This window comes from Xanthobacter versatilis (assembly GCF_043193975.1).
Lineage (GTDB): Bacteria > Pseudomonadota > Alphaproteobacteria > Rhizobiales > Xanthobacteraceae > Xanthobacter > Xanthobacter autotrophicus_E.
Map to the genome: position 1 here is coordinate 1 of NZ_JBAFVB010000002.1, position 57,212 is coordinate 57,212.

Here is a 57,212-nt window from a genome sequence, read left to right on the forward strand (position 1 = left end):
CCGAGCCCGACAGATTGACCTATACGATCAGTGCCGTATCGATCGGCGTCTTCTTGCCCGAATCCTGCGCCGCTGCACGATCCGCCGCGACCAGAGCCAAGCCGAAGGCAGAAAATCGAAGCAAGGAAGATCTCTCTGGAACCGAGATGCTATCATCCATTTGCGCGGAATAGTCCGCGCATTCAACGTGATAATGCGGCGACGCGCCCTTTCCAGTAAGCCTAAATAAATCCAGGCGCCGGGAGCGACCCATGAGGATGCAATGCGCCCGAAACCGTGTCAGAGCGAACCGATCACGCTCTTGAGCTTCGCCTGGACGTGTTCGGCCGCCTGCTTGAGCCGCGGATTGTCGATCGCTTGCATTGAGGCGACGGGATCGATCGCCGCCACTTCGGTGTTGCCGTCCCCCTTGTCCTGCACGATGACGTTGCACGGCAGCATCGTGCCTACCTTGTCCTCAATCTCAAGCGCCTCGTGGGCAAGCGCCGGGTTGCAGGCGCCGAGAATGCGGTAGGGACGGAAATCGACATTGATCTTCTTCTTGAGAGTGTCCCTGACGTCGATCTCGGTGATGATGCCGAAACCCTCGCGCTTGAGCGCCTCAGTCGTCAGCCGCACGGCGTCATCGAAGCCGAGCGCAAGCGTTTTGGCGAAATAATAGCTCATGGTTCACTCCCAAGGCGTTCTTGCAAGACGCGAATATAGGAAAGTTCAACGCAGGCCGGAGAGATATTCGGCCACGGCCCTCTTATCGGCTTCGCTCAGCGCCGCCGCGATACGGCCCATCATTGTCGACGACGGACGCGCGCCACTCGCGAAGCGATCCAATTGATCGACGATATATGCCGCATGCTGTCCATTCAGATAGGGAGCGTCGGCCATCATGCCCATCATCGGCATCCGCTCCATCATGCCGCCTCCCATCATGCCCGTCACGGGCATGCCGCGTTGGCCGGACGCACGGTGACACATGGCGCAAGCGGGCATTCCCGCGAAGAAGATGCGCTCTCCAATCGCCGCCAAGCGTTGGTCCTTGACCGCGTCCGCCTTGCGCGACTGCTTGCCATAAAAGCTCGACGCATTCGCCATGTCGGCGTCGCCGAGGTCTGCCGCGATTGGCGCCATGATGTCCGACCTGCGAGTCCCATTCCTGAAGGCCCAGAGTTGGCGATAAAGGTAAGCCGGACTTTGACCCGCCAGTTTCGGAAATTGCGATTCGCTGCTATTGCAATCCGCGCCGTGGCACTCGGCGCATTTGGCATCGGCCACATGGCTTCCTAGCGCCGGGTCGCCTGCGCGCGCGCCATCCGATTGTCCCCGTGAGGCTCCCGTCATGGCGAGTAAACCTGCTCCAGCGATGAGAATGATCGCACCCGCTAATGAGATCGCCATCTTGCTCATTGTCATGGCTCCGCGACGTCACCCGGTCCGGATCAGGCGCTGAGGTCGCGCTTTTCCTGGAGGTATTCGTCGCGCTGGATTTCTCCCTTCGCGCAGTACTCACCGAGAATGTCGAGGCCTCGCGAAAGGCTTCGATCGTTACCGATCCGCACGGCGCCTCCAAAGAAGGAGAGGACAAGCGCAACGATCCCAACTGTCAGAAGCACCAGCAACAAAAAGGAGAGGATGCCGTCGGCATCCATCCCCAGCTATGTCTATCAGCCCGAGGGCCGTTCCACCACATCGGGGTCATTGCGCAGATTGCCAAAAGCCCGTCCGCCCCGATGTCCGCGGCCGGTTCCGCAAGTTCCCGTATTTGGCCCTGCCGCCGAGCGAAAGGAACGATTTATATAGGGTACCCCCCTATATTATAAACCCGTGATGGCACACACGATCAAGCACAAGACCAAGCTTCTCGCCCGCATCCGCCGAATCAAGGGGCAGGCCGAAGCCGTGGAGCGCGCGCTGGAAGCCGAGATCGGCTGCACCGACGTGTTGATGCTGGTCGCCTCCATGCGCGGCGCCATCAACGGACTGACGGCGGAGCTGATGGAGGACCACATCCGCCATCACGTGGTGAACCCGGACGCCGAGCCGGACCCCGAGCGTGCCAAAGGCGCCGCCGACCTGATCGAGGTCGTCCGCACCTACCTCAAGTGATCTGAGAGCAAGATGACTGCGTTTACAGACCTGCTCCAGCAGGGGGCCGCGCACGCCTGGCTGTTCATCCCCTCGGCCATCCTGCTCGGTGCCCTGCACGGGCTTGAGCCGGGCCATTCCAAGACGATGATGGCCGCCTTCATCATCGCCATCCGCGGCACGCTCACCCAGGCCGTCCTGCTGGGCCTCGCCGCAACGGCCTCGCACACGGCGGTGGTCTGGCTCATTGCCCTCGGGGGGCTGTATTTCGGGCAGCAATGGGGTGGCGAGGCCAGCGAACCCTATTTTCAGCTCGCTTCAGCCGTGGCGATCATCACCATCGCCGCCTGGATGGCCTGGCGGACGTGGCGCGAGCAGAGCGACGCGCATCACCACCATGAGGACAAGACCCGTCTCCTCTCGACCGCAGAAGGGGAACTGGCGCTCGACATCTTCGAGGATGGCGTGCCGCCGCGGTGGCGCATCTCCAGCCCCGGCGGGCGCATGCTTCCTGACGCCGAGCGCGTCTTTCTCGAAACCCTGCGGCCCGGCGGCGGCCGTCAGGTCTTCCCGTTCGTGCACCGGGGTGAATTCCTCGAGAGCACGCACGATATTCCCGAGCCCCATGCCTTTTCAGTGGAGCTTCGCATGCGCCTCGCCGACGGCGGGGAGGAGGTCCATGCCCTCGTGTTCGAGGAGCATGACCATGCCCACATGAATCTCGGCGACGAGGACGACGCCCACGCCCGCGCCCACGCCGCCGATATCCGCAATCGCTTTGCCGGCCGCCCGGTGACCACCTGGCAGATCATCGTCTTCGGACTGACGGGCGGGTTGATCCCGTGCCCGGCGGCGATCACCGTGCTGCTGATCTGCATGCAGCTGAAGGTCTTCAGCCTCGGCTTCGTGCTGGTCCTGTGCTTCAGCATCGGCCTGGCGCTCACGCTGGTGTCGGCCGGCGTGCTCGCGGCCCTCAGCGTCCGGCACGTCTCGCAACGTTGGTCGGGCTTCAGCGCCTTCGCCCGGCGCGCGCCCTATGCCTCGGCCGCGCTGATCCTGATGGTCGGCCTCTACACCGGCTGGCTCGGCTGGCATGGTCTTTCACGGGAGCACGCTCCGTCGGCCGGCATCAGCGCGGGCGCGGTGCAAGGCGATTTCTTGCCTGCGCCAACTTCGTATGGCGAAGCACGCCGGCTGGGATAAAAGGGCTTGTCCGCAGAGCAGCCGTCGCGCCCGCAGGACGGCCTCGCAGGAGTGCGTCACCCCGTGTCTCCCGAATGCCATATCCTGATCGTCGATGATGACGCCGAGATCCGACGCCTCGCCGGCAAGTTCCTGCGCGAGCACGGGCACAAGGTCACCGCGGCACAGGATGCGCGCGAGATGCGCGAGGCAATGAAGGCGGGGGCGGTGGATCTCATCATCCTCGACATCATGCTGCCCGGCACGAGCGGGCTCGACCTATGCCGGGACATCCGCCGCACGTCGGACGTGCCCATCATCATGCTCACCGCGCGCGGCAGCGACGTGGACCGGATCGTGGGGCTGGAGCTCGGTGCGGACGACTATCTGTCGAAGCCCTTCAATCCGCGCGAGCTGCTCGCGCGCATCCATGCGGTGCTGCGGCGCATGCGGCCTTCGGGCGACGCCACGGCTTCCGGGGGCACCCTGCTCGCCTTTTCCGGCTGGACCCTCGACACCCGCCGGCGCGAGCTGACCAATCCCGAAGCCGTGGTGGTGGATCTGTCGACTGGCGAATATGACCTGCTCCTGACCTTCCTCGAACATCCCCAAAGGGTGCTGACGCGCGACCAGCTGATGGACGCTGCCAAGAACCGCACCGCCACAGGCTTCGACCGCGCCATCGACATCCAGGTCAGCCGGCTGCGCAAGAAGCTTGAGTCCCATGGCGGACCGGAGATGGTGAAGACCGTGCGCGGCGCCGGCTATTTCTTCGTCCCGGAGGTGGAACGCTCGTGATCCGCGCCCTGATCCGCGCATCGGACAGCCTCGCCGTCCGCACCGCCGTGGTGGCGGTGCTGGGCATCGTCGTCGTGCATGTGCTGAGCCTGTGGACCTACGAGCACGCCATGGAGCGCGAGCGCCATGCGGCCCATGCCATCCGCCTCGCCGACCAGATCGTCGCGCTGCGCCGGTCGCTGGCAGCAGCGCCGCCGGAAAGCCGCGAGGATGTGGCCCATGACTTGTCCGGCGGCGCCATCGACGCGCACTGGAGCCGGGAAGCCATGGCCGCACCCGGCCCCCATGCCGCGGAGGGATGGCAGCGCCTCGCCGACGACGTGCGCACGCTGGCGCCTGACCTCGGACCGCAGGATGTGCTGGTGGGCGCGGGCACCGATCCGCACCTCAGCCTGGTCGCCGTGCGCCTTCCGGACGGCAGCTGGCTGAACGCCCGCCTGTTCGCCTCCATGCCGCAGGCGGCCGGGACGCACGGATCGGTGCTCTCCACGACCCTCATGGCGACGGGCGTGCTGCTGCTGTCGCTCGCCATCGCCGCCTGGCTGACGCGGCCGCTCAGGGCCATGGCGCGGACCGTCGCGGCCCTGCCTCCGGACGCCCCTCTGGTGCGGCTCCCGGAGACCGGCCCGACGGAGGTGCGGGAGCTGGCCCACGCCTTCAACGGCATGCAGGCTCGCATCGCGGAGCTGATGGAGCGGCGCACCCAGGCCCTCGCCGCCGTCTCCCACGATCTGCGCACGCCCATGACACGCCTGCGCTTCCGCATGGAGGACGTGGGCGACCCCGCCCTGCGCGAGGCCATGGCGGCGGACGTGGCGGAGATGGAGCAGATGGTGGACGCCACCCTGTCCTACCTGCGCGGCGAGGCCAGCGAGGAGCCGGTACGCCCGCTCGACCTCGTGGCGCTGGTGGAGACGCTGGTGGACAATGCCCGCGACCGGGGCCTTGCCGCCGATCTTGCAGCCCCGCCGCGCCTGGTGGTGGCAGGCCGCCTCGTCAGCCTGAAGCGGATGGTGTCGAACCTGCTGGAGAACGCGCTTCTCTATGGCGGCGCCGCGCATGTCGTGCTCGCGGAGGAGGGCGCCGAGGCGGTGCTGACGGTGAAGGACGAAGGCCCAGGCATTCCGCAGGACCAGTTCGCCGCCGTGCTCGAACCCTTCGTCCGGCTCGACACCTCGCGCAGCCGGTCCACCGGCGGGGTGGGGCTCGGCCTTCCCATCGCCCGTGCGGTGGCCGAGGCCCATGGCGGCACGCTGACCCTCGCCAACGGCGCCGGCGGCGGCCTCGTCGCGACAGTGCGCCTGCCCAAGCTCCAGACTGAAACAAACTGATACAGAAGCGATACGCGGCGTGACAGCCCGTGCGCTATCTGGCTCCCGTACCGGATTGAGGATCGGACGGGTTGAAGGATGGTGCGTCATTTCATGCGGAGAGTTGGCCTTGGGTCGTGGGCCCTTCTCGCCGGCCTGGTGCTGGCGACGGGCGCGATGGCGCACGAAGGCCACGACCACGGCGCGCCTGCCGCGCCTCAGGTAACGTCTCTCGCCCCCCGTGCCGAGGCCGCCTCCGCCGATTTCGAGCTGGTGGCAGTGCTGCGCGACGGCATCCTCGCCATCCACCTCGACCGCTTCACCGACAACGCGCCGGTGGACCGCGCGACCATCGAAATGGACACGCCCGAAGGCGCGCAGACCGCAAAGCCCGAGGAGCCCGGCACCTATGTGGTTGCCGCTCCGTTCGCCGCGAAGCCGGGCACGCACGACCTCGCTTTCACGGTCACGGCCGGCGGCACGGTGGACGTGCTCGCAACCACTCTCACGGTGCCTGCGGCTTCGGTGACGGCCGACCCCAGAGCCACTGCGCCGGCGGCGCTGGCGCTGCTGGGCGGATCGCAATTGGGCTTGGGTGCCGGCGTCGTTATCGGCTTTCTCGCGGCCGTGCTCTTGATGTCGCTGCGGCGGCGCACGGCGGCACTCGTTCTCGCTGCCGGTCTGGGGCTTGCCTCCGCCGCGCTCCCGCCGGATGCGCAGGCCGCGGATACGCCGAAGCCTTCCGCACGCGATGCGGCCCAGCGCCTGCCCGACGGCTCGGTGATCGTGCCGAAGCCCAGCCAGCGCATCCTCGGCGTGCGCACCATCGTCACGGCTTCCGCCAGCCATGCCCGCGCGGTGGAACTGCCGGGGCGGGTGGTGCCGGATGCCAATGCCAGCGGGCTCGTGCAGACGGCGGTGGGTGGGCGGCTGGCACCGCCGCAGGGCGGCTTCAAGCCGCTCGGCACCAAGGTCGCGGCGGGCGACATCCTCGCGTTCGTGCACCCGCCCATCGGCGCCTCGGACCTCAAGGACCTGGAGCAGCAGGGCTTTGAGCTGGACCAGCAGATCGCCATCGTGAAGCGCCGCTATGAGCGCCTGTCGGCTATCCAGAACGCGGTCACCCGCCGCGAGGTGGAGGAGACGGAGATTGAGCTGAAGGGTCTACAGACTCGCCGCGCCACGCTGGAGCGGGTGCAGCGCGAGCCGGAGGCGCTGCGCGCGCCCGTTGCCGGCATCATCGCCACCTCGGACGCGGTGGCGGGACAGATGGCGGACCCGAACACTGTGGTGTTCCGCATCATCGATCCGGATCGGCTGTGGGTGGAGGCGCTGGGTTTCTCGCCGGACATGGGCCGCTCCGGGGCTTCCGGGCGATTGCCCGATGGCCGCTCCGTCGCGCTCACCTTTCTGGGCGCGGGGATGTCCGACCGCAGCCAGGCCGTTCCGCTGCAGTTTTCCGTCACCGCGGGTGCCGAGGGGCTGCGTCCAGGCCAGTTTCTCACGGTCCTCGCGGAGGCCGGCGCCCCGCGCATGGGCATCGCCATCCCCCGCACGGCGGTGGTGCGCGGGGCGAACGGTCAGGCCATCGTCTATGAACATGTCGCAGCCGAGCGCTTCGTTGCGCGCGAGGTAAAGACGGAGCCCCTCGATGCCGGCCGCGTGCTGGTGGTGGCCGGCCTGCCGCCCGATCGCCGCGTGGTTACCGAGGGCGCCGAACTCATCGACCAGATCCGCTGAGGCCGGCCGATGTTCAGCTTCCTCGTCACCCAGTCCCTCAAAAACCGCCTGCTGGTGCTGGCGCTGTCCCTCGTGCTGGTGGTCACCGGCGCCTTTGCGGTCACCCGCCTGCCGGTGGATGTGCTGCCCGACCTCAACCGGCCCACCGTCACCATCATGACCGAGGCGGAGGGCCTTGCCCCGGCCGAGGTGGAACAGCTTGTCACCTTCCCGTTGGAGACGGCGATGAACGGCCTGCCGGGCCTCATCCGCCTGCGTTCGGTCTCGGGGGTGGGGCTCTCCGTCCTCTATGTGGAGTTCGATTTCGGCACCGACATCTTCCGCGACCGCCAGCAGATCGCCGAGCGCATCGCTTTGGTGCGGGACCGGCTGCCGGCGAACGTTGCCCCGCAGATGGGGCCCATCAGCTCCATCATGGGGCAGATCCTGATGTTCGCGGTGACGAGCGACACTGCGTCCCCCATGGCGGTGCGCGAGGCGGCGGACTTCATCATCCGCCCGCGCCTGCTCGCCATTCCCGGCATCGCGCAGGTCATCCCCATGGGCGGGGAAGTGCGGCAGTTCCGCGTTTCGCCGGACCCTGCGGCCATGCGCGCCCATGGCATCTCCCTCGATGCGCTGGAAAAGGCGGTGGCGCAGTTCGGCACCAATTCGGGCGGTGGCTTTGCTGACCATGGCGGGCGCGAGTTCCTGATCCGCAACATCGGCCGCACCCTCAGCCTCGACGACCTGAAGGGGCTGGTGCTGCCCCGCCCCGCCGGCGGCACCGTCTTCCTGCACCAGGTGGCGCAGGTGGATTACGCGGCCCGCATGAAGCGGGGCGATGCCGGCTACATGGGCCGGCCGGCGGTGATCGTCTCGGTGGAGAAGCAGCCGGAGGTGGACACGATCGCCCTCACCCGCGCGGTGGAGGACGCGGTCAACGACCTGAACCGCACGCTGCCCAACGGCATCCGCATTTCGCCGCCGGTGTTCCGGCAGGCCGACTTCATCGCCGCCTCCATCGGCAACGTGGAAAAGGTGCTGATGGAGGCCATGGCGGTGGTGGCCGTGGTGCTGTTCCTTTTCCTCGTCAACTGGCGCACCACCTTCATCTCGCTCACCGCTATACCCGTGTCGATCCTCGCCACGGCCATCGTGTTCCACGCCTTCGGCCTCTCCATCAACACCATGACGCTGGGCGGCCTCGCCATCGCCATCGGCGAGCTGGTGGATGACGCGGTGGTGGACGTGGAGAACATCTTCCGCCGCCTGCGCGAGAATGCCGCCGCCGCGGCGCCGCGGCCGGTATTCGACGTGGTGGTGGCGGCGAGCCGGGAGGTGCGCTCCGGCATCGTCTACGCCACGCTCATCATCGTGCTGGTGTTCGTGCCCTTGTTCGCGCTGCCGGGCATCGAGGGGCGACTGTTCGCGCCGCTGGGGCAGGCCTATATCGTCTCGATCCTCGCGAGCCTTGTCACCTCCGTCACGCTCACGCCGGTGCTCGCCTTTTACCTGCTCCCCGCACTCAGCCGCCATGTGGAGCGGGAGAGCGTGCTGGTGCGGGGTCTGAAGCGCGGATACGCCGGCCTGCTCGCCGCCGCCTTCCGCCACCAGCGCCTCGTGATGTGCGCAGCCGCGCTTCTCTTCCTCGCGGCGGTGGCGGCCGCCGTGGGCCTGCCGCGCGCCTTCCTGCCGCCGTTCAACGAGGGCTCGCTCACCATCTCCATGTCCTTCCGGCCGGGCCTTTCCCTCGCCGAGAGCCATCGCATGGGCCTTGTCGCCGAAAAGCTCATCCTGGACGTGCCGGAGGTGAAGGCGGTGGGTCGGCGCACCGGCCGGGCCGAGCTCGACGAACACGCCGAGGGCGTCCATGCCTCCGAGATCGAGGTGGATCTAGGACCCTCCGCCCGCAGCCGCGCCGAGATCACCGCCGACATCCGCGACCGCCTCGCGGTGCTGCCGGCCGCCTTCAACCTGGGCCAGCCCATCTCCCACCGGCTGGACCACATGCTCTCCGGCGTGCGGGCCGAGATCGCCCTGAAGCTGTTCGGCGACGACCTCGATACCCTGCGAACTACGGCGGAAGACCTGCGGGGGCGCCTCGCCGGCATTCCCGGCCTTGCGGACCTGCAGGTGGAGCGGCAGGTGCGCGTGCCGGAAGTGACGGTGCGCGTGGATTATGGCCGCGCCGCCCTCTACGGCCTCCAGCCCGCGCAGGTGACGGACGCGCTGGAGCGGCTTTCCAACGGCCGCGTGGTCTCCCGCCTCGTGGACGGCGCGCGGCGCTTCGACGTGGTGGTCCGCCTGCCCGATGCGGCGCGCACCACGGAGGGACTTTCGGGCCTGCTGATCGAGACGCCCTCTGGCTGGGTGCCGCTCTCGCAGGTCGCCGAGGTGACGGAGACGGACGGGCCGAACCAGATCCTGCGCGAGGGCGGGCGCCGGCGCATCGTCGTGCTGGCCAACACCTCCGGCGGGCGCGACGTGGCGGTGGTGGTGGCCGACATGCGTGAAGTGATCGCGGCGACCGCACTGCCGGCCGGCATCTCCGCGAGCCTTGAGGGCACCTTCGCCGCGCAGGAGCAATCCATGCGCACCATCGGCGGCCTGTCCGCAGTGTCGGCGCTACTCGTTTTCGCGCTCCTCTACAGCCGCTACCGCTCGGCGCTGTTCGCCGCCATCATCATGGGGAGCGTGCCGCTGGCGCTCATCGGCGCGGTGGTGGCGCTGTGGATCGCCGGGCAGCCCCTGTCGGTGGCGAGCATGATCGGCTTCGTGACGCTCACCGGCATCGCCGCGCGCAACGGCATCCTGAAGATCAGTCACATCATCAATCTCGCCATCGCCGAGGGCATGGCGTTCGGCCCCGCTCTGGTGATGCGCGGCAGCCTGGAGCGGCTGACGCCGGTGCTGATGACCGCCGCGTCCGCCGGCATCGCTTTGCTGCCGCTCATGAGCGGGGCCGAGGTTCCGGGCAAGGAGATCCTCCACCCCGTCGCCATCACCATTTTCGGCGGCCTGGTCAGTGCCACGCTGCTCGACGCCGTTCTCACCCCCGTCCTCGTCCTGCGCCATGGCCGACGCCCGCTGGAGCGGCTGGTGGCAGCGGCGTGGGAGACCGCCCCCTCCACCGCCGCCGCCCGCGCGGACGCCTTCTGACCGGAGCCTGTCATGATCTTTCGCCGCCTTTTGCCGGCCGTCCTCAGTCTCCCGCTGGTCGCCTTGCCCGTCCTGGCCCACGAGCCCGGCGCGGGGGCGAACGGCGGGGTGCGGGTGGATGCCGGCCATTACCACGCGGAGCTGGTGGCCGACGGCACGCCCAATGTCGCGCTTTATCTGAGCGACGGCGCCGACAAGCCGGTGGCGGCCGAGGGCTTCAAGGCCAACGCCATCCTCGTGGTGGACGGCAAGGCCCAGCGCTTTCCCCTCTCGCCCGCCGGCGGCAACCGGCTCGCCGGGACGGCGGCGGTTGCCATCCCAAAGGGCGTGAAGGGCGTGGTCCAGATCTCCGCGCCCGACGGCGCCTCCGCTCAGGCCAAATATTGAAGACCGCCCGAAACCCCTTCGCTTCGCCTCGTCTGCCCGGCGACGAGCCAAAGAGGCCGATCATGACCCGACCCGTGTTCCAATCCGCCCTCTCCCGCCGCGCCGTCCTGACCGGTGGCGCGGCGCTCGGCGCCCTCGCCTTCTCCAGCGGCTGGCAGCGCGCCCTTGCGGCTCCGCTTCTCACGGTGGAAAGCCTCACCCTCGACGTGAACGGCAAGGCGGCGAAGGTGTTCGCCGTTAAGGGCCCTTCCGGCGAGGGCCTCTTCGCCAAGGAGGGAGACCGGCTCACCGGCGCGGTGCTCAACGCCTCGCAGAGCCCTGCGGTGATGCACTGGCACGGCCAGATCTTCGCCCCGCCGGACCAGGACCTCGCCCGTCCCAATGGCGGCGAACTTGCCCCCGGGGGCATCGATCAGGTGGATTTCCGCCTTACCCCGGGCACCCACTGGATGCACTCCCACACCTTGAGCGAGCAGCAATTGCTCGCCGCGCCCCTCGTCACCCGGGAGGCGGACGCGGGCGATGTCCAGGACGTGGTGGTGATGCTGCACGACTTCTCCTTCCGCAGCCCGGAGGAGATCCTGGCCGAACTCGGCGGAGCGAACGCACACGGCGGCCACGGTGGTCACGGCATGGGCCAGCAGATGCAAGGCATGCCGGGAATGGCGATGCCGGGAATGGACCACTCCGGCCACGGCATGGGGGGAATGGGTGCCGGGCCGGGCGCTGGAATGGGCGCCGCGATGCAGGGGGGAGGTATGCAAGGCGGCGGCATGATGGTGCACGCCAACGATGTTGCCTACGACGCCTTCCTTGCCAACCGCCGCACCCTCGCCGATCCCGAGGTGGTGCAGGTGGAGAAGGGCGGTCGGGTGCGGCTCCGCATCATCAATGGCGGCACCGCCACCGCCTTCTTCATAACCGTGCCGGGCCTGAAGGCGACCTGCATCGCGGTCGATGGCACGCCTTGCGCCCCGCTGGTGGCGGATGCCTTTCCGCTCGCCCAGGGACAGCGCATCGACCTCCTCGTGGAGATCCCGGCAGGGGGCGGTGCCTTTCCGGTGCTGGCGCAGGTGGAGGCCTCGCCCCGTCGCACCGGCTTCGTGCTGGCGACGGCCGGTGCTGCCATCGCCCGCCTCGGGGAGACGGCCGACAGACCGCAGGGGCTTCTCGACCTCGCCTTCGAGGGGCGGCTTTCCGCCTTAAATCCTCTCCCGGCGCGGCGGGCGGACAAGGTCTTCCCCATCATGCTGGGCGAGGAGCCGGGCTATCGCTGGACCATCAACGGCCGCATCCACGGGGAGGACGTGCCCTTCAGCGTGCAGCAGGGCGAGCGGGTGGAGATGACCTTCCTGAACCCCACCGGCATGAGCCATCCCATGCACCTGCACGGCCACCATTTCCAGGTGGTGGGCATCGGCGGGCGCCGCTTTGCAGGCGCCCTGCGCGACACGGTGATGGTGCCGCCGCACACGCCCGTGACCATCGCCTTCGATGCCGGGCAGAGGGGCGAGTGGTTCCTGCACTGCCACCACCTCTATCACATGGCCACCGGGATGATGGCGGTGGTGAAGGTGGCTTGACGATCGAGGTGGACAGGAAGCAGCAGGAAGCCTGGCGGGAGGCTGCAGGTCCGCGCCCCGCCATCCCGAGGACCGTCTGGGCCCTCGGCTTCGTCAGCATGTTCATGGAAATCTCGTCCGAGATGATCCACGCGCTGCTGCCGCTCTTCCTCGCCGGCACCCTCGGTGCGAGCGTCGCCATGATGGGCATGATCGAGGGCGTGGGGGAATCCAGCGCGCAGATCGCGAAGGTCTTCTCGGGCTATTTGTCGGACCACTTCGGTCGGCGCAAGCCGCTGATCCTGCTCGGCTACGGGTTCGGCGCCGCATCCAAGCCGTTCTTTGCCCTGGCCGGCGCTCCGGCGATGGTGTTCGCCGCGCGCTTCGCCGACCGCGTCGGCAAGGGCATCCGGGGCGCGCCCTGCGATGCGCTTGCGGCCGACGTCACCCCGCCCGAGATCCGCGGACGCGCCTATGGCCTGCGCCAGGCCCTCGACACGGTGGGCGCCTTCGTCGGGCCGCTGCTTGCCGTCGCGCTGATGGCGCTGTTCGCCGACGACATGCGGGCCGTCTTCTGGGTCGCCCTCGTTCCCGGCGCTCTTGCCGTGCTCTGCGTCGTCCTCGGCGTCGAGGACAGGTCCGTGGGCACGGTTGGAACAGGCCGGCCTCCACCGGTGCGGATCGCGGATCTCAGGCGCCTCGAACGTCCCTTCCTTGTCGTCGTGGCCATCGGTGTCGTCTTCACGCTCGCGCGCTTCAGCGAGGCCTTCCTCGTCCTGAATGCCTACGACGAGGGACTGCCGCTGGCGCTCGCTCCGTTCGTGCTCGTCGCGATGAATGTCGTCTATTCCCTCGGCGCCTAACCCGCCGGCGCCTGGTCGGATCAGGCGCCGCCGGAGCGGCTTTTGCTCAGCGGCCTTGCCGTGCTGGTGGCGGCCGACCTCTCCCTCGCCTTCGTCCCGGGCCTGTGGGGGGCGTTCCTCGGCATCGGCTTGTGGGGCGCGCTCATGGCGCTCACCCAGGGCCTTCTCGCCAAGCTCGTGGCCCAGAACGCCCCGGCGGCGCTGCGCGGATCAGCCTTCGGCCTGTTCAACCTCGCCACTGGCCTCGCGACGCTGGCGGCGAGCCTTGCCGCCGGGCTGCTGTGGGACATCAGTGGCGCCCGGGCGACGTTCATCGTCGGCGCCGTCTTCGCCCTCCTCGCATCCGCGCTCGTGATCACCTTCGATCCCAGCCGGAAGTCCTGAGGCGGTCCCGCCGACCATCGTCGCGGGAGGCGCGCTGGTCCTGTCCGACAGGGGGCGGTGGACAGGCTTGGCCTGCCCACCCCTTTCGTCCCCGGGACGCACTCTCATCGGCCGAGATACTTGAGGAGCGCCGCGATCCCGAGGACGACCAGGACCAGGATCAGGAGGCCGAACAGCCACATCCCCCACATGCCGGAGCCCATCATTCCGTCGAAATTCAGCATGGTTCCCTCCCTGGAGCCGGATCCGTCTCTGCAGTCCAAGAACGAGGACGCCTTAGCCAAGCGGCGTGCGCCGCAGGCGCAGGGCATTGGCGATGACGCTGACCGATGACAGCGCCATGGCCGCGGCGGCGATGATGGGCGACAGCAGAAGCCCGAACAGGGGATAGAGCACGCCCGCCGCCACCGGTATGCCGGCCGCATTGTAGATGAAAGCGAAGAACAGGTTCTGGCGGATGTTGCTCATGGTGGCGTGGCTCAGCTGCCGGGCGCGGGCGATGCCCTGGAGATCGCCCTTCAGCAGCGTCACGCCGGCGCTCTCGATGGCGACGTCCGTCCCGGTACCCATGGCGACGCCGACGTCCGCCGCGGCGAGGGCGGGCGCATCGTTCACGCCGTCGCCGGCCATGGCGACGATCCGCCCTTCCTGGCGCAGCCGCGTCACCACCTGCGCCTTGTTCTCCGGCAGCACCTCTGCTTCCACCTCGTCGATGCCCAGGCGCCGGGCCACCGCCTCGGCGGTCGTCCGATTGTCGCCGGTGAGCATGACGACGCGGACCCCGGCGGCCCGGAGCGCCGCCAAGGCCACGGGGGTGGTCGCCTTGACCGGGTCGGCGATGGCGATGAGGCCGCCGATGCGCCCGTCCATTGCAACGAAGATCACGGTGGCACCATCGGCGCGTAGCGCCTCGGCCTCGGCCGACAGGGGGGAGAGGTCCACGCCTTCCTCGCCCATGATGCGGTGGCTGCCGATGACGAGCTTTTGGCCGTCCACCGTGCCAGTCACGCCCTTGCCCACCGGGCTGTCGAAATCCTGGGCCTCGCCGAGAGGCAGGGCGCGCTCCTCCGCCGCGGCGACGATGGCCGCCGCGAGCGGGTGCTCGCTCGCCCGCTCGAGCGTCGCCGCAAGCCGCAGGAGCGCGTCCTCTTCCAAGGCGCCGGCCGTCTTCAGCGCGACCACCTTCGGCTTGCCTTCCGTCAGGGTGCCGGTCTTGTCCACCACCAGCGTGTCCACCTTCTCGAACCGCTCCAGCGCCTCGGCATTCTTGATGAGCACGCCCATGGATGCGCCGCGACCGACGCCCACCATGATGGACATGGGCGTCGCCAGCCCGAGCGCACAGGGGCAGGCGATGATGAGCACCGCCACGGCGGCGATCAGCCCGTGGGCGAAGCGCGGCTCCGGCCCAAAGATGCCCCACGCCGCAAAGGCAAGGACCGCGATGGCGATCACCACCGGCACGAACCAGCCGGATACCTCGTCGGCGAGGCGCTGGATCGGCGCGCGCGAGCGTTGCGCCTCGGCCACCATGTGGACGATCTGCGCCAGCATGGTGTCCCGCCCCACCTTGCCGGCGCGCATGACGAAGCCGCCGCTCTGGTTGAGCGTGCCGCCGATGACCTTCGCGCCGACGTCCTTGGTGACTGGCATGGATTCGCCGGTGATCATGGATTCGTCCACCGAGGAGCGGCCCTCGACCAGCTTGCCATCCACCGGCACCTTCTCGCCTGGCCGCACGCGCAGGCGGTCGCCCACCACGACCGCCTCCAGCGCCACGTCCTCGTCGCTGCCGTCGTCACGCACGCGCCGGGCGCTCTTGGGGGCGAGGTCGAGCAAGGCGCGGATGGCGCCGCCGGTCTGCTCGCGGGCGCGCAGCTCCAGCACCTGGCCGAGCAGGACCAGCACTGTGATGACGGCAGCGGCCTCGAAATAGATGGCAACCGATCCGTCGGCGGCGCGGAAGGTCGCGGGGAAGATCTGCGGCGCGAAGGTCGCCACCACGCTGTAGGCCCACGCCACGCCCGTGCCCATGGCGATCAGCGTGAACATGTTGAGGCGGCGGGTGACCAGCGACTGCCAGGCGCGGGTGAAGAACGGCCATCCCGCCCACAGCACCACCGGTGTTGCCAACACGAGCTGGGTCCAGTTGGACGCTTGCGCGCCGAGCAGCATGTGGAGATTGGTGAGGTGCCCGCCCATCTCCAGGGCCAGCACCGGCAGCGCCAGCGCAAGGCCGATCCAGAAGCGGCGCGTCATGTCCACGAGCTCGGCGCTGGGACCGGTTTTGCCTGTCGCCACCTCGGGCTCCAGCGTCATGCCGCAGATGGGGCAGTTGCCCGGTCCCAGCTGACGGATCTGCGGGTGCATGGGGCAGGTGTAGATCACGCCTTGAGGCTGACCCTTCGCTGCGGGCGGCGTTTCCGCCGCACCGGCGGTATAGGCAGAAGGGTTTGCGTCGAATTTGTCGTGGCATTTTGCCGAGCAGAAGAAATAGCTCTTGCCGCCGTAGTCCGACCGGAACCCGGCGGTGGCCGGGTTCACCTCCATGCCGCAGACGGGATCCTTGACCATTTCCGTGGGCGCGATCCCGGCGCCTTCGGGCGGGTGAACTGCATGGTCGTGGTGGTGATGGTGGCCGGCGTGCGTGTCGTGCTCAGTCATGAGGGCGGTCTCCGGAGCGAGGGGCTGTCGCGGATGAAATTCCGATACGGGGAAAAAGGCGGGGACGCGGCTGGCATAATCATCCCACGTCGGCCCGAACTCAGTGCGGGCTGCGGCTTCTTCCTGCCGTGCGAGCCGCACATAGACCGAGACGAGAATGGGGAACATGGCGAGCGTGACCAGCGTCGGCCATTGCAGCAGGAAGCCGAACATGATGACGACGAAAGCGGCGTACTGGGGATGCCGCACGCGGGAATAGGGACCTTCGGTCGCGAGGCGGTGATCGCGCTGGGCCGCATAAAGCACGTTCCAGCTCGCGACGAGCAGCCAGAAGCCGCCGAAGATCAGAATATTGCTGAAGATGTGGAACGGCCCGAAATGGGGGTTCACGCGCCATCCGAACAGGGTCTCCAGCAGATGGCCGGCGTCGTGGGACCAGAAATCGACACCGGGAAACTGCCGGCCGAGCCATCCCGACAGGAGATAGATGGTCAGCGGAAAGCCGTACATCTCGGTGAACAGGGCAAGGATGAAGGCCGAGAACGCCCCGAGCGTGCGCCAGTCCCGCGGTGTCTGCAGCCGGGTGAAGCTTGCCGCAAACAGGATGAAGACCGCCGAGTTGATGATCACGAGGCCCCACAGGCCATAAGCGGAGGTCTCGGTCATCGGTTGCCCCCATCGGGACCCGGCGGCCGTTCGCCTGGCTGGTGTCCCGCATGATGGCCGTGGCCGTGATGCATGAACATGTGCATCAGCGGGCAGGCGAGCAGCAGGAGGAAGGGCAGATACCCCAGCGCATGGACGCGGTGCTCCGAGAACAAAAGAAAGGCCACCGCGAGAAGAAAGCCGATGGCGACGATGCCGCCGGGCGAGCGCCAGAAGCTTCGGTGCGGGGCGCGCGTGCCGGTGTCATTGCCGGGCCGCGGCATATGGCCGGTGTCGTCATGCAAGGACATTTGGTCCTCCTCCACCTGAGCGAAGCAGGCCGGCTGCGATCGCCGACCCGCCAGCGAGGTTCGACGCTCACATGGGGCCCATTCCACCCGGCATCATGAGCTGGTCCGCCGTGCGCTTCTGCGCTTCGTCGAACGACGCGTAGAGCGGCCCGAGCGCGGCCTTGAGGCGGCGCACCGCTTCGAGGCGGGCGACGAGCATGCGCTCGTGACCGTCGATCCGCTGCGGCAGGGTCGGCGCCGAGCCGCCCTGCGCGGCCATCATCATCTCCTGCATGTCACCCATCATGGCGCGATTGGCCTTGAGCGCTTCCGTGAATGCGCTCCACAGGGGCTGCTGCGCCTCAGTGATCTTCAGTTCGGCCTTCAGGAAGGCGATGCGCCCTGCGATGCGGTCGGGGTCCATCATCTGGCTCATCCCCATGCCGGCCCCTGCGTTTCCGCCGCCCATCATGCCCATGCCACCCTGGCCCATCATCCCCATCATGCCCGGCCCCATCATGCCTTGAGGGCCACCTGGCGTCGGCGTGGCCTGAGATGGCTGCGGTGCCGGCGCGGCAGCCTGGGGCGCAGCAGGCTGGGCCTCCGGCGGATGGTGCGCGTCCTCGGCGAAGCCCGGCGTCGAGAGCAGCAGCGCGCCGGCGAGCATCAGATTGCGAAACGTCGTCATAGTCAGTTCTCTCCTATCGCTGCGGTCCGGCTGATGCCGGCCGCCTGGAAATCCAAACCGCTCCGTGTATCCTGTGGCCCTGTGCCCTCACTCCTGTGCTGTGGGTCCGCACCGGCTGGGTGGGCACTGCCCACGCCGTCATAGAGACTGTCGAAGAGGCGCTCCCACAGGGCGTCCCGCAGGCGCCGGCCCTGCTCGATCCCCTCGGCGACGCGCGAGACGACGTGCTCCTCCTCGACCTTGAAGGGGTTGTCCGCTGCGGCCGGATGCCGGTCGGCGGCGACCTGCTCCGCGAGCCATCGGACATCGCGCATCCAGGGCATAAAGCCTTCCGACAACAGGTAGCGGCTGGTGCGCATTGGGTGCAGCGTCTCAAGCATCGCCGCCGACCAGGGCGTCGTCAGCGCCCGTACCCAGGGGCTGACGAACGTGCGGTAGAAGGCTTCGTTGCGCTCCGACAGGTCGCGCACGCGCTCGAAGGCAGGGTCCTGCCGGGCGAAGCGGATGTCGGACACCTCGCGCGCCTCGAAGCGGACCTGATAGGCGCCCTCACGGCAATCGGGATCGCCGGACGGATTGTCGATCTTCATCTCGTAGAGGCCGGGCGGGAGCGTCTCGATCCGCGGCAGGCTCTCGAGGATGGCCCGATGCTCCAGCCGCGCAACCTTTGCGGAAACGAAGATGCCGAGGTGACCCACATGGCGGTTGATGAGATAGACGATGCGCTGGCCCGCCGCCTTGAGATCTTCCGTATCCTGGTACACGATCGGTAACCAGCCGAGCGCCTGATGGGGCGGCGTGATGTTGTCGCCATAGGATGCGAAGATCACGAGCGGGTTGCGGATGCGCCTGAGATCCGCATGGCACCCTTCGCAGATCCGGACGCGGCCCTGCTCCAGCCTGTTGCCGACGAAGAAGTTCTCCACGATGGCGAGGATCTCCTCGCGGCTCAGGAAGTAATAGCCGCCCCACCAGCGCTCGAAGGCGAGGAACCGCTCCCGCTCAGTATCCATGTGGGCATAGAGGTTCGCGTACTTCTCCCATACCGCCTCGGGCTTCAGCCCCTCGAAGTTCTGCACCAGAAAGGCGCCGTCGAAGCGTCCGTCCCCGAGGTCGGCGAGAAGGTGTGTCAACCACGCCCCGCCCTCGAAGCCGGCGGCGATGCGCATGGGGTTGATGCCGGTCTCGCCGGCCCAGTAGGACAGAGGGGTCCCGTTCAGCACGGCCGGTCCGGCCAGCCCCGCGCAGTTCGCGGCCAGCAGCGTCACCGCCCAGCCGGCCTGGCAGTTCCCATAGAGCACAGGCGCGGCGCCGGAATGTCGCCATGACACCTCCTCGACGAACCGCCGCAGCACGTGAAGCACGTCGGCGAGCGTCTGCCCCGCGGCGGGCTCTGGATAGAAGGTGACGAAATAGACGGGGTGCCCCTGGTGCAGGGCGATGCCGACCTCGGAGTCCTGCTTGAAGCCACCGATGCCGGGGCCGTGGCCGGCGCGCGGGTCGAGGATCACCACGGGCGGCTTGGCCGCGTCCAGACAATCTTCCAGGCACTCGTCCCCCACGCGGGTCACGCGCAGGAGGGCATAGTTTGCCGGACGCTCGAGCCGGCGGGCATCGAGCAGGACCTCATAGTCGAAGTCGAGCAGAGCCGGCTTACCGGCGCGCTCGTGCGCCAGCATGTTGTCGGCCCGCTGGCGCAGCGTGTCCCAGAACAGGATCCAGCGCTCGGCCACGTCCCTGCCATAGGACAAGAAATCGCGAGCGAACGTTCCGGGATCGCTGGAGAAGGCGCTCCCTTGGGCATTTCGGGTTTGCCGCGGGGTTCCGGTGCCAGTCGGTCCGGATTGTCCAAGCGCAGCCGTGCCGGCCATAGGCTCGGCAAGCGTGTCGCGACCATACATGGAAAGGTCCTCGTTTCGCCATCGGCACGAGGCCGACGCTGATTTCGGGGGCATCTTGCGGCACGTCGACGCGCCGGCGCCCTCAACGGGCGCTGCTTCGCGCGTCCGCCTCACGCCTGAAATGCGTTGAGACCGGTATCAGCTCTGGAAACGCGGGGGATCGAGGCCGGGCAAGACCGCCAAGCCGTCCGCGGCCTGGTTGGCGAGATCAAAGGGCTCTCGAACAAAGGTCAGATCCAGAACGTGCAGGCTCGCGCCGTCGGCCACGGGCACATAGACACTGCAGGAGACGCTGCAGCACTTTCCGTGTTCAGCGGGTTGGGTCGGCTCGTCCGGATGATGATCTGCGGGATCAAGCGAGGCGATCTGGTACGGATGATCCGCCGCAGCTGCGTATGCCGAATCCTCGTCATGGCACGGCGCGGAATAGGCGCTCGCGATGGGTCCGAACAGCATGGCCATTGCCACCAGGATCGCTGGCAGCACCTTCACCCACCCCGCTGCCGACCTGAGCCTGATCATATGCCTCATCGCCTCACCGGCGAACTATGCCTCATCATAGGTGCGCATGAAAGGACCGCCTTGAGCAGGATCAACGCGGGCGCCGACGAGGTCACCTGTTGCACGTGCTGTTCGGCGAGATCATCACGCTGAACACGCTGGGACTGGGCCTGGAGGTGCCGATGTTGGCGTCGATCCGGCCAGCGTCCCTGATCCTCACCCTTGCCGCGCTCAACGCCGTGTTCCGCTTCCACCTCGGCGTGATGACGATTTTGGCAGGCTGTTCAGTGCTCGGACTGCTCTATGGGCTTGCGGGCGGTATCGGGTGAGCCATGAATAATGGCTCTGTTCGACTTGGCGCGTCGACGGACGGATGCCGAACGGGGATGATGGCGGCCTCCGCAACCTCACAGAAGACCGGCCCGATCCTCTTCGGCTTCACGTCCCCCGTTCCGGGCCGGCTCCGTGCACTTCCGCCGCGACGGGTAGGACCAGATAAGATAGCTCCCATCATGCGCTGGTCCGCGACCGACCACGTGGCGTCGTCTCGTCTCAAGTAATCGCGATCGACCGCCGCTTGGGCCTCTGCCACAATCCGGACGGCGCCACCGATCCGCATCCTCGGACAGCATGGATGGCAAGGCTCTTTCGGCTCCGGCCCTGCCGAATGACATGGAGCGTGCTCAGATCTGCGCAAGGTCCCAACTGGACGCGCTGGCCGCGACCCGCAACAGCGTCGTGACGCCGATGGCAATAGCGCCGATGATCGAGAAGACGATCTGCCACGTCTCGGACGGCATGGCGAGCTTCGCGATGCCATGCGTGGCGTGATAGCCGACGATGACGGCCGGGATGACGAAGGCGAGCGCAAAGAGGAGCCGCGCCCACATCGGACGAACGACCGCGAACAGAACCTGGCCGATGCCGAGCGTGATGCCCCCGGCGATCAGGCCAACGACGATCGCACCGAGCCAGCCCGCGCCGGTTTGGTGTGCCCAAGTGCCGGCGCTGACAGCGGCGAAGAACGGCAGCGCGAAGACCGCGAGCGTAAACAGCAGCCAGCAGAATAACGCGATGGCGGCGAGACCAAGCAGGATGCCGAGGAAAATCATGGTGGTATCTCCATAAGGAAAGCTCTGACGGTTGCGCCTTCCACCACCACCACCGCGGCGCGATCACCAGCATAGCAAGGGAAAAAGCCGCCGGAATCCCTGCAATGGGGATGCTCGGGACTTCCGCGCTCCCTCCGCTATCTGGCGAAGGGATCAATCTCCCAGACGATCTGGGAGGCATCGCCGTCGAATTCGTCGGCCGGCACGACCGAGAGGCTGCCGTCGCCGGCGCGAAAGATCACGATGACGACCATCAGGGTCTTGGCAAGGCTGAGGGCGAAGGCCTGCGCATCGGTAGAGGACATGGGGTCCGGCTCCTGCTCGAAGCGGAGGACCATCCCCCGCTGACAGGCGCCCGATTGGTCCGGCCGATGGCCGCAATCACCGCGACGGCGAAGCGGAGCGGCGGCACGCGGTGCGTAGCCGACCCCTTGCGGGTTGATGGCGTCAGGCCCTCGGCCGGACCAAGGATCAGCGCAAAAAAAGCGGGGGTGGATGGTCGCTCGAAGATCGGCAGGTGCGGCCGTCTCCCTGCATAAGCTGACTCTGGAGGCTTTGTTCAGCTACACGTCTGATGAGTACAGGTCCTGCTCGTCAGTCCGGTGAAAATCGATAATGGAGCCAGCACTTTCATGAGAAACGTTCAGGGCTCGTGAAATTCGATTCCGATGGTCGAGAAGGGGGCAGCGCTCATGCGCCGCCTGACCCGAACCGATAGACCGGGATGCCGAGCTTGCGGGCCTTGTCGGCGAGGTTGTCCTGGATGCCCGTGCCGGGGAAGATAATGACCCCGATGGGCATGACCGAGAGCATCTGGTCGTTGCGCTTGAAGGGGGCGGCCTTGGCGTGCCGTGTCCAGTCGGGCTTGAACGCGACCTGCGGCACCTTACGGGCATCGGCCCAGCAGGCGGCGATCCTCTCGGCACCCTTGGGCGAGCCACCGTGCAGCAGCACCATGTCAGGGTGCTTCGCGCGGACCTGATCGAGCTTCGCCCAGATGTGCGTGTGGTCCATCGTGTCGCCGCCGGAAAAGGCGATCTTCGGACCTGTGGGCATCATCACCTCGGTCTCAGCCCGCCTGCGGGCGGCGAGGAAATCGCGGCTGTCGATGAGGGCTGCGGTGAGGTGCCGATGGTTCACCAGGGATCCGGAGCGCGGGCGCCAGGCTGAGCCGGTGTGCCGTTCGAAGGCATCGGCAGCCTCGTCGCGCATCAGCTCGAAGGTGTTGCGGCGTTCCATGAGGCTCTGGCCCTCGGCGATGAGTCGCTCCAGCTCCGCCGAGCGCACCTCGCTGCCGTCCTGTTCCTGCTGGCTGCGGCGCTGGCCTTGCTCGTTGTCGTCAAGGGTGCCCGAGATACGGCCGGCGGCACGGTGGAAGAGATGGACGGTCGACCACAGGAGATCGGGAAGGTCCGGCTCGAGGCGAGTGTCTTGCAGCGTCGCGATGAGGGCATCGAAGATGTCGGCAATTGCGCCGGTGATGCGGTCGGCATCGGGAAGCGGCCGCGGATCCGTTTCGTCGTCCGAGGGACGGTAGCCATAGAGCTGAAGTTCCTGCAGCAGGTGATCGGTGGGAGAGGAAGCGTGGCGGGGTCCGTCGTGCTCGGTGCTCATGGGAGGCTCCGTCGGTTGGACCGCAGCCTTGCGGCCTTCATGGCGACGAAGCCGGCGGGCGGGACGGACCTGCACCCCGCGGGAAGCGCGGGGCCGGAGCGTGAGCGGAGGATGGCGAAGGCCGGGGATTTTGCTTCGCGATGGAACGCCGCGTGTCGGGGCCCTGCGACGCCTGCGTCGTGGGGAAACACCGGCGACGGAAAATCACCGGCCGGAGCCATTGCCGGTCCGGGACGACTGCCGGCCGATCGCCCTCTGGAAGGCCTGGCTGCGGGTTCTCTGTCGGCGGTGGGTATCAGAGCGTGGCGGAAGAGCATTCCCGCTCGCAGCCACTCCAGATCATGGGCTCGTCACGGACAAGCGGGCGACGTCCTCGGGAGCAAGCTGACATCGGAGTTGCGCCCGCAAGGCGTCAACGCCAAAGGCGCGCAGATCTTCGTTGAAGTCGCCAAGCGTCGGCGAGAGCACGATGGCCTCGATCCCGGTGGAGTTCGCTCGTGCAATGAGGCTGTCCCGTGCCCTGTTGCCGGCCGGATCGGTGTCGCGGGCGATGTAGAGCCGCCGTAGCCCGGGTGGAAAGGCGATGGCGGAAAGGTGGGCGGCCGAGAGCGCCGCTGCCGTCGGGAGGCTTGGCAACACGCCGCGGAGGGAAAGGATCGTCTCGATGCCCTCTCCGGCAGCCATCACGTCATCAACTCGGCCGAAGCGAACGGCATGCTCCAGCAGGTGACCTATGGCCCGCCGGGGCGTGGCGATTGCCGCCTTGTCCGATCCGTCCGGAGCGAGCCACGTCCGGTGGATGCCCATGATCCGTCCCCTGAGGTCGGTGACGGCAGCGATCATGGCCGGCAGGGGTTGAATGGGCCCGTGCGCAGCCGGGCGATAGAAGCAGCGAGGATGAAAGCGCAAGCTTCCGGTTTCGTGCAAAGCCGAGATGCCGCGGGTCCGCAGATACGCCTCTACGATTGTGCCCGAAATCGGCTCTGCAGCGGCGAACAGCCGTCGTGCCGAGATGACCGGATCACGTGAGGAACATTGCTTTCCGCCATGAGGAGCTTCCGCGTCTGGTGAGATTGGTGGAAGGCGCAGAAATGCTTGAGCCTCTGCGACCACATCGGTGAAGTTGAGCAGGCCCCGGCTTTCGCGGATCACGTCGAGGAGGTCGCCGTGCTCGCCCGTGGCAGCGTCGGTCCATTTTCCGGCTGGGCCCTTCGCGGTGTCCGTCAGCCGCACGAACATGGAGCGGCCGGGAGAGTTGCGAACATCGCCGACCTGCCAATAGTGCCCCTGCCGTCGGCCCGCGGAGAGATAATGGCGGCAGACTGCCTCCGCCTGCCGCCCCAGCCGCCGGGCGAGATCGTGCGCAGCATCCGTCATGGGGACGCTCCAAGAAAATGGCCCGCCGTCCGGGCCACGCGATAGGGGGGATCGCGGAGCCACAGGCGGCGGGCCAAGTTGCCCGGGGAGGATTATTCGGCAGCGATCGAGGAGGAGATCGCTTCGGGCTCCTCAGTGTCGGCGAGGTCTTCGCTGTCGGCCATGGCCGTTTCGCCGTCGGTCTCCGCCGTTTCCTCGCCGACGGTGTCCAAGGGCAGGGTCCGCAGCGCCTCCGGGAGCCAGCCGCTGTCGGCGAGGAGGGTCTCGGCCTCCCGGGCCATGTCGCCCTTCTTGAGGTGGGCGATCCGCTCGGCCGGGCGCTCCCCCTTGGCCTCGGTCACCGCCTGCAGGATGCGGGCCTTGGTGACCCTGCCGAGGAAGGTGTCCACCGTGGGCTTCCATCCGACGGCTGCCATGTCGAGCGACACCGCCTGCGCCAGCCTATCGGCATGGGCGAAGGCGCGAGGACGGCGGTTCCAGGCCTCATGCACCGCATTGACCGATAGGCTCACCACATGGGCGAACAGTGCGGCCCGGCTGTCGAGGTCCCACCCGCTCAAGGTGTCCCAGAGCGAGCCGGACTCCTTGGGCAGAGCCTTGACCCAGCTCTCATGCCGGACACGGATCGCCTCGGCGGAGACGCTGTCATTGAGGCCCGGCGCCTGGGCATTGAACGAGACGCTCTTGAGATCGAGCTCAAGGCAGCTGTCCGAGCCATAGGCGTAGAAAGCTTTCAGCGTCAGGGCATGGACCGCGGCAAGGAAGGCGACGTCAGGCTGCTCGCCCAGCGAATGGCGCAGGCCGAGGGTGCGGTGGGTGGTCAGCTCCGTGAGCAGCCGGTCGGAGATGGGGGTGAGGCCGTCCTCCTCCTCGGGCTCGCCAGGAGCATCGCCTGCTGCCGCCTCCTGCCGAGGGGATGAGGCCACGAGGTTGGCACCGTCGGTCTCGATGGAAGGGTCATGGTCCTCCTCGACCGGCACCTCGTCCTCCGGGCGGACGAAACCCCGTTCCACCCGGAGCTTTCCATCCTGTGCGATGCTGACGAAGGCGCCGGCCCGGGCGACCTCCGCCGGATCGAACGCGAGAGGACGCGCTTCGAAGGCCTCCAGCATCGCCTCGAGTGCCCCGAGCCGCGCGTCGACCTCTTCGGGAAGCTCGTCGACATCGGCATGTTCTTCGGACAGACGATCGTATTCCCCCTGGGCTGCCTCCCGCGCAGCCTCCTCCGCTTCGGTCAAATGCATGGGCTCGCCCCGCAATTGGCGTAGGCCATAGGTGTGGCCATAGGCGAAGTCCGGCGCGACCTCGATCCACTTCCAACCCTCGCTCCGGATCACGTCGGCCTCGGCGACGAGCTTCTCGGCCACCATCCGGTCGACGAGGGGCACATCCTGCAGCCAGCCACCGTCATCGCCCTGGAACAGGTCGCGCAGCACCGTGCCGCCGGCCATCTCGTAGGCCTCGATGCCGATGAAGCGGGCCCGCTTGTCGGATGCCCGCACCGCGCCCTCCGTCAGCATGCGCCGGATGACATAGGGCTGCTTGTCGTAAGCTTGGGCGAGACGCTCCAGCACCTGCTCCTGCCGTTCATGGTCGCCCGATACGGTGAAGGCCATGAGCTGGTCGAGGGTGAGGCCATCCTCGGCATAGGTGTCGAGGAGCGTCGGAGAGAGCGAGGCGAGCTTCAGCCGCTGCTTCACCACCGCGACCGAGACGAAGAAGGCGGCGGCGATCTCCTCCTCGGACTGGCCCTTCTCCCGCAGAGCGAGAAAGGCACGGAACTGGTCGAGGGGATGGAGCGGCGCGCGCTGGACATTCTCGGCGAGGGAATCCTCCTCGGCGATGCCGCCCTCACGGACAATGCATGGCACCGGGGCCGTCCTGGCGAGGCGCTTGCGCTTCACCAGCAGCTCCAGCGCCCGATAGCGCCGCCCGCCGGCCGGGATCTCATACATGCCGGTCTCGACGCCGTCGGGATCGACCACGGCTCGGACATTGAGGCCCTGGAGCAGGCCGCGCCGGGCGATGTCCTCGGCGAGTTCCTCGATGGAGACGCCCGCCTTCACCCGGCGGACGTTGGCCTGACTCAGCACCAGCTTGTTGAAAGGGATGTCGCGGGAGGACGAAAGGGTGATCTTCTGAACGGCCGTGGCCATGGGATATTTCTCCGCGACGGGCGGCCAGAGAACCTCTCTCTGGCCTCCAACCCGTCACGAAGGACGGCGCCGCCCTCTTCCTCTGAGGGCAGCGCCGCAGAACCGATGATCCGGAAATCCGGAACAACACGAAGCCGGAGACACGACATTCCGCATCTCCGGCTTCGCGGATCTCAGACGGCGCGGTCGAGGAGTTTCTTCGCCCGCGCCTCCAGATCGAGGCGGGCATCCTGGTGGGGCTTGTCCCGGGCCACGGCCGTGATGCCCTGCACGAAGTCGAAGATGCTCTCCGGCTTGCGACCTTCTTCGGCCAGCACGGTCTCGATCACCTTCTGCGTCTCCGCCTTGGAGAAGCCCTTGCGGCGCAGGAACTCGGTGCGGTCCTCGTCGGTGCGCGCCACGATGCGCTCGCGTGCCGCCTTGATGCCGTTGACGAAGGGCATGGGGGAGGAGTTAGCAAAGCGCTCCAAAGCCGGCGCCGCCTGATGGGCGAACCGAGATGCGGCATACTTGGAGTGCCGGATGGTGATCTCCTCGAAATCCTCGACGCCCCACAGGTTGCGGTTCTGGCAGACGGCCCGCAGGTAGAAGCTGGCGATCCCCAGCGTCTTGGCGCCCACCTCCGAGTTCCAGCAATAGAAGCCCCGAAAAAACAGGTCCGGAGAGCCGTCCGGCAGCCGGCCAGCCTCGATGGGATTGAGATCATCCACCAGGAACAGGAAGACGTCCCGATCCGAGGCGTAGAGCGTGGTGGTGTCCTTGGTGATGTCGACGCGGGGATTGTAGATGCCTGTCGACCAGTCGAGCACACCCGGCACCTTCCAGCGGGTGTCGCCGGTGCCATTGCCGGCGATGCGGCGCACGGCATCCACCAGCTCGTGGTCGTAGATGCGGCCGTAGTCGGGACCGGTCACGGCCCGTAGCTCGACGCGGCCGTCCTCCACCTCCAGCGTCTTCACCTGCTCAGCGCGGTGCGTCAGCAGGCCGTGCTGCAGATTGATGCCGGCGAGCGGAGCCGGGAGTTGCCGCAGGTAGGCCGCCGGCGCGCCGATGAGGCTTGCAAGCTGGCCGAAGCTCCAGTGGGTCGGCGCAACAGGAGCCTCCGTCCCCGGCAGCGCGAGCGTCAGCCGGTCCGGCGCCTCTCGGCTCGCTTTGACGCGGATAGCCGCGCTCTCCACCGTCCGGGTCCGGCTCCGGTCGGACCGGCCGCGCACCGCGCCATACAGCTCCGACAGGGACAGATAGCGTTCGTCCGCCGGCCGGGAGAACCACTCCGACGACACGCGGCCGACGCGCTCGCCGCGATTGACATCCACCTTATACCCGCCGCTCGGATCACCGCGGGCGTCCAGAACCTGTTCGTTCATGGGATCGTTCTCCATGACGGGCGCCGGCAGCCTCTCTCCCGGCAGTCAACCCGTCACGGAAAACCGGTCCACCCTCTGACTCTTGAGGGGCGTTGCGGGGGCTCCCCGCTCGATGGGGTCGGCCGAGACCTGGCTCGGCCGCAGGGGAAGGCTTTCCCCTAGCAGCGTCACATCAGAAGAGCCGGATTCATTCAGGCCGGCTCGGGAACAGGAGATAGATCCAGTCGGCGCAAGCCGCCAGGATCTTCAGCGCCATGCCGGGGGAATGAATTTCAGCGCTGCCGTGGGACAGACCATTACGTAATGCGATAAGCGCCTCGACAGGATCGGCCATCAGCATGCTGCCCTCGACCATTGGCGGCAACGCGCCCGTTTTGCGTGCTCGATCGACCAGATTGCGCAGCGTGCCGCGTGCGTCTCCACCATGCCCACTCAAACGAAATTTGAGCGCTAGCTCGAAAGCTCCGAATGCTTGGATTTCTCCCACCACGAAGAGATCGTAGTCAAAAAAGGCGTAAAGCATGATGCTACGCGCTCTGTCGAAGGCCTTTTGAACCTCTACGGGTGCCGCACCCTTCAAGCCGACATCAACTATTCCGGCATGATGGTCTCGAAGCGTCATTCGACGCGCGACATCTTGCTCAATAACATAGAGGTCAGCGAACCGGGGATCGGGCTCGAGAAGGGAGTCGAATGGCTTGAGAGACATGGGGCAGATGGCTCCTCTGAGCTATGCGCCCCAAGCGTCAATGATTTGGCGCAGAGGAAACGGAGCTCTTTCCTTCGACCATTCGTGGTACGGCGCTGCCGTCTGGCTATAGGGGCCAGGCTCCGGTCGATCGAACTGAACCCGCGCCGGGATATGGAACGCGCTTCCGAAAACGATCGCCTCGCCCGACGACAAAATCGTCACCTGATCGAGCAAACGCCGCGCCTGCATCGGGATGATGCGTCGGAAATGGTCGATGTCGTCCGGGTTCTGCAGACGATGGCTGATGAAGTTGGCACACTGGCTGATAATTGTCTGGCTGATCTCGCTCGGTCGCTGGCTGGCGATGATCAGTGAGAGGCCAAACTTCCGTCCCTCCTTGGCGATACGCTCATAGGCGAGACGTGCGAGGCGATGGCCGCGGTCTTCGTCCGATCGCGCCGGCCGCGCGTAGTTGTGCGCCTCCTCCAGGACGAGCACCCAAGGATGCTTATAGCGTGATGCCGCCGGCAATCGCTCCCTTGCCTCGAGGAGTACGCGCCCGATGACGGCGCAAGCATAAGGGAGAATCTCGTTTCCCAACATGGATAAGTCGAGCACCGACACCTTAGGCCCGCCCGCATTTCCGAGACCAAAACGGGAAAACCACGATGCCAGATCCGGGATGCTAGTTTCGGCGTTCTCAAAATTGAGAAACGAATGCCAGCGTTTATCGTCGAGGCGCGTCTTCAACCTCAGTTTCAACGTCGTGAGGTGTGCATCGACCCTTATGGTATCTTCCTTGGACACCGCTCGATTGATCAGGGATGGATCTGTCAACGTCGAACGGGAGATGCGCAACGGTGAATCGGCTGTCCGAACGGCAGTCTCGGCGACATGGCTGCCGCCGATGATCTTTGCGCGGATTTCATCCTGGAGCTTTCGAGCCTCGGCTTCGATCTGAGCAGCATTCGCGAGGACCTCTTGATTGAAACCGGTGATCGCTTTGTGCGATGCGAACAGAGTTTCAAATGAGGCTGTATCGATGTCGGAATTCGCCAGATAGCCTACAATCAGATCGCAATATGAACCAGCCGACTTCCGTTGTATCTTTTGGAGATCGGAAAGCAGCTTTTCGATTGAGCTTAAAGCACTCTGGAATGTATTAAGATTCGAAACCTCATCAGCATTCCCGCCCTTCGCGATCGCCCACCAATCCTTCAGGACCGGCTCCTGCGTTTGTTCGGCAGCGCTCAACCAAGCGCAGATCTCTTCAGCATTGAGAAACCAGAGTGGAAGGCCGAATTCTTCACCGTTGAGGTAGATGCGATCGGGCAATCGTGTGACGGTCTTGCCTGTTGGGAATGCCTTTTCATACTCGCCATTAATGTCGAGGATAAAGACATGCGGCTCCTCGGCGGCACCATCGAGCGCCTTCATCGCCTTCTGGATCAGGCTGGAAACGGAAAAGGACTTGCCCGAGCCGGTGTTGCCGACGATCGCCAGAGGGCGCGAAAACAGATCGTTGTAGGAGGCGCGCACGACATTGCGCGTCTGGCCCGTTGGAAACCCGATTTTCAGGTCGTAGTCGAAGTCCTTGTCATCATAGCCTTCTGGCCTATTGCGCCGCGGCGGAAGCTCGAACACAGCGCGCAGCACGGCCGGCGATCCGATCTCAGCAGGGGTATCGAGGGTTGGCAGAACGGATATGCCCGGGCTGAAGGAGGCGTCGTCACCAATGTTCTCGATCGTGCCCAGCAACTGCACGCTGGCGATCCGGCGAGACTTCATCAACTCAAGGCTGAGGTCGTCGCCACTTGCAGGGTCGAAGCTCTCGCGCGCCTCGAGGTCGGTAATGATGCCGATGACGGTTTCGCCCGCCCCCAATGAAAATGTCAGGTAGGCGTTGATGGCGATCGCGACCTGGACGCCGTCAAGGGTCGCGCGAAGCGCCGAGCGGGTTTCGGGCAAAAGCTCGACTTTCACCCGAAACCCCTGAACAGCGACGATGTGGCCGACAAGTCTAGGATTATCCATGGTCAAGCCCCCGTATCGGGTTCGGCGGGCATTGCAGACGAGGCGATCTGCTTTTCAAAACGACGCAGACGCAAGAAATCGTCGAGCCGTTGGACGTCGGGCATCGCTGACCGCGCAAAATCATCAAAGGTCGCGTGCTTGAACGTGGCAGCCGCAAAGGCTGCGTCGGTCGGGCACAACACGAAAGCGCGCTTGCCAAGGTCCTTGTACCGCCGGATGCGCTCGACGACCGGGCTCTCCGGATTGGGCTCCACCACCAGCATAACCAGCGACGGGTTGATCAAGGCACTCTCGATGATTCGGCTGACATGATCGTCGCCGAAGCCGTAGCCGAGGACGAGCAGGAACGTCTGAGGGATGCCGAGGCGCACTTGGAATGATCGGAAGAGATGCGCATACGGCATCGTCAGCGTCTGCGTGAACTTATTCGCGGTCGGCAGAATACCGATCGATGCGGTTCCCTCGGCAAGATCAACGAGTGCGGCTGCCTTCTCCTCCGGCTTCAAGTCCACATAGGCTCGGAACGGCGCGAGGTCGGGGTGCCGCGCCCGCATCTCGCCATCTTGCTCGAACCAGTGAATTGACCCATGCAGCTTGTAAAAATGCAGGAACTTGTCGAAGCGCCGGACTCGGCCTTCGGCGACTTCCCCCGGATAATAGACGTCAAGGCCGTAGACGGAGGGATCGAACCGCGCTGCGGCGCGGCCGGTGAACCCATCGAAATACTGGATGCCGAGCAACTCCAGCGCCTGCTCGAACAGGGTGTCGTAGTTCAACGTGAAAAGATGAGTTCGCCCGAGATTGCTATCTCGGGCGACGAGCTTGGAGAGAAATGCGAGCTGCGGCGGGGTCTCTCTTATCGACTTCGCCATGGCCTTATCGGGCAAGGACAGCGCGCATTCTGCGAAAATCGACATGCGCAGATGGTTTACGAACCACTGGAGATCGTCAAAGCTTGGTGCGGGTGTGCTCGGCCAGGTGACACCGGAGAATGGTGCGTCTTTCGACTGGCCAATGACCAAGGCGTTGGCGACGAAGGATAGCCAAGCTTCGAAACCTAGCGTCGGTTCATCGATAAAATTAGCCAGCCAGACGGCGTCCCTCCGCGCCTTGATGATGGGGCCGATTGAGGCAGGCACATCCGGGAGGGCCTCGATCGTTTCGAAGACAGCGGTTTCAAGATTCGCCATGGTCTTCCCGCCGGCTGAAACCGACGTACCGGAACCCGTCAAAACCACGAGGTTTTCCATGCGTAGCCATTCGGAGATCAGAGCTTGGAGGCGAACTCGCCCCTGTTTCTGGTCAAGCCCAAGCAGGAGATCTCCAGCATTGCCGTCTTCGGTCAGACCGATGAGCTGGTACTCGATGGGTACAGGCGGCGGCGCCATCTTCATTTTTCCCCCTCCAGGCCGCCACGCAACGGATTGATGATCTGGAGCCCGGCGAAGTCCTTCTCGTTGTCAGTCACCACGACGCATTCATTCGCACCGGCGACGGCGGCGATGATCATGTCGAGTCCGCTACGGGGACGACCCGCCACCTTGCCCTCCGCCATCAGCCGCGCCCAGATCAGGCCGGCCTTGGCGTCCAAGGATAAAATGCGGCCCGTGAACAGGGCCTGCGGCCCCTCCGGCCCGACAAACCAGGCGTCGAGCGCATCGCGTTTCTTGCCGCGGGGCTTTTCCAGAATGCCACGTCGAATTTCAGCGACGGTCAATGACGCAATAAACAGGTCCTCGTCGCGCTGTGTTGCCATCCAAGCCAGCAACGACGCCGACGGCTGCGGCTTGACGATATTGCTGATGATGTTGGTATCGAGGAGATAGCGCGTCACAGATCGACCTTACGCCCCTCTTCACGCGGGCGGGAAAGATCAAGCTCCGCGCCCACCAGCGGCGAGCGGCGTAAAGCGGTGAGGATGCCGCCGGGCTTGGGTGGTTCGCCAGCGACGACTGTCTTCACGGCCGCGCGAACCTGCTCCGCTTCCGGCCCTTCCTCAGCCAGACGACGGGCAAGAGCGCGTATCAGCTCGCGATCGGATTCGAGCGCCATGATCTCGAAGCGCGTGAAGCCGCGCTGCGTCAGACGGGCGCGGTAATTCTGGATCGCTCTCTTCTGTGCAGCATTGCCCATGGCCACCCTCCATGCTATATCTGGATATATAGCCCAGATTTGTTGTGCAGACAAGTGAGGACGCGATGGCGAAACGCGTTTCAGACAGGCTTGGCCAGAGAGCGGATCGCCGCGCCATCCGATGCCGGTATTTTCCGTCTGCTGTGATGCGCTTTTCTACGCCGGATGGCGCCAGCACCAGCAACAATATGCCGAATGCCGTCGAATACTCTCCGTTGATTTGCGTTGCTTATACTTCGATTCACAACAATCGTGAAGCCGATCAACTTGCAATCGCTATCGAACGGCGCAACGATGGACCAGGACAAACGCCAGCAGCAAAGGAGCGCGCTTCGGCTCGTCGAGCCGGAACTGTCGCTCGTGCGCCGCGGCGACGGTCCCGACCCGCGCCTGAGCGAGTTGGCTCGCCTGCTCGCCCGTCGTGCTGCGCGGGAGGTGTTCGAAGAGCAGATGAAGGAACGCAGCACGACGCGCTCCTGACACCTCAGGAGAGTGCGCTTTGAAAGTCGCGATCTACGCCCGCTATTCGTCCGACAATCAGCGCGACGCCTCCATCGCCGACCAGCTCCGCATCTGCCGCCTCCATGCCGAGAAGCAGGGTTGGCAGGTGGTCGAGGAATATACCGACCACGCCATTTCCGGCGCCTCCCTTCTTCGTCCCGGTATCCAAGCCCTGATCTCGGACGCAGCGCGCGGCCGTTTCCAGTACGTGCTGGCCGAGGCGATGGATCGTCTTTCGCGCGATCAGGAGGACATTGCCGGCCTCTACAAGCGCATGGCCTATGCGGACGTGAAGATCGTCACGCTCTCCGAGGGCGAAGTCACGCATCTGCATGTCGGTCTGAAGGGCACGATGAACGCCCTGTTCCTCAAGGATCTCGCCGACAAGACGCGCCGAGGCCAGCGCGGGCGCGTCGAGATGGGCAAGTCCGGCGGCGGCAACGCCTATGGCTATGATGTGGTGAAGAAGTTCGACGCCGGCGGCGAGCCCATACGCGGCGACCGGACCATCAACGAGTTTCAGGCGGGGGTCATCCGCCGCATCTTCCGTGACTATTCGGCCGGAAAGTCGGCGAAGCGAATTGCCTTCGAGCTGAACAAGGAGGGCATCTCCGCGCCGGGCGGTGGAGAATGGGGCTTCAGCACGATCAACGGCAATCCGAAGCGCGGCAACGGAATCCTCAACAACGAGATGTACGTTGGCAAGCTGGTCTGGAACCGTCAGCGCTTCATCAAAGACCCGGACACTGGCAAGCGCCAGGCGCGCATAAACCCGGAGGAGGACTGGATCACCCAGGATGTGCCCGAGTTGCGCATCCTTGACGACGAGCTGTGGCGGGCGGTCAAGGATCGCCAGAAAGCGGTCAAACTGAACCGTAGCGACAACGGCGAGACCGAGAACCACTTCCGGGAACGTCGGCGCCCCAAATACCTTTTCTCGGGCCTGACCAAGTGCGCCTGCTGTGGCGGTGGCTATTCGATGATCTCGGCTGACCTGGTTGGCTGCTCGACAGCCCGGAATAAGGGCACTTGCGACAATCGCAGGAACATCCGGCGCGATCAGTTCGAGGCGCGCGTCCTGAACGCGCTGCGCCATCACCTGATGGACCCAGCGCTGTTCAAAGAATTCTGCGAGGAATTCACCCGCGAGATGAATCGGCTGCGCATGGAAGGCCGAGCGTCGATCGATGCGGCCGAGGCCGAGATCAAGCGAATCGACCGGGAACTCGACAAGTTGATGAAGCTCATCCTCGCGTCCGACAGCGACGACGCCCCCACCCGGATGATGAAGCAGATGAAGGAGCTGGAGGCTCGCCAGAAGGAGCTAAAAGCGTTCCTGCAGGACGCCCAGGAGCCGCCGCCCCTCCTGCATCCAAACATGGCGCATCACTACCACGCCCAGGTGGATGAGCTGTATGCGGCGCTTCAGGAGGATTCGGAGGAAAAGCGGATGACGGCGGCCGACCTGATTCGCTCGCTGGTGAAGGAGATCATCCTGACGCCGGCAGAAGGCGAGCTTCGGGTCGACGTGCGAGGTGATCTGGCTGGAATTCTTGCGATTTCGCTCAAAAGCAAACGGCCCGCCAGAGGGGCGGGCCGATCGCAAGTCGAGATGGTTGCGGGGACCTGCTCTGATCAGAACTTGCGAACGCAAAAAAGCCGCCCGGTGGGGGCGGCTGATTTGCGCGATTTGGTATCGCAATTTGAGATGGTTGCGGGGGTAGGATTTGAACCTACGACCTTCAGGTTATGAGCCTGACGAGCTACCGGGCTGCTCCACCCCGCGTCAATTGTCGAGCCGGCGAACCGCCCGTCGACGAGGCGTATGTAGCAACCCTCGTTCCCGATTGAAAGGGCTGGCGCGGAAATAATGCCCGCGAGCGGGCCGCCCTGTGGACGACGCGCCTTGCGTCGACCCGGCCGGTCCCGCGCCAGCCCTTGCCAGTCCTCGGAAAACGCCCAGGATGGCGACAATCAGAACCCGGGAGAGCGCCGATGGGTAATTCCGACATGGATGCGCTGCGCGCGATCCTCGCCGCAAGTCCCCGGCCCCAGACCCTGGCCGAGCGGCGCGCGCGGATGGATCAGGTCACCGCCATCGACCCCATCGATCCCGACATCACCGTGACGCTCGTGGACGCGGGCGGCGTACCCGGCGAATGGTCGCTGGCGCCGGGGGCGGATCAGGCGCGGGTGCTACTGTTCCTGCATGGGGGCGGCTACTCCTCCGGCTCGCTGAAGAGCCATCGCACCATGGTGACGGGGGCAGGGCGGGCGGCCGGCATCCGCACCCTGGCCATCGCCTATCGCCTCGCGCCCGAGCATCCCTTTCCCGCCGCGTTGGAGGATGCCGAGGCGGCCTATGGTTTCCTGCTGGCGCAGGGTTATGCGGCGCGCCACATCGCAGTCGGCGGCGACAGCGCGGGGGGCGGGCTGTCGCTGGCGCTATTCCAGCGGCTGCGGGCCACGGGCCTGGACTTGCCGGCGTGCGGCTGGCTGGTCTCGCCCTGGGTGGACCTCCGCATGACGGGCGCCAGCATCGATACCAAGGATGCGGTGGATCCACTCATCCACCGGGCCTATCTCGAAATGCTGGCTGAGGCCTATCTTTCGGGGGGTGGAAGCCGGACGGATCCGTTGGTCAGCCCGCTTCTTGCGGATCTTTCGGGCCTGCCGCCCATCCTCATTCAGGTGGGATCGGCGGAAACCCTGCTGGATGACGCGGTGCGCATGGCCGGTCGGATCGGCGCCTGTGATGGAGAGGTGCGCCTATCCATCTATCCGCACATGATCCACGCCTGGCCCATCTGGTACCACCGCCTCGCCGACGGGCGCCGGGCGCTGGCAGAGGCCGGGGCTTTTCTAGGCGAAAGGCTCGGCGGCTGAAGCTCAGTCGCCCTCGCCCTCGGGCGGTACCGGCGCCGTCGGCTCCGCGCTTTCCGGCGGCGTCTTGCGTGCCGTCGCCTTGCGGCTCTTGTGGATGGCGGCGTCAGCGATACGGATGGTCTTGCGCGCGTCGCGGCCGGCGCGGCCTTCTTCCAGCGCGGTGACGGCGCCGTGCAGGGTGGCAAGGTCCTGCCGCGTCAGGCCGAGGCGATGGAAGATGTTGCGCAGGTTGCGGATGGTGGAGGGCGCCTTTTCCGGCGAGCGGAAGAAGCCCGACTGCTCCAGCGCCCCTTCCAGGTGATCGAAGAAGGCGAGGAGGTCGCCCTTGTCCGCCAGCGGCGAGCGGTCCGGCGGGGCGAAGGGCAGGGCGCCCCCGGTTTCCGCCTTGAACCATTCATAGCCGGTCACCGCCACGCACATGGCGAGGTTCAGCGAGGCGAAGGCGGGGTTCACCGGCAGGGTGAGGATGGCGTCGCACAGCGACACCTCCTCCGTATAGAGGCCGGTGCGCTCGCGGCCGAACACCAGGGCCACGTCTTCCCCGCCGGCAAGGCGGGAGCGGGCCTCCTGCGCCACCGCGTCGGCGCCGAGCACGGGCTTGGCCATGCCGCGCTCGCGGGCGGTGGCGGCGAAGGCATAGTTGACGCCCACGAGGGCCGAGCGCAGGTCCGGATAGAGCACGGCCTCGGCGAGGATGCGGTCGGCCCCGGCCGAGAAGATGCGGGCCGGCTCGCTGGGCCAGCCCTCGCGGGGGTTCACGATGCGCAGGCGCGAGAGGCCGAAATTGCCCATGGCCCGCGCCGCCGAGCCGATATTCTGGCCCAGCTGCGGCTCCACCAGGATCACCACCGGCCCGCCGGCCACCCATGGTTTCGTGCTGTCGGTCCCGGCACCCGGCATGTCGTCTCCCGTTTCGCGCTGTTTTGCACAGGGTGGGCGGCCAAGTCGAGGGGTGATGTCATGGCGATGCGCTTGGTTCATGGGCCAGTGGTCAAGCCCGCGGGGCGCTTGGGCGTACCCAATTGGTATCGGTCGAAGACCGAGGCCGATGGTAAAAGGTCGAGGGGTAAGGTCGAGAGGTAAGGCCGCGCGGTATACCGAGGCGTGGGAAATCATCTCACACCAAAGCCGGGGTTTGCGGCTGTTGCACTGCGCCACGCCGGTGCTATAGCGGCGACGCTGAAGGATTTCCCGCACGCGAGCGCAGGTCGTCCCTTCTCCGCTTTCCCTTTTGGCTCACAGAGCAGTCCTGAAAGGCCGTCCCATGGCGAAGATCAAGGTGGCAAATCCGGTCGTCGAGCTCGACGGCGACGAGATGACCCGGATCATCTGGCAGTACATCAAGGACAAGCTGATCCACCCCTATCTCGACATCGACCTGGAATATTACGATCTTTCGGTCGAGAACCGGGACGCCACCAGCGACAAGGTCACGGTCGACGCGGCCAATGCCATCAAGAAGCATGGCGTGGGCGTGAAGTGCGCCACAATTACCCCGGACGAGGCCCGCGTCGAGGAATTCAAGCTCAAGGAAATGTGGAAGTCGCCCAACGGCACCATCCGCAACATCCTGGGCGGCGTGATCTTCCGCGAGCCCATCATCTGCAAGAACGTGCCGAGGCTGGTGCCGGGCTGGACCCAGCCCATCGTCGTGGGCCGCCATGCCTTCGGCGACCAGTATCGCGCCACCGACTTCAAGGTGCCGGGCAAGGGCACGCTGACCGTCACCTTCGTCGGTGAGGACGGCACCAAGATCGAGAAGGAAGTGTACAAGTTCCCGGGCGCCGGCGTGGCGTTGTCCATGTACAATCTCGACGAGTCGATCCGCGAATTCGCCCGCGCCTCGCTCAACTACGGCCTGATCCGGAACTACCCGGTCTATCTCTCCACGAAGAACACCATCCTGAAGGCCTATGACGGCCGCTTCAAGGACATCTTCCAGGAGGTCTACGAGGCCGAGTTCAAGGCCGAGTTCGACAAGCGCGGCCTCACCTACGAGCATCGCCTGATCGACGACATGGTGGCCTCGGCCCTCAAGTGGTCCGGCGGCTATGTGTGGGCCTGCAAGAACTACGACGGCGACGTGCAGTCCGACATCGTGGCCCAGGGCTTCGGCTCGCTCGGCCTCATGACCTCCGTGCTGATGACGCCCGACGGCCAGACCGTGGAGGCCGAGGCCGCCCACGGCACCGTCACCCGTCACTATCGCGAGCACCAGAAGGGCAAGGAGACCTCCACCAACTCCATCGCCTCCATCTTCGCCTGGACCCGCGGCCTCTCCCACCGCGCCAAGCTCGACGGCAACGACGAACTGGCCAAGTTCGCCGCGACCCTTGAGAAGGTGTGCGTGGACACGGTGGAAGAAGGCTACATGACGAAGGACCTCGCGCTCCTCGTCGGCGCCGACCAGAAGTGGCTCTCCACCACCGGCTTCCTCGACAAGATCTCCGAGAACCTCACCAAGGCCATGGCTGCGTGATGTCACGGCGCGGGCGGTGACGCCCGCGTTCGACTGTTCCGGAAGGGGCCGCATCGCGGCCCCTTTCTTTTTGCGCGAATGGACCTGCCCCAGGATCTTGTTTGGAAACTAAAAAAGGCGTTGCCGCGATCCCTTCGTCATGCCGGGCCTTGTGCCGGGTATCCACGCCCAACCGCTTGCGAAAACGCCCGAAAACTTTTCCCAGCACCCCCGCGTGGACGGTCGGGACAAGTCCGGCCATGACGGCGGTCGACGGCGACAATGCTCGTCCCGAATGGCCAAACAGGACTTCCCCTCACGCCTCCGGGTCCGGCTCCCGGTCCCCGGCGGCGGCGGCAAGGAGGCGGCCCATCAGGGTGGGATGGCGCAGCGCCAGCATGTGCAATTCGTTCTCCTCGATGGCGAGGATCTTGGTCTTGACCAGGGCGCGGACCTGCAGCGGCTTGGTCTTGGGGAGGCCGGGCAACAGGCCGAACACGTCGCCGGGGCCGAGCCGGCGCGTGCCCGCCTCGTCCTCCATCTCCAGTTGGCCCTGCAGCACCACGAACAGGTGGGCGGCGTTCTCGCCCCTGCGCACCACGTGATGGCCCCGGTCGAAGCTGCGGGAATTGAGCAGGGGCAGGATGTCCCCCAGCACCGGCGCCTCCAGGTCCGAGAACGGCGGCAGCCGCGAGATCATGGAGAAGGTGACCACGAAATTGTGCTTCGAGATGACCTCCGAGAACGAGCTGGCGATGATGGCGATGGGCAGCGCCAGCATCATCAGGCCCGACACCATGGTGACGGCACCCACCACGCGCCCCAGGTTGGTCACCGGAACCACGTCGCCATAGCCCACCGTGGTCAGGGTGGTGATAGCCCACCACATGGCCTCGGGAATGGAGCCGAACTTCTCCGGCTGCACGTCGCGCTCGATGAGATACATGGCGGTGGCCGCCATCAGCACGCCGGTCCACAGGATGATGAGGCAGGACAAAAGCGCATAGCGCTCGCGCCGCACTGCAAGGTAGAGCGCGTTGAAGCCCGAGGAATAGCGCGCAAGCTTCAGGAAGCGCAGCAGCCGGAGCACCAGCAGCGCGTGGACGTCGACCTCGGTGATGAGCGAGACGAACCAGGGCAGGATGGCGACAAGGTCGATCAGCGCCGGCACTGTCACCGCGTAGCGCGCCCGCGCCACGAGGGGCTTGAGCCGGCGCCGCAATGGATGCTCGGGCGCCACCCAAAGCCGCACGGCATATTCCACCGTGAAGATGAGGAGGGCGCTGAACTCGCCCCAGTGAAACCACCATTTGTCCCGCAGTTGCAGCGACGGAACGGTCGCGAGCACCGCGCCGCTCACCGAGAGCAGCACTGTGATGATGAGGAAATAGTGGACCGCATCGGCGATATGGTCGCCAGGCAGGTCCCGCTCCAGAATGTCGAAGACGCTGCGGCGCAGCTTTCTCCACCTCATGCCGTCAGATCCCTTCCGCGCCGGTGCGCCGCTCGATGTCGTCGCGGATGCGCGCCCGCGTCTGCTCGGTGCGGGCGGCCACCGCCTCGTCGGCAAGCCCGAGGCTGGACAGAAGCTGGGCCATGAGCTGGAGGCTCGCCTCCGCCGCCTCCGGAATGACGCCGGCCACCCCGAGCGCGGCGAGGCGGCGGGCATGCTCGGCATCCTTGGCGCGGGCGATCACCGCCGTGCCGGGCCAGTGCTGGCGCACCGCCGCCACCATGCGCTCGGCGGCGTTGGGCGCGTCCAGCGTCGCCACGAAGGCAAGCGCGCGCTCCGCCCCCAGACGGTCGAGGATCTCGGCCCTGCCGGCATCGCCGAAGAACACCGGTCGTCCCGCCGTCCGGGCCTGCGCCACCCGTCTCGGGTCGGCGTCCACCGCCACATAGGGCACGCCTTCCTCGTCCAGTGCGTCGGCGATGGTGCGGCCCACCCGGCCGAACCCACCGATGATCACATGGCCGCTGGCGGTGCTGGCCACCGGCGCCAGGGCGTCATGCAGCCTTGCATCCAGCGTGCGCCCGAGCCGTGCCGCGACACGGGCCAAAACCGGCGTTGCGGCAAGGCTGAGGCTGACCACGGCGACGAGGGTGGCGGCATCCTGCGCGCCCAGCACGCCCTTGGCGGCGAGCAGCCCCAGCACCACGAATGCGAATTCCCCGGTCTGGGACAACAGCAGGGCGGCCTCGGCGGCGGCGGGCGCGCTCACGCGCAGCAACCGGGCGGCGCCATAGGTGCAGGCGGCCTTCACCGCGATCAGCGCGGCGACGCCCGCCACCACCCACAGGGCGCGCGGCAGCACTGCCGCGAAATCAAGGCTCATGCCCACGGTGACGAAGAACACACCCACCAGCAGGCCCTTGAACGGCTCCAGGTCCACCTCGATTTGGTGGCGATAGGCGGTTTCCGAGAGCGCCATGCCGGCGAGGAAGGCACCGAGCGCGCTGGACAGCCCAGCGGCATGGGTCACCGCCGCCGAACCCACCACCACCACGAGGGTGATGGCCATGATCAGCTCGCGCGAGCGGGTGGAGGCGGCCACCGCCACCAGCGGCGCCAGCACGAAGCGCCCGGCCACCAGGATGAGCGCTACCGCGCCCGTGGCTTTGGCCAGCGCCATGGCTGCGAGGGTGAGGACATCGGTCGCCGGCCCGCTCAAAAGCTCGGCCGCGAGCAGGATGGGCACCACCATCAGGTCCTGGAACAGCAGCACGGCGATGACCAGCTGCCCCAAAGGCGCGAGGGAGCGGTGCTGGTCGATGAGCAGCTGGCTGACCAGCGCCGTGGACGACAGGGCGAGGGCGAAGCCAAGCACCAGCGCCACCTCCGGCTCCGGCACGGCCACCAATGCCAGCCCGAGGGCCAGCGGGACGCCGCAGAACAGCACCTGCAGGGCGCCGACGCCGAACACCTCCCGCCGCAGCTTCCACAGGCGGGGGGCCGAGAACTCAAGGCCCAGCAGGAACAGCAGGAACACCACCCCCAGTTCGCCGAAGGGGGCGGCGCGCTCGGGACTGGAAATGGTGATGAAGCGCACGAAGGGCAGGCTGTCCGCCAGGCGGCCGAGACCGTGGGGGCCGATGAGCGCTCCGGCGGCAATGAAGCCCACCACGGCGCCGATTCGGGCACGGTGAAACAACGGAACGAGGATTCCGGCGGCGAGGAGATAGACGAACGCGTCCTTCAGGAAGGCGTCACTCACCTTCTTTTCCCTCGACCCGGCATCCTTAAGTCCCGTCCGCACGCTTCACCCGGCCGTGCTTCGGCCTTCGATGGTCGCGGGAGATGACCACGCGGAACGGGCCGCGCCAAGCGCCAAGATCACGCACCGGGCACAGGAGAGCCGAGCGAAGGACCGCGCCTGCTTCAGTTCAGGCCGAGGGATTTAGCTGGGCGAGGGCGTCGATGGCGAGCTTGCGGGTCAGGTCGGCGGCGGGCAGGCGGGGGGCGAGGCGCGCGGCCTGCCCGGCCCACAGGTTGGTGAAGTCATCCCGGCCCTCGGCTTCGGCCGCCGCCCGCAGCGGGGCGAGGGCGCCGCCGGCCAGCGGGAAGGCGGGAGCGTCGGCGGAGAGGGGGCCCACCTCCCGCATCACCCGGTTCATGATGCCGCGCGCCGGGCGGCCGGTGAACAGGTTGGTGAGGGCGGTGCTGTCGTCCCCCGCCGCCTCCAGCGCGGCGCGATGCACGGCCGGGATCCTGGCTTCCGGGCACAGCAGGAAGGCGGTGCCCACCTGCACCGCGGAAGCGCCCAACGCCAGCGCCGCGACGATGCCCCGCGCGTCGGCGATGCCGCCGGCGGCGATCACCGGCACGCCCACCGCATCCGCCACCTGCGGCACCAGGGCGAAGGTGCCCACCTGCCGGCTCATGTTGCCGGCCATGTCGCCCGCCACATCGTTACCGAGGAATGTGGCGCGATGGCCGCCCGCCTCCAGCCCCATGGCGATGATGGCGTCGCAGCCGCGCGCTTCCAGCCATCTGGCCTCGGCCACGGTGGAGGCGGACGAGATCACCTTGGCCCCCGTCGCCTTCACCCGCGCCAGCAGCGCCGGATCGGGCAGGCCGAAATGGAAGCTCACCACCTCCGGCCGCGTCTCCTCCACCAAGGCGCACAAGGTGGCGTCGAATGGCGCCCGCCCGCCGGCCGGCGGCGTCGCCTGCGGGTCGAGGCCGTGCTCCACATAATAAGGCGCGAGCCGCGTCCGCCAGCCCATCATGCGCACCGGATCGGGCGTGGGCGGAGTGTGGCAGAAGAAATTGACGTTGAGCGGCCGGCCGGGAAGCCCGGCGCGCACCTCTTCGATGGCCGCGCGCAGTTCGTTCGGCTGGTACATGGCACCGGGCAGGGAAGCGAGGCCGCCCGCCTCGCCCACCGCGATGGCAAGCTTCGGTGTGCCCGCGCCCGCCATGGGTCCCAGCAGGATCGGGTGCGCGATGCCGAACAGGTCGAGGATGCGGCGGTCGGGCCAGCGCGCAGTCTGCTGGAAGGACTCCGGCGGACGAGTCGCTTGGGTCATGGCGGGCCTCCTTCGCTCTTTCGCCCATTATGGCCCATGCGAGTTTCATTGAAATTGAAACATTCTGATATTATTGTTCACTTCTGATGATGGGTATCCGCGACATCCAGTTCCTCCAGGCGGTGGCCGAGACCGGCAGCATCACCCGCGCGGCGGAGCGGCTCGGCTGCGTGCAGTCCAATGTCACCGCGCGCCTGAAGAAGCTGGAGGACCGCCTGGGCCAGAAGCTGGTGGCGCGCATGGACGGGCGCATGGTGCCCACCGCCGCCGGCAGCCTCGCCCTCGACTATGGCGCGCGCATCGTCAGCCTCTCCACCGAGGCGGAGGCGCGCCTCAAGGCCTCGGCGCAGGACTGGCCGCCCCTGCGCCTCGGCACCATGGAGACGACGGCCGCGGTGCGCCTGCCCCCGGTGCTGAAGCGCATCCGCGACACCCTCTCCCCCCTGCGCCTGACCCTGAAGACCGGCACCAGCGGCGAGCTGATGGCGGGCCTGCGGCGCGGGGCCTTCGACCTCGTCTTCGTCGCCGAGGATATGGCGGACGATCGCTTCGCCTCGCAGCCGCTGTGGAACGAGCGGCTGGTGGAGGTGTTGCCCAAGGCGATGCCCAACGGGGCGCCGCCGGAAAGCACGGCCATCGTGTTCCGGGAAGGGTGCTGCTACCGCGAGCGCTGCCGCACGGTGCTAGGCGACCTGCCCATGCTGGAACTCGGCACGCTGGACGGCATCATCGGCTGTGTTGCCGCCGGGCTCGGTCGCACGTTGCTGCCGGAGGCGGCGGTGGAGCGCTGGCGTGCCCTGGGCGAGATCGAGACCCGCCCCATCCCGGGGCCGGATGTGCGCACTTTGGCGGTCTGGCACGCTGCCAGCCCCTCCCTGCGCTCCATCGCGGCGGTGGTGGCGCTCGCTTCAGCCTGAGCCTCGCGGGATCGTGTTCGGCCGGGTGTAACCGGTGGGGCCGATCGGACGGAAACCATCCGTAGAACCATCAGGGGCTCGCCGGCGTTATCGCCTTGGACGGGTGCCGCCCATCAGCCGCCCGCCGGCGAGGTAAAATGACGATCCATCACAAGATGCGCGACGATTGCATGCCGCGCAGCGTCTGGCTGGACCGGTTCCAGAAGGTGCGGGCGCTGAGCGAGGATCTGGCGCGCGACCTCCACCCCGAGGACCAGACCGTCCAGTCCATGCCGGACGCAAGCCCGACCAAGTGGCACCTTGCCCACGTCTCCTGGTTCTTCGAGACCTTCGTGCTGGTGCCGCATTGTCCCGGCTATGAGGTGGCCCATCCCCAGTTCGCCTATCTGTTCAACTCCTATTACGAGGCCGCCGGCGCCCGCCATGCCCGTTTCGCGCGCGGCCTCATCACACGGCCCACCGTGGAGGAGGTTGCCGCCTATCGCGCGCGGGTGACGGATGCCATGGGCGAGCTGATCGCGAGCGCAGGGGAGGCGGCTTTCGCTGCCATCGCGCCGCTGCTGGAGATCGGCATCAACCATGAGCAGCAGCATCAGGAGCTGATCCTGATGGACATCCTGAACCTGTTCGCCGCCAACCCCCTGCACCCGGCCTACCGGCCCTGCGCCTCCCTCCCGGCGGGGACCGCGCCGGAGCTGGCCTTCTTCGATTATCCCGGCGGCATCGTCGAGATCGGTCACGCCGGGACCGGCTTCGCCTATGACAATGAAGGCCCGCGCCACCAGGTGCTGCTGCGCCCGTTTCGCCTCGCCAGCCGCGCGGTGACCAATGGCGAGTGGATCGCCTTCATGGAGGATGGCGGCTATGGCCGTCCTGACCTGTGGCTTTCGGACGGCTGGGTGCGGGTGAAGGCGGGCGAATATGCGGCGCCGCTCTATTGGGAAAAGACCGACGCCGGCTGGGAGGCCATGACGCTTTGCGGCCGCCATCCCGTGGATCCGGCCGCCCCGGTGGTCCATGTGAGCTATTATGAGGCCGACGCCTATGCCCGCTGGGCCGGGCGGCGCCTGCCTACCGAGGCCGAATGGGAAGTGGCGGCGCGCGCGATGCCCGTCACCGGCAATTTCCTGGAGGCCGGTGCCCTCAAGGCCAGCGCCCTGCGTCCGCTGCCGGCGGAGCCGGTGCCCGGCCATCCCGCCCAGCTTTATGGCGACGTGTGGGAATGGACCCAGAGCCCCTATGTCGCCTACCCCGGCTACCGGCCGGCGGCGGGCGCGCTCGGGGAATACAACGGCAAGTTCATGTCATCGCAGATGGTGCTGCGCGGCGGCTGCTGCGCCACGCCGGACGGGCATGCCCGCGCCACCTACCGCAATTTTTTCTACCCCCACCAGCGCTGGCCTTTCGCCGGCCTGAGATTAGCGGAGGATGCCTGATGGAGCCCGTCTCCCTCGCCACGCCCCATGCGGACGCGCTCGCCGCATCCCTCGCCCGATCCCTCGATATCGCCGAGCATCGCGCGGCGGACGAGGCCACGGCCGCGTTCCGCGCCGATGTGCTCTTCGGCCTGTCGCAGCCGCAGAAGGCGGTGCCGCCCAAATATTTCTATGACGAGGCCGGCTCGCGCCTGTTCGACCTGATCTGCCGGCTGCCGGAATATTACCCGACGCGCTGCGAGGTCGCGATCCTCAAGGCCCGTGCCGGCGAGATCGGCGATCTGATGGGCCCCGGGGCGAGCCTCGTCGAGTTCGGCTCGGGATCGAGCACCAAGGTGCGCCTGCTGCTGGATGCCATGGCCGAGCCTGCGGCCTACGTGCCCATTGACATCTCCGGCCCGCACATGCGCGCGGCGGTGGTACGGCTGGCAGAGGATTATCCGGGCGTGGCCATGCTGCCGGTGGAGGCGGACTTCACGCAGGCCGTCCGCCTGCCGCCGCTCGGCGATGGGCGGCGGGTCGGCTTTTTCCCCGGCTCCACCATCGGCAATTTCACACCAGACGCGGCCACTGCCTTCCTCGCACATGTCGGCGAGGTGCTGGGCGTGGGGTCTTCCCTCGTCATCGGCTTCGATCTCGCCAAGGACTGGTCGGTGCTTGAAGCCGCCTACGACGACCGGCAGGGCATCACCGCCGCCTTCAACCTCAACCTGCTGGCCCGCATCAACCGGGAGGTGGGCGCGGATTTCGATCCCGGCGCTTTCCGGCACAAGGCTTTCTTCAATGCAGGCGAAAGCCGCATCGAGATGCATCTCGAAAGCGTGAGGGAGCAGGAGGTACGCATCGGCCGCCACCATTTCGCCTTCGCGCGGGGCGAAACCATCCACACGGAGAATTCCTACAAGTTCTCCGCTGATGCGTTCCTCGCGCTGGCCCGGCATGCCGGGTGGCGCATGCGCCGGATGTGGACCGATCCCAAGGGTTGGTTCGCCGTGGCGGCGCTGGAGCGGGACGGGGCGGGGAACTGATACAGGCGCCGGTGGGTGAGACCCGTCGGCGCGGGGCGGTCGGGGGGCGGACGGATGAAGGATCCGGACAGGACCGGGCTTCATCCCTGCGTTTGAAGGTCATCATGGCGCGACATTGGCAAACCCCGCTCAGCCGGCAGATCTGGCTACCCGATGGCAGCACGCTTTCCACCCTGGCTGATTGCGGTCGCGTGCTGTTGCGCCGGTTCGCGGCGGGGCAAGGCGGAGCGGAGCTCGACGCCGCCTTCCAGGCGCTCATCGGCGCTGCCGAGGCGTGCCGGCCCGAGGATGTGGCGTTTGCGGAGCGCAAGGTGCGCCTGTTCTTCCGCACCCGGGCGCTTCTTTGAGAGCCGGGCGACCACCGCCATCATACCACCGTGATTGGGGGGCTGTTTCGGCCGATGATGATCTGCGCCGAATGCGGCCGCTGCGGGCGGCGTTCCATCCTCTCCCAACGCGCTGACGCCGATGCGCCCCAGGTCACGACCAGCGAACCGGCGGAGCCGGTCTCGCTGCGCTGCGATCTGTGCGGTAGCCGGCGTGTGCAGGTGGTTCAGTTCGATTCGCCGTACCTCGCCATGGCCTTCATCGCCAAGCGCGGATCAGGGCGCTGAGGGCGAGGCTTCCCTGAGGCCTGCGGCAACGGTGCCATCCAGCTCGGGCCGGAACTCGGCGCTGAGCGACCCCATGCAGAATATGGGACTGCCGGCGACGCAGCGGCCGGCCGCGTCGAGTGGATAGACACCTGACCACACGCATCGCGAGCAGTCTTCCGTCGCGATTGCGACGGCCAGGTCGCGGTCAAAACAAATCGTTTCGCTCTCAAGAACGAGACTACCCCGCGAACGCACCATCGACATGACGAGATACGCTGCGGGAATGCCGGTCAACGACATTTCCTGAACCTTTCCGCCCCCGGATCGGTTTTTCGGTCCACATCGCGGACGGCCTGACCTCGCGACCGCGACGATCAGAAGCTTACGCCTTCGGCTTCACAGACGCTACTGTTGCGTCTCAATCGCGAAGGGCGGGCGGGTGGCCCGGCATGTGATGAGTTCGGTTTTCGTTTCCAATCTTGTTCTTCTTGTGGTTGCCGCCCTGGTGGTGGTCGGCACCCTGTCGAGCCTGCTTGCGGCGCGGTTCGGTGCGCCCATCCTTCTGGTGTTCCTCGTCGTCGGCGTCGCGGCGGGGGAGGGTGGCCCCGGCGGCATCCATTTCAACGATTATTGGGCCACCTACATGGTGGGCTCGGCGGCGCTGGCGGTGATCCTGTTCGACGGCGGGCTGCGCATGCGCCTCGCCAGCATGCGCGGCGCCATCATTCCCGCCATCGGCCTGTCCACCGTCGGCGTGGTGATGACGGCGGCGCTGGTGGCGCTGGTGGCGGGGCCTCTGCTTGGCCTCGACCCGCTGGAGAGCCTCCTGGTGGGCGCCATCGTCGCCTCCACCGATGCGGCGGCGGTGCTGTTCCTAGTGCGGGCGCAGGGCCTTCATCTCGGCCGGCGGGTGGGCTCGGTGATCGAGATCGAATCCGCCACCAACGACCCGGCGGCGGTGTTCCTCACCGTGCTGCTGGTGGAACTGCTCACCACCGACACCGGCAATCCCGGCCTGGCCATGGTGTTCGGCGTGCTGCGCGAGATGGCGTTGGGCGCGGCGATGGGGGTGGCCGGCGGCTATGCCATCGTGGCCCTGCTGAACCGGGTGGACCTGCCCGGCGGCCTGCATCCGGTGATGGTGATGGGCATTGCGGTGCTGCTGTTCGCGGTCACCTCGCTGCTGCACGGCTCGGGCTTCCTAGCGGTCTATCTCGCCGGCCTGGTGCTGGGGAACCGACCGGTGCGGGCCATCGCCTCCATCACCTCGTTCCTCGATACCGTGACCTGGCTGTGCCAGATCGTCATGTTCGTGATGCTGGGCCTGTTGGTCTCGCCCGAGAAGATCCTGCTCTATGCGCTGCCGGCACTGGGGGTCGCCGCCTTCCTCATCCTGGTGGGGCGGCCGGCGGCGGTGTTCCTGTGCCTTGCGCCGTTCCGCTTCTCGCTGAAGGAGAAGCTGTTCATCTCCTGGGCGGGCTTGCGCGGGGCGGTGTCCATCTTCCTTGCCACCATCCCCATGCTGGCGCATTTGCCGCAGGCCGAGGTCTATTTCAACGTGGCCTTCGCCGTAGTGCTGGTCTCGCTCATCCTTCACGGCTGGACCATGGCGGCGGTGGCGCGGCGGCTCGACGTGACCTTGTCCGATCCCGCTCCGGGCATCCGCCGCTTCGAGATCGACCTTCCGGGGCAGACCGACATGGAACTGGTCGCCTATCCGGTGGTGGCCGGCACGCCCGCCATCGGGCAGGCCGCGCTGCCCACCTGGGCGCGACTGATGATGGTGGTGCGCGCCGGCCAGACCCTGACCCCGGAGGCCGCCGGTCACCTCAAGGTCGGCGACTACGGCTATGTGCTGGCGCCGCCCAAGCGGGTGCACCAGCTCGACCGCCTGTTCCGTCCGCAGGAAGCGACGCCCATGGACGATGGCGCCGCCTTTCCCTTCGTGGGCGAGGTGCGGCTCGGCGACCTCATGAGCTTCTACGGCCTCACGGTGCCCGACTCGGAACTTGGCCTCACCATCGCCGAGGCCTTCGCCGACCGTTCGGACGACCATCCCGCGCGCGGCATGCGCATCAAGTACGGCAATGCGGTGATCGAGGTGCGCGAGGTGGTGGATGGCCGCGTCACCTGGGCCGTGCTGCGGCTGGAGGCGGGCCGGCTCAAGCGTTCCATCGCCAAGGTGCGGCGGCTGTTCGGCCTCCAGCCCGAGGGGGAGGACGACGAGGCGTGAGACGCCGTCATGTTTGCGCCGCGAGGAGGGTTCAAAACCCGCCGCGAGATCCATCGAGGAGGCGGGGATGAGGCTGTTCATGCGCCGGCGCGGGGAGGCGGGACCCGCGCGCGATGCCGCCCGCGCCTTGGCGGACCTCGTGCGCGATACCCTGAAGCTCGATGCTGACGCGACGGTGTCCGTCTCCGAGATTTCGTGCGGCGACCCCGCCTGCGGTGGCTCCGAGACTGTGGTGCTGGTGATGCGGCCGGGTGAACGCACCCAGGCCGCAAAAGTGCTCATGCCCATGGCGCAGGTGACGCCGGAGGCGCTGGTGGCGTCCCTGAAGCCGCTGATGGCCGGGGAGGCCGCGGTCTCCACCGGACTTTCGCCCCACGGCGAGAAGGTCTAAACGGCCAGAGCGTTTTCCCCTTGCCGTGACCGTTCCATGTCCCTTCTTTCCTCCCCGTCCGCCCGCCCCGCCCGTTCGCTCAATCCCCTGTATGCGGAGCTGCCCACCACCATCTTCGAGGTGATGTCGCAGCTCGCCCGTACCCATGAGGCGGTCAATCTCGGCCAGGGCTTCCCGGACGATCCTGGCCCGGAGGATGTGCGGCGCAAGGCGGCCGACGCGGTGGTGAACGGCTGGAACCAATATCCCCCCATGATGGGCCTGCCGGAGCTGCGCGCCGCCGCAGCCGCCCATTATCGCCATTGGCAGGAGCTGGAGCTGGATCCCGACGCCGAGGTGATGGTGACATCCGGCGCCACCGAGGCGCTGGCCGGCGCGCTCCTCGCCCTCATCGAACCCGGCGACGAGGTGGTGCTGTTCCAGCCGCTCTATGACGCCTATCTGCCATTGGTGAAGCGGGCCGGCGGCATCCCCCGGCTGGTGCGGCTCGAGCCGCCGTCCTGGAGCATCACGCGGGAGGCGCTGACGACCGCCTTCTCCGAGCGCACCAAGCTGGTGCTGTTCAACAATCCGCAGAACCCTACCGGCGTCGTCTACAGCCGCGCGGATCTCGCCTTGCTGGCCGAATTCTGCGTGGCGTTCGACGCCTATGCGGTGTGCGACGAGGTGTGGGAGCACGTGATCTTCGACGGCGTCGCCTTCACCTCGCTCATGGCCCTGCCGGGCATGCGCGAGCGCACGGTGAAGATTTCCTCCGCGGGCAAGATCTTCGGCATGACCGGCTGGAAGGTGGGCCTCGTCTTCGCCGCCCCGCCCCTGATGAAGGTATTGTCGAAGGCGCACCAGTTCCTCACCTTTACCACGCCGCCCAATCTGCAGGTGGCGGTAGCCTATGGGCTCGGCAAGGCGGACGATTATTTCACCGGCATGCGGGCCGACCTCCAGCGCTCCCGCGACCGGCTGGCGCAGGGGCTCGCCGGCCTCGGCTTTTCGGTGCTGCCCTCCGCGGGCACCTATTTCCTTTCCATCGACCTTGCCGCCCACACCAATGCCGCGGACGACGAGGCCTTCTGCCTCGATCTGGTGCGTACCCACGGGGTCGCGACCATCCCGGTCTCGGCCTTCTATGCGCAGGACGCGGTGAAGAGCGTGGTGCGCTTCTGCTTCGCCAAGCGCGACGAGACCATCGACCGCGCGTTGGAGCGGCTGGCCAAGGTGCCGCTGCTGCGCTGAAGCTGGCGCGGCATCACGACTGCGTCATGGGGCCATGGCATGCCGGGCGCGGACCTGACCAATCCTTAATTGGACCCAAAGATCGATTTAGTGTTGCCTTGCGGCATGGGAGCCGGGGTCAGGCGCCCCGTCCGTTCGGATTGTGTCGCAATCGGAGCGGAAAGACGGTTTCAGGAAGGCGGGAGGCGGGGCGCCGATCGGGTCGAGCGGCCCTGATGGCCTCCGGCTTCGGCGTTGGGTCGATCGAGGTTTGCATGTCCGCCGAGACGGGAACGCGTAGACGACGGATTTTCTTGGCTGTCCTGTGTCTTGCTGCGCTCGGCGCGGGCGCCTGGGCGTGGGACAGGAAGCCGTGGGCCAGCGCCGCGGCGCCAAAGCCGCAGGGCGCGCCGAGCCGGGTCGTCGCCGTGCTCGCCGCCAAGGCCGAGCGCACGACCCTTCCGGTCCGGGTGGAGGCGCTGGGCACCGTGGAATCCATGGTCACCGTGCCCATCCGCTCCCGGGTGGCGGCGGCGGTGGAAAAGGTCGGCTTTGCCGACGGCGCCTTCGTGAAGGAGGGCGACCTGCTCTTCGCCCTCGATTCCCGCGTCATTGACGCCGAGATCCGCCAGTCCGAGGCGACGCTCGCCCGTGACAAGGTGCAACTGGAGAAGACCCGGCGCGACGTGGAGCGCTACACCGGCCTTGCCGCGCGCAACGCGGTCTCTCAGGTGCAGGTGGACGACGCCAAGACCACTGCCGACGTGCAGAAAGCCACCGTGGCGCAGGACGAGGCGAACCTGCAGTCGCTCAAGGTCCAGCGCGGTTATTACGACATCCGCTCCCCGGCTTCCGGTCGCATCGGCGTCGCGGCGGCCCGGCCCGGCGCGGTGATCCGCGTGGACGACATCCTCGCCACGGTGCGCCAGCTGAAGCCCATCTATGTCGCCTTCGGCCTGCCGGAACGCTACATCGCTGACCTGCGCGCGGCCCAGGACGCCAACGTCTCCATCACCCTCCAGGGTTCGGGCGAGACCATCTCCGACGGCAGGGTGGCGGTGATCGACAATACGGTGGACCCGCAGACCGGGACCCTCACCGCCCGCGCCATCTTTGCCAATGCGGACGAGCGGCTGTGGCCGGGCACGCTCGGCGCCGTCACCGTGACGCTGCGGATGGAGGCCGACATCGTCGCCGTGCCCAGCGAGGCGGTGCAGAACGGGCAGGACGGCACGTTCGTGTTCGTGGTGGAGGACGGCATCGCCAGGGTGCGGCCGGTCACCACCACGCGCACGGTGGAGGGGCGCTCCGTCATCACCAGGGGGCTCTCCGGCGGCGAGACGGTGGTCACCGACGGCCAGCTCTCCCTGCGCAACGGCAGTCGGGTGAACGTGCGCAACCCCCCGCAGCCTGCCGCCGGGAGCTGATCCGCCATGTTCGCCGAACTGTGCATCCGCCGCCCCGTCATGACGACGCTGATGATGCTGTCGCTGATCGTGGCGGGCCTGTTCGCCTATCGCCAGCTGCCCGTGGCGGCGCTGCCGCGGGTGGATTTTCCCACCATCACCATCACCGCGACCCTGCCCGGTGCCAGCCCCGAGACCATGGCGACGGCGGTGGCGACGCCCATCGAACGCCAATTGGCCACCATCGCCGGCATTTCCTCGCTCACCTCGTCGAGTACCCAGGGCTCCAGCTCCATCACCGTCCAGTTCGACCTGAACCGCAACATCGACGCCGCCGCCCTCGACGTGCAGTCGGCCCTCTCGGTGGCACAGCGCCAGTTGCCGCAGGAGATGACCACCCCGCCCAGCTTCCGGAAGGTCAATCCAGCCGACGCGCCGGTGCTGCTGCTGGTGGTCTCGTCCGACACCCTGCCGCTGTCGGCGGTGAACGAATATGCCGACACCCTCATCGGCCAGCAGATTTCCCAGCTGCCCGGCGTGGCGCAGGTGCAGATCTACGGCACCCAGAAATATGCGGTGCGCATCCGCGTCGATCCCGCCGCCGCCGGCGCGCGCAACATCTCGGCGGAGGACATCCAGGGCGCGGTTTCGGCCGCCGCCTCCAACACCCCGCTGGGAATCATCTCCGGCCCCAAGCAGTCGCAGACCATCGACATGGGCTCCACGAAGGCGGATGCGACCCAGTTCCGGCGCATCGTGGTGGCCTGGCGCAACGGCGCGCCGGTGCGGCTGGAGGAGATCGCCACCATCTCCGACGGCGTCGAGAACGAGCGAGTGGCGAGCTGGTTCAACGACACCCGCGCCATCATCCTCGCCGTGGTGCGCCAGCCCGACGCCAACACCGTGAGCGTGGTGGATGCGGTGCGTGCGCGGTTGCCCTCGTTCCGCGCCCAGCTGCCGGCCTCGGTCAACATCGACACCTTCATGGACCGCTCGGTCTCCATCCGCGATGCGGTGGCCGACGTGCAGAAGACCCTGTTCGAGGCCATCGTCCTCGTGGTGCTGGTGATCTTCCTGTTCCTGCGCAATGTGCGCGCCACCATCATCCCCTCGCTGGCGCTGCCCATCTCCATCGTCTCCACCTTCGCGGTGATGTGGCTGCTGGGTTTCTCCATCAACAACATGACGCTGTTGGCGCTGACGCTCTGCGTGGGCTTCGTGGTGGACGACGCCATCGTGGTGCTGGAGAACATCTACCGCCACGTGGAGAACGGCGAAAAGCCGTTCCGCGCCGCCATCCGCGGCTCGCGGGAGATCGGCTTCACCATCATCTCCATGACATTGTCGCTGGTGGCGGTGTTCATCCCGGTGCTGTTCATGGGCGGGGTGGTGGGGCGGGTGTTCCGGGAATTCGCGGTCACCATCTCGGTGGCCATCCTGGTCTCGGGCTTCGTCTCGCTGACGCTGACGCCCATGCTGTGCGCCCGCGTGATGAAGGCGCCGGACCACGCGAAGAAGCCGTCCGCCTTCTTCCGCATCACCGAGCGCATGTTCGATGCCTGGCTCGGCGCCTACCGGGTGAGCCTCGACTTCGTGCTGCGCCACCGCCCGTTCATGCTGGTGGTGACGCTCGCCACCGTGGTGCTGTCGGTCTACCTCTACATCATCATCCCCAAGGGCTTCTTCCCGCAGGAAGACAACGGCTTCATCACCGGCACGGTGGAGGCAGCCACCGACTCATCCTTCGACGCCATGGTGGTGCGGCAGAAGCAGGTGGCCGAAGCCGTGCGCGGCGACCCGGATGTGGACTATGTGGTGTTCACCGCCGGCGCCACGGGGGCAAGCCGCACAACCAATACCGGCCGCCTGTTCATCGCCCTGAAACCGCGCGACACGCGGCTCGTCTCCGCCAACGGGGTGATCCAGAACCTGCGCCGTCGGGTGGCGCAGGTGCCGGGTGTGAACGTGTTCTTCCAGCCGGTGCAGAACATCGCGGTGGGCGGCGTCGTCTCCAAGAGCCAGTTCCAATACACGCTGCAGAGCGCGGACACGCAGACCCTGTTCACCGTCGCCAAGGACATGGAGCAGCGCCTCGCCGCCCTGCCGGGCCTGCGCGACGTGACCTCCGATCTTCAGATCTCCAATCCGCAGCTCACCATCGTCCTCGACAAGGACAAGGCAGCGGCCCTCGGCATCACCGAGCAGCAATTGCGCGACGCGCTCTACACCCAGTTCGGCACCCGCCAGATCGCGACGCTCTATACCCCCACCAACCAGTTCGCCATCATCGCCGAGGTGCAGCCGCGCTTCCAGCGCGAGCCCGGCGACATCGGCCGGGTCTATCTGCGCACCTCGTCAGGCGCCGTGGTGCCGCTGGAGACGGTGGCCAACATCACCCGCACGGTGGGGCCGCTCTCCATCCAGCACCAGCAGCAGCAGCCGGCGGTGACCATCTCGTTCAACCTCGCCCCCGGCACGGCGCTGGGCCAGGCGGTGGAGCAGATCGACGCCGCCGCGCTCGACGCCGCCCTGCCGGCCAGCATCACCACGGGCTTTGCCGGCAATGCCCAGGTGTTCCAGGATTCGCTCTCCAACCAGCCGCTGCTGATCCTCGCGGCGGTAGTGGTGATCTATATCGTGCTGGGCATTCTCTACGAGAGCTTCATCCACCCCATCACCATCCTGTCGGGCCTGCCGTCTGCGGGCATCGGTGCGCTCATCACGCTGATGGTGGCGGGCATGGAACTGTCGGTGATCGCCATCATCGGCATCATCATGCTGGTGGGCATCGTGAAGAAGAACGCGATCATGATGATCGACGTGGCGCTGGAGCGCCGCCGCGCCGGGGCGATGGCGCAGGATGCCATTCGCGAGGCGGCCTTGCTGCGGTTTCGTCCCATCATGATGACGACGCTCGCCGCCATCTTCGGCGTGCTGCCCATCGCGCTCGGGGCCGGCGCCGGCTCGGAGCTGCGCCAGCCCTTGGGCGTGGCGGTGGTGGGCGGGCTGCTCCTGTCACAGCTTTTGACGCTCTACATCACGCCGGTGATCTATCTCTATCTCGACCGGCTGGACGGGGTGGTGCACCACGCCATCTCCGGCCGCCACGCCGAGCCGGCGCCGAAGCCGGTTCCGGATCGGATCGCGGCGGAGTAGGAGAGCGGGCGCGCGCCCCTCAGGTCACCGCGCGCTGGGCGCGGCGTTCGCGCAGGGCGAACTGCAGGTTGCGGATATAGATGAAGGTGGACAGCGCCTGCCCGGCGATGAACACCGGATCGCGCCGGTAGAGCGCGTAGATCAGCAGCAGCGTGCCTCCGCCGAGCGAAAAGGTCCAGAAGGCGAAGGGGATCACCGAGCGCTGCGCCTTCTCGCTGGCGATCCACTGCACCACGAAGCGCATGGTGAACATGATCTGCGCCACGAGGCCCAGCACCACCCACCAGTCGAACTGGTCGATGAAGACGTCGTGCAGGTAATCGCCGATCTGGCTGAGGTAATAGATCATCAGCCGCGCTCCACCACGTGCGGAACGCGCCGGCGCTGCACCAGCCACCACACCCCGAATAGGTCCAGGATGCCCACGCCGAAGCGGTTCCAGAAGCCGTATTTGGAGACGCCGGACCAGCGCTCGCGGTCCACCACCTTCACGGTGCGGGTCTCATAGCCCTCGCGCCGCACCAGCGCCGCCATGAAGCGGTGCTGGCCGTCGAACACCGGCAGGTGCAGGTGCAGGTCGCGCCGCACTGCCTTCAGGCCGCATCCCGTGTCGCGCGAGCCGTCCTTCAGCAGTCCGGCGCGGATGCGGTTGGCAAGGCGCGACTGGTAGCGCTTGAAGCGGGTGTCCTTGCGGCCCTGCCGCTCGCCCTGCACCAGGCCGACGCGCGGGCCGCCTTCGTCCATGGCCCGCACCATCTCGGGCAGGTAGGCCGGGTTGTTCTGCCCGTCGCCGTCGAGGAGCAGCAGGATGTCGCCCCGCGCCGCATGGGCGCCGGTATCGACGCCCGCGGTCTTGCCGCAGGATTTTTCGTGCACCAGGATTCGCAGGTAGGGACGCGTGGCCGCCGCCTTGCGCAAATTGGCAAGGGTGGCGTCGGTGGAACCGTCGTCCACGAAGATCAGCTCGAACGGCTCGGCGGTGAGGGCGCGGTCAATCTCGTCGATCAGCGGCAGGACGTTATCCGCCTCATCTTTCACGGCAATGATCACCGACAGCCGGGGGGCTGCGGACGGAGTGGCAATGGGGGAGGTCACGGTCTCGCCTCTTCGACTGGGACGGCGGAGCTTAAAGCGGTGCGTGGCAGCAGGCGGCCGAGCCGACGTGCCGATGGACCTGCCATGGGCGCGATGGCGCCTGTGCCGTCAACCTTGAACACCAACCGGCGCGCCGCGAACGCGCGGATCATCCACAGGGCGAAGGCGGTGCCGATGGCGGCGCCGGCGATCACGTCGCTGGGGAAATGGGAGCCGAGCACGATGCGCGTCGCCGCCACCGGCAGCGCCAGGGCGATCAGCCACGCGCGGGCGCGGGGAAACAGCGCGGCAAAGGCCACAGCCGCCGCGAACGTGGTGGTGGCATGGCCCGAGGGGAAGGCGGCGAAGCTCGACTTGAAGGCGAAAAGGTGCAGCGTCTGCTCGGGATTGGGGCCGGGCAGGGCCAGCGCCGCATGGGGCCGCACCCGGCCGAGCATGTGCTTGAACAGGGAAACGCCCAGCCCCACCGGCGCAATGGCGAGGAACAGGAAGCCAACCCGCGCGGCAAGGCTCGCCGCCATGAGGCGGGTCACGGCGTCGCCCGCATGGGTCAGCAGCAGCGCATAGGCGAGCGTCAGCCCGAGTGGCCACAGCACCACGCCGCTGAAGCCGAGATCGGTGAGGCGCTCGGACACGGTGATGAGTCCGGCCGGAAGCTTCTGGCGCAGGCCGAGCGCCAGTGGATCGAGGAGAACCAGCGCCGCCGCCGTCAGCCCGGCGGCGAGCAGGGCGAGGGCGAGCATTTCCC

At 67.0% G+C, this 57,212-nt stretch carries 49 protein-coding genes, 1 tRNA gene and 2 pseudogenes (1 of these 52 running past the window's edge); 23 read left to right on the top strand and 29 right to left on the bottom strand.

From position 1 onward, the window contains the following. Positions 1-279 precede the first annotated feature (279 nt). From V5F66_RS03700 to V5F66_RS03710, 3 genes are read right to left on the bottom strand one after another with little or no spacing between them, the layout of a single operon-like run. Entirely contained in the window at positions 280-666 is a 387-nt protein-coding gene (locus tag V5F66_RS03700; RefSeq protein WP_149578546.1) for a DUF302 domain-containing protein, read from the bottom strand. Between the two features lie 45 nt (positions 667-711). Continuing rightward, the gene (locus V5F66_RS03705) at positions 712-1,401 is read right to left on the bottom strand and encodes a c-type cytochrome (RefSeq protein ID WP_245327175.1); all 690 of its coding nucleotides are present in this window, start codon (positions 1,399-1,401) and stop codon (positions 712-714) included. Positions 1,402-1,433: 32 nt separating this feature from the next. Beyond that, a complete protein-coding gene (locus tag V5F66_RS03710; protein WP_149578544.1) occupies positions 1,434-1,643 on the bottom strand; it encodes an SHOCT domain-containing protein in 210 nt (69 codons plus the stop codon). Between the two features lie 178 nt (positions 1,644-1,821). Here V5F66_RS03710 and V5F66_RS03715 point away from each other — a divergent pair, with 178 nt between their 5' ends. The 9 genes and pseudogenes from V5F66_RS03715 to V5F66_RS03755 all read left to right on the top strand — a co-directional run bounded on the left by V5F66_RS03715 (position 1,822) and on the right by V5F66_RS03755 (position 13,446). Further along, positions 1,822-2,100, top strand: coding sequence for a metal/formaldehyde-sensitive transcriptional repressor (locus V5F66_RS03715; RefSeq protein WP_138399103.1), 279 nt, complete (start codon positions 1,822-1,824; stop codon positions 2,098-2,100). 12 nt (positions 2,101-2,112) lie between these two features. Further along, positions 2,113-3,282, top strand: coding sequence for a nickel/cobalt efflux transporter (locus V5F66_RS03720; RefSeq protein ID WP_149578543.1), 1,170 nt, complete (start codon positions 2,113-2,115; stop codon positions 3,280-3,282). A 63-nt stretch (positions 3,283-3,345) separates the two neighbouring features. Further along, on the top strand, positions 3,346-4,059 hold the full coding sequence (locus V5F66_RS03725; RefSeq protein WP_149578547.1) for a response regulator: 714 nt from the start codon (positions 3,346-3,348) through the stop codon (positions 4,057-4,059). Then, positions 4,056-5,390 carry an ATP-binding protein gene (locus tag V5F66_RS03730; RefSeq protein WP_209483288.1) on the top strand — a complete coding sequence of 445 codons (1,335 nt, stop codon included), beginning with the start codon at positions 4,056-4,058 and terminating at the stop codon, positions 5,388-5,390. The genes V5F66_RS03725 and V5F66_RS03730 overlap by 4 nt, the downstream gene beginning before the upstream one ends. Before the next feature lie 78 nt (positions 5,391-5,468). Further along, positions 5,469-7,109 carry an efflux RND transporter periplasmic adaptor subunit gene (locus tag V5F66_RS03735; RefSeq protein ID WP_149578549.1) on the top strand — a complete coding sequence of 547 codons (1,641 nt, stop codon included), beginning with the start codon at positions 5,469-5,471 and terminating at the stop codon, positions 7,107-7,109. A 9-nt stretch (positions 7,110-7,118) separates the two neighbouring features. Then, positions 7,119-10,250 (top strand): efflux RND transporter permease subunit, encoded by a 3,132-nt coding sequence (locus V5F66_RS03740; RefSeq protein ID WP_209483290.1) that lies wholly within the window; start codon positions 7,119-7,121, stop codon positions 10,248-10,250. 12 nt (positions 10,251-10,262) lie between these two features. Continuing rightward, positions 10,263-10,637 carry a hypothetical protein gene (locus V5F66_RS03745; protein ID WP_149577254.1) on the top strand — a complete coding sequence of 125 codons (375 nt, stop codon included), beginning with the start codon at positions 10,263-10,265 and terminating at the stop codon, positions 10,635-10,637. 62 nt (positions 10,638-10,699) lie between these two features. Continuing rightward, positions 10,700-12,220: a multicopper oxidase family protein gene (locus V5F66_RS03750; RefSeq protein WP_149577255.1), complete on the top strand. Its 1,521-nt coding sequence runs from the start codon at positions 10,700-10,702 to the stop codon at positions 12,218-12,220. Positions 12,221-12,318: 98 nt separating this feature from the next. Next, positions 12,319-13,446: pseudogene (locus V5F66_RS03755) on the top strand (MFS transporter). 276 nt (positions 13,447-13,722) lie between these two features. Here the strand turns inward: V5F66_RS03755 and V5F66_RS03760 are convergent. The 6 genes and pseudogenes from V5F66_RS03760 to V5F66_RS03785 form a co-directional block, all read right to left on the bottom strand. Further along, positions 13,723-16,110 (bottom strand): heavy metal translocating P-type ATPase, encoded by a 2,388-nt coding sequence (locus V5F66_RS03760; protein ID WP_232847551.1) that lies wholly within the window; start codon positions 16,108-16,110, stop codon positions 13,723-13,725. A 153-nt stretch (positions 16,111-16,263) separates the two neighbouring features. Continuing rightward, positions 16,264-16,776: pseudogene (locus V5F66_RS03765) on the bottom strand (methyltransferase family protein); the annotation flags it as partial. Further along, positions 16,773-17,066: a DUF2933 domain-containing protein gene (locus V5F66_RS03770; RefSeq protein WP_188079545.1), complete on the bottom strand. Its 294-nt coding sequence runs from the start codon at positions 17,064-17,066 to the stop codon at positions 16,773-16,775. The gene V5F66_RS03770 and the pseudogene V5F66_RS03765, both read right to left, overlap by 4 nt. 67 nt (positions 17,067-17,133) lie before the next feature. Next, the gene (locus V5F66_RS03775) at positions 17,134-17,733 is read right to left on the bottom strand and encodes a Spy/CpxP family protein refolding chaperone (RefSeq protein ID WP_149577257.1); all 600 of its coding nucleotides are present in this window, start codon (positions 17,731-17,733) and stop codon (positions 17,134-17,136) included. Between the two features lie 2 nt (positions 17,734-17,735). Next, positions 17,736-19,634, bottom strand: a complete 1,899-nt coding sequence (locus V5F66_RS03780) for a DUF3141 domain-containing protein (RefSeq protein ID WP_149577258.1) — start codon at positions 19,632-19,634, stop codon at positions 17,736-17,738. 138 nt (positions 19,635-19,772) lie between these two features. Then, positions 19,773-20,120, bottom strand: a complete 348-nt coding sequence (locus tag V5F66_RS03785) for a hypothetical protein (RefSeq protein ID WP_238513336.1) — start codon at positions 20,118-20,120, stop codon at positions 19,773-19,775. A gap of 134 nt (positions 20,121-20,254) precedes the next feature. Between V5F66_RS03785 and V5F66_RS03790 the strand changes: the two genes are divergently transcribed. Beyond that, positions 20,255-20,464: a hypothetical protein gene (locus V5F66_RS03790; protein WP_012116555.1), complete on the top strand. Its 210-nt coding sequence runs from the start codon at positions 20,255-20,257 to the stop codon at positions 20,462-20,464. A gap of 354 nt (positions 20,465-20,818) precedes the next feature. On the opposite strand, the gene V5F66_RS03795 is transcribed toward V5F66_RS03790, so the two are convergent. The 11 genes from V5F66_RS03795 to V5F66_RS03845 all read right to left on the bottom strand — a co-directional run bounded on the left by V5F66_RS03795 (position 20,819) and on the right by V5F66_RS03845 (position 32,619). Next, entirely contained in the window at positions 20,819-21,247 is a 429-nt protein-coding gene (locus V5F66_RS03795; protein ID WP_012116554.1) for a hypothetical protein, read from the bottom strand. Positions 21,248-21,384: 137 nt separating this feature from the next. Next, complete coding sequence (locus tag V5F66_RS03800) at positions 21,385-21,552, bottom strand: hypothetical protein (protein WP_188079546.1); 168 nt, start codon at positions 21,550-21,552, stop codon at positions 21,385-21,387. Positions 21,553-21,937: 385 nt separating this feature from the next. Further along, the gene (locus tag V5F66_RS03805; protein WP_012116552.1) at positions 21,938-22,861 is read right to left on the bottom strand and encodes a DUF2493 domain-containing protein; all 924 of its coding nucleotides are present in this window, start codon (positions 22,859-22,861) and stop codon (positions 21,938-21,940) included. A gap of 339 nt (positions 22,862-23,200) precedes the next feature. Beyond that, the gene (locus V5F66_RS03810; RefSeq protein ID WP_394093295.1) at positions 23,201-24,238 is read right to left on the bottom strand and encodes a DUF7146 domain-containing protein; all 1,038 of its coding nucleotides are present in this window, start codon (positions 24,236-24,238) and stop codon (positions 23,201-23,203) included. A 92-nt stretch (positions 24,239-24,330) separates the two neighbouring features. Continuing rightward, on the bottom strand, positions 24,331-26,394 hold the full coding sequence (locus V5F66_RS03815) for a ParB/RepB/Spo0J family partition protein (RefSeq protein ID WP_394093296.1): 2,064 nt from the start codon (positions 26,392-26,394) through the stop codon (positions 24,331-24,333). A gap of 173 nt (positions 26,395-26,567) precedes the next feature. Continuing rightward, positions 26,568-27,761 (bottom strand): hypothetical protein, encoded by a 1,194-nt coding sequence (locus V5F66_RS03820; RefSeq protein WP_012116549.1) that lies wholly within the window; start codon positions 27,759-27,761, stop codon positions 26,568-26,570. A 187-nt stretch (positions 27,762-27,948) separates the two neighbouring features. Then, entirely contained in the window at positions 27,949-28,470 is a 522-nt protein-coding gene (locus tag V5F66_RS03825; RefSeq protein ID WP_012116548.1) for a hypothetical protein, read from the bottom strand. Between the two features lie 21 nt (positions 28,471-28,491). Beyond that, positions 28,492-30,486, bottom strand: coding sequence for an ATP-binding protein (locus V5F66_RS03830; RefSeq protein ID WP_394093559.1), 1,995 nt, complete (start codon positions 30,484-30,486; stop codon positions 28,492-28,494). Between the two features lie 2 nt (positions 30,487-30,488). After that, complete coding sequence (locus V5F66_RS03835; protein ID WP_394093297.1) at positions 30,489-31,880, bottom strand: SIR2 family protein; 1,392 nt, start codon at positions 31,878-31,880, stop codon at positions 30,489-30,491. After that, positions 31,877-32,320 carry a type II toxin-antitoxin system VapC family toxin gene (locus tag V5F66_RS03840; protein ID WP_394068980.1) on the bottom strand — a complete coding sequence of 148 codons (444 nt, stop codon included), beginning with the start codon at positions 32,318-32,320 and terminating at the stop codon, positions 31,877-31,879. Before V5F66_RS03840 ends, V5F66_RS03835 begins: the two co-directional genes overlap by 4 nt. Beyond that, entirely contained in the window at positions 32,317-32,619 is a 303-nt protein-coding gene (locus tag V5F66_RS03845; protein WP_012116544.1) for a hypothetical protein, read from the bottom strand. The genes V5F66_RS03840 and V5F66_RS03845 overlap by 4 nt, the downstream gene beginning before the upstream one ends. A gap of 252 nt (positions 32,620-32,871) precedes the next feature. Between V5F66_RS03845 and V5F66_RS03850 the strand changes: the two genes are divergently transcribed. Next, complete coding sequence (locus tag V5F66_RS03850; RefSeq protein ID WP_229644185.1) at positions 32,872-33,099, top strand: hypothetical protein; 228 nt, start codon at positions 32,872-32,874, stop codon at positions 33,097-33,099. 19 nt (positions 33,100-33,118) lie between these two features. Next, a complete protein-coding gene (locus V5F66_RS03855) occupies positions 33,119-34,873 on the top strand; it encodes a recombinase family protein (protein ID WP_012116543.1) in 1,755 nt (584 codons plus the stop codon). Here V5F66_RS03855 and V5F66_RS03860 read toward each other — a convergent pair. Further along, a tRNA-Met gene (locus V5F66_RS03860) sits at positions 34,830-34,906 on the bottom strand. The genes V5F66_RS03855 and V5F66_RS03860 overlap by 44 nt on opposite strands. A gap of 209 nt (positions 34,907-35,115) precedes the next feature. Here V5F66_RS03860 and V5F66_RS03865 point away from each other — a divergent pair. After that, complete coding sequence (locus V5F66_RS03865; RefSeq protein ID WP_394093298.1) at positions 35,116-36,006, top strand: alpha/beta hydrolase; 891 nt, start codon at positions 35,116-35,118, stop codon at positions 36,004-36,006. Positions 36,007-36,009: 3 nt separating this feature from the next. On the opposite strand, the gene V5F66_RS03870 is transcribed toward V5F66_RS03865, so the two are convergent. Continuing rightward, on the bottom strand, positions 36,010-36,906 hold the full coding sequence (locus tag V5F66_RS03870) for an RNA methyltransferase (protein WP_012116541.1): 897 nt from the start codon (positions 36,904-36,906) through the stop codon (positions 36,010-36,012). A 364-nt stretch (positions 36,907-37,270) separates the two neighbouring features. Between V5F66_RS03870 and V5F66_RS03875 the strand changes: the two genes are divergently transcribed. Further along, on the top strand, positions 37,271-38,485 hold the full coding sequence (locus V5F66_RS03875; protein ID WP_012116540.1) for an NADP-dependent isocitrate dehydrogenase: 1,215 nt from the start codon (positions 37,271-37,273) through the stop codon (positions 38,483-38,485). Positions 38,486-38,780: 295 nt separating this feature from the next. Here the strand turns inward: V5F66_RS03875 and V5F66_RS03880 are convergent, their stop codons facing one another. From V5F66_RS03880 to V5F66_RS03890, 3 genes are all read right to left on the bottom strand, one after another. Further along, positions 38,781-39,938 (bottom strand): cyclic nucleotide-gated ion channel, encoded by a 1,158-nt coding sequence (locus V5F66_RS03880; RefSeq protein ID WP_394093299.1) that lies wholly within the window; start codon positions 39,936-39,938, stop codon positions 38,781-38,783. A 4-nt stretch (positions 39,939-39,942) separates the two neighbouring features. Beyond that, positions 39,943-41,679: a cation:proton antiporter domain-containing protein gene (locus V5F66_RS03885; RefSeq protein ID WP_012116537.1), complete on the bottom strand. Its 1,737-nt coding sequence runs from the start codon at positions 41,677-41,679 to the stop codon at positions 39,943-39,945. Between the two features lie 169 nt (positions 41,680-41,848). Then, positions 41,849-42,994: an NAD(P)H-dependent flavin oxidoreductase gene (locus V5F66_RS03890; RefSeq protein ID WP_394093300.1), complete on the bottom strand. Its 1,146-nt coding sequence runs from the start codon at positions 42,992-42,994 to the stop codon at positions 41,849-41,851. A gap of 86 nt (positions 42,995-43,080) precedes the next feature. On the opposite strand from V5F66_RS03890, the gene V5F66_RS03895 reads away from it, so the two are divergent. The 4 genes from V5F66_RS03895 to V5F66_RS03910 all read left to right on the top strand — a co-directional run bounded on the left by V5F66_RS03895 (position 43,081) and on the right by V5F66_RS03910 (position 46,722). Continuing rightward, positions 43,081-43,911 carry a LysR family transcriptional regulator gene (locus tag V5F66_RS03895; RefSeq protein WP_394093301.1) on the top strand — a complete coding sequence of 277 codons (831 nt, stop codon included), beginning with the start codon at positions 43,081-43,083 and terminating at the stop codon, positions 43,909-43,911. Positions 43,912-44,048: 137 nt separating this feature from the next. Next, positions 44,049-45,347: an ergothioneine biosynthesis protein EgtB gene (egtB, locus tag V5F66_RS03900; protein WP_394093302.1), complete on the top strand. Its 1,299-nt coding sequence runs from the start codon at positions 44,049-44,051 to the stop codon at positions 45,345-45,347. Continuing rightward, positions 45,347-46,375, top strand: coding sequence for an L-histidine N(alpha)-methyltransferase (egtD, locus tag V5F66_RS03905; RefSeq protein WP_394093303.1), 1,029 nt, complete (start codon positions 45,347-45,349; stop codon positions 46,373-46,375). The genes egtB and egtD overlap by 1 nt, the downstream gene beginning before the upstream one ends. A gap of 104 nt (positions 46,376-46,479) precedes the next feature. Continuing rightward, positions 46,480-46,722: a hypothetical protein gene (locus V5F66_RS03910; RefSeq protein WP_012116532.1), complete on the top strand. Its 243-nt coding sequence runs from the start codon at positions 46,480-46,482 to the stop codon at positions 46,720-46,722. A gap of 255 nt (positions 46,723-46,977) precedes the next feature. On the opposite strand, the gene V5F66_RS03915 is transcribed toward V5F66_RS03910, so the two are convergent. Next, positions 46,978-47,265, bottom strand: coding sequence for a hypothetical protein (locus tag V5F66_RS03915; protein ID WP_157048183.1), 288 nt, complete (start codon positions 47,263-47,265; stop codon positions 46,978-46,980). Positions 47,266-47,425: 160 nt separating this feature from the next. On the opposite strand from V5F66_RS03915, the gene V5F66_RS03920 reads away from it, so the two are divergent. From V5F66_RS03920 to V5F66_RS03940, 5 genes are all read left to right on the top strand, one after another. After that, positions 47,426-49,204 carry a potassium/proton antiporter gene (locus tag V5F66_RS03920; RefSeq protein ID WP_012116530.1) on the top strand — a complete coding sequence of 593 codons (1,779 nt, stop codon included), beginning with the start codon at positions 47,426-47,428 and terminating at the stop codon, positions 49,202-49,204. A gap of 67 nt (positions 49,205-49,271) precedes the next feature. Continuing rightward, the gene (locus V5F66_RS03925; protein WP_394050802.1) at positions 49,272-49,595 is read left to right on the top strand and encodes a hypothetical protein; all 324 of its coding nucleotides are present in this window, start codon (positions 49,272-49,274) and stop codon (positions 49,593-49,595) included. Between the two features lie 36 nt (positions 49,596-49,631). Further along, positions 49,632-50,828: an aminotransferase gene (locus V5F66_RS03930; RefSeq protein ID WP_394093304.1), complete on the top strand. Its 1,197-nt coding sequence runs from the start codon at positions 49,632-49,634 to the stop codon at positions 50,826-50,828. 293 nt (positions 50,829-51,121) lie between these two features. Next, positions 51,122-52,234 carry an efflux RND transporter periplasmic adaptor subunit gene (locus V5F66_RS03935; protein WP_394093305.1) on the top strand — a complete coding sequence of 371 codons (1,113 nt, stop codon included), beginning with the start codon at positions 51,122-51,124 and terminating at the stop codon, positions 52,232-52,234. A gap of 6 nt (positions 52,235-52,240) precedes the next feature. Next, positions 52,241-55,369 carry an efflux RND transporter permease subunit gene (locus tag V5F66_RS03940; protein ID WP_012116526.1) on the top strand — a complete coding sequence of 1,043 codons (3,129 nt, stop codon included), beginning with the start codon at positions 52,241-52,243 and terminating at the stop codon, positions 55,367-55,369. A gap of 19 nt (positions 55,370-55,388) precedes the next feature. On the opposite strand, the gene V5F66_RS03945 is transcribed toward V5F66_RS03940, so the two are convergent. The 3 genes in view from V5F66_RS03945 to V5F66_RS03955 are tightly spaced (each overlapping or abutting the next) and all read right to left on the bottom strand, a layout consistent with a single transcriptional unit that may run on beyond the window. Beyond that, the gene (locus V5F66_RS03945) at positions 55,389-55,718 is read right to left on the bottom strand and encodes a lipid-A-disaccharide synthase N-terminal domain-containing protein (protein ID WP_012116525.1); all 330 of its coding nucleotides are present in this window, start codon (positions 55,716-55,718) and stop codon (positions 55,389-55,391) included. Then, positions 55,718-56,464 carry a glycosyltransferase gene (locus tag V5F66_RS03950; RefSeq protein WP_012116524.1) on the bottom strand — a complete coding sequence of 249 codons (747 nt, stop codon included), beginning with the start codon at positions 56,462-56,464 and terminating at the stop codon, positions 55,718-55,720. Before V5F66_RS03950 ends, V5F66_RS03945 begins: the two co-directional genes overlap by 1 nt. Continuing rightward, on the bottom strand, positions 56,461-57,212 hold the 3' portion of the coding sequence (locus V5F66_RS03955; RefSeq protein WP_394093306.1) for a phosphatase PAP2 family protein. Its footprint extends 178 nt past the window's final position; 752 of the gene's 930 nt are visible here — the last part of the coding sequence; the start codon falls outside the window, past its right edge; its stop codon occupies positions 56,461-56,463. The genes V5F66_RS03950 and V5F66_RS03955 overlap by 4 nt, the downstream gene beginning before the upstream one ends.

Excerpts from the sequence above, each read along its gene's own strand:
- V5F66_RS03700 (WP_149578546.1), bottom strand. The coding sequence starts at position 666 with ATGAGCTATTATTTCGCCAAAACGCTTGCGCTCGGCTTCGATGACGCC.
- V5F66_RS03705 (WP_245327175.1), bottom strand. The coding sequence starts at position 1,401 with ATGAGCAAGATGGCGATCTCATTAGCGGGTGCGATCATTCTCATCGCT.
- V5F66_RS03710 (WP_149578544.1), bottom strand. The coding sequence starts at position 1,643 with ATGGATGCCGACGGCATCCTCTCCTTTTTGTTGCTGGTGCTTCTGACA.
- V5F66_RS03715 (WP_138399103.1), top strand. The coding sequence starts at position 1,822 with ATGGCACACACGATCAAGCACAAGACCAAGCTTCTCGCCCGCATCCGC.
- V5F66_RS03720 (WP_149578543.1), top strand. The coding sequence starts at position 2,113 with ATGACTGCGTTTACAGACCTGCTCCAGCAGGGGGCCGCGCACGCCTGG.
- V5F66_RS03735 (WP_149578549.1), top strand. The coding sequence starts at position 5,469 with ATGGTGCGTCATTTCATGCGGAGAGTTGGCCTTGGGTCGTGGGCCCTT.
- V5F66_RS03740 (WP_209483290.1), top strand. The coding sequence starts at position 7,119 with ATGTTCAGCTTCCTCGTCACCCAGTCCCTCAAAAACCGCCTGCTGGTG.
- V5F66_RS03745 (WP_149577254.1), top strand. The coding sequence starts at position 10,263 with ATGATCTTTCGCCGCCTTTTGCCGGCCGTCCTCAGTCTCCCGCTGGTC.
- V5F66_RS03750 (WP_149577255.1), top strand. The coding sequence starts at position 10,700 with ATGACCCGACCCGTGTTCCAATCCGCCCTCTCCCGCCGCGCCGTCCTG.
- V5F66_RS03760 (WP_232847551.1), bottom strand. The coding sequence starts at position 16,110 with ATGACTGAGCACGACACGCACGCCGGCCACCATCACCACCACGACCAT.
- V5F66_RS03770 (WP_188079545.1), bottom strand. The coding sequence starts at position 17,066 with ATGTCCTTGCATGACGACACCGGCCATATGCCGCGGCCCGGCAATGAC.
- V5F66_RS03775 (WP_149577257.1), bottom strand. The coding sequence starts at position 17,733 with ATGACGACGTTTCGCAATCTGATGCTCGCCGGCGCGCTGCTGCTCTCG.
- V5F66_RS03780 (WP_149577258.1), bottom strand. The coding sequence starts at position 19,634 with ATGTATGGTCGCGACACGCTTGCCGAGCCTATGGCCGGCACGGCTGCG.
- V5F66_RS03795 (WP_012116554.1), bottom strand. The coding sequence starts at position 21,247 with ATGATTTTCCTCGGCATCCTGCTTGGTCTCGCCGCCATCGCGTTATTC.
- V5F66_RS03800 (WP_188079546.1), bottom strand. The coding sequence starts at position 21,552 with ATGTCCTCTACCGATGCGCAGGCCTTCGCCCTCAGCCTTGCCAAGACC.
- V5F66_RS03805 (WP_012116552.1), bottom strand. The coding sequence starts at position 22,861 with ATGAGCACCGAGCACGACGGACCCCGCCACGCTTCCTCTCCCACCGAT.
- V5F66_RS03810 (WP_394093295.1), bottom strand. The coding sequence starts at position 24,238 with ATGACGGATGCTGCGCACGATCTCGCCCGGCGGCTGGGGCGGCAGGCG.
- V5F66_RS03815 (WP_394093296.1), bottom strand. The coding sequence starts at position 26,394 with ATGGCCACGGCCGTTCAGAAGATCACCCTTTCGTCCTCCCGCGACATC.
- V5F66_RS03820 (WP_012116549.1), bottom strand. The coding sequence starts at position 27,761 with ATGAACGAACAGGTTCTGGACGCCCGCGGTGATCCGAGCGGCGGGTAT.
- V5F66_RS03825 (WP_012116548.1), bottom strand. The coding sequence starts at position 28,470 with ATGTCTCTCAAGCCATTCGACTCCCTTCTCGAGCCCGATCCCCGGTTC.
- V5F66_RS03830 (WP_394093559.1), bottom strand. The coding sequence starts at position 30,486 with ATGGATAATCCTAGACTTGTCGGCCACATCGTCGCTGTTCAGGGGTTT.
- V5F66_RS03835 (WP_394093297.1), bottom strand. The coding sequence starts at position 31,880 with ATGAAGATGGCGCCGCCGCCTGTACCCATCGAGTACCAGCTCATCGGT.
- V5F66_RS03845 (WP_012116544.1), bottom strand. The coding sequence starts at position 32,619 with ATGGGCAATGCTGCACAGAAGAGAGCGATCCAGAATTACCGCGCCCGT.
- V5F66_RS03865 (WP_394093298.1), top strand. The coding sequence starts at position 35,116 with ATGGGTAATTCCGACATGGATGCGCTGCGCGCGATCCTCGCCGCAAGT.
- V5F66_RS03870 (WP_012116541.1), bottom strand. The coding sequence starts at position 36,906 with ATGCCGGGTGCCGGGACCGACAGCACGAAACCATGGGTGGCCGGCGGG.
- V5F66_RS03875 (WP_012116540.1), top strand. The coding sequence starts at position 37,271 with ATGGCGAAGATCAAGGTGGCAAATCCGGTCGTCGAGCTCGACGGCGAC.
- V5F66_RS03880 (WP_394093299.1), bottom strand. The coding sequence starts at position 39,938 with ATGAGGTGGAGAAAGCTGCGCCGCAGCGTCTTCGACATTCTGGAGCGG.
- V5F66_RS03890 (WP_394093300.1), bottom strand. The coding sequence starts at position 42,994 with ATGACCCAAGCGACTCGTCCGCCGGAGTCCTTCCAGCAGACTGCGCGC.
- V5F66_RS03895 (WP_394093301.1), top strand. The coding sequence starts at position 43,081 with ATGATGGGTATCCGCGACATCCAGTTCCTCCAGGCGGTGGCCGAGACC.
- egtB (WP_394093302.1), top strand. The coding sequence starts at position 44,049 with ATGACGATCCATCACAAGATGCGCGACGATTGCATGCCGCGCAGCGTC.
- egtD (WP_394093303.1), top strand. The coding sequence starts at position 45,347 with ATGGAGCCCGTCTCCCTCGCCACGCCCCATGCGGACGCGCTCGCCGCA.
- V5F66_RS03910 (WP_012116532.1), top strand. The coding sequence starts at position 46,480 with ATGGCGCGACATTGGCAAACCCCGCTCAGCCGGCAGATCTGGCTACCC.
- V5F66_RS03920 (WP_012116530.1), top strand. The coding sequence starts at position 47,426 with ATGAGTTCGGTTTTCGTTTCCAATCTTGTTCTTCTTGTGGTTGCCGCC.
- V5F66_RS03925 (WP_394050802.1), top strand. The coding sequence starts at position 49,272 with ATGAGGCTGTTCATGCGCCGGCGCGGGGAGGCGGGACCCGCGCGCGAT.
- V5F66_RS03930 (WP_394093304.1), top strand. The coding sequence starts at position 49,632 with ATGTCCCTTCTTTCCTCCCCGTCCGCCCGCCCCGCCCGTTCGCTCAAT.
- V5F66_RS03940 (WP_012116526.1), top strand. The coding sequence starts at position 52,241 with ATGTTCGCCGAACTGTGCATCCGCCGCCCCGTCATGACGACGCTGATG.
- V5F66_RS03945 (WP_012116525.1), bottom strand. The coding sequence starts at position 55,718 with ATGATCTATTACCTCAGCCAGATCGGCGATTACCTGCACGACGTCTTC.